The 57,671-nt window shown below is 62.1% G+C and carries 49 protein-coding genes, 1 tRNA gene and 1 pseudogene (1 of these 51 running past the window's edge); 21 read left to right on the top strand and 30 right to left on the bottom strand.

Annotated features, from left to right (window positions below; all coding sequences use genetic code 11):
- Positions 1-2,502 carry the 3' portion of a tetratricopeptide repeat protein gene (locus FQ755_RS36255; protein ID WP_186308758.1) on the top strand. The gene continues 75 nt to the left of window position 1, outside the view, so only the last 2,502 of its 2,577 coding nucleotides appear in the window; its start codon lies off the left edge, out of view; its stop codon occupies positions 2,500-2,502.
- Positions 2,503-2,719: 217 nt separating this feature from the next.
- Positions 2,720-3,109: a hypothetical protein gene (locus FQ755_RS36250; protein WP_144162894.1), complete on the top strand. Its 390-nt coding sequence runs from the start codon at positions 2,720-2,722 to the stop codon at positions 3,107-3,109.
- Between the two features lie 300 nt (positions 3,110-3,409).
- On the opposite strand, the gene FQ755_RS36245 is transcribed toward FQ755_RS36250, so the two are convergent.
- The 3 genes from FQ755_RS36245 to FQ755_RS36235 are packed head-to-tail and all read right to left on the bottom strand — an operon-like array spanning position 3,410 to position 9,386.
- A complete protein-coding gene (locus tag FQ755_RS36245) occupies positions 3,410-4,927 on the bottom strand; it encodes an efflux transporter outer membrane subunit (protein ID WP_144162892.1) in 1,518 nt (505 codons plus the stop codon).
- A gap of 1 nt (position 4,928) precedes the next feature.
- Positions 4,929-8,138, bottom strand: coding sequence for an efflux RND transporter permease subunit (locus tag FQ755_RS36240; RefSeq protein WP_144162890.1), 3,210 nt, complete (start codon positions 8,136-8,138; stop codon positions 4,929-4,931).
- A gap of 18 nt (positions 8,139-8,156) precedes the next feature.
- Positions 8,157-9,386, bottom strand: coding sequence for an efflux RND transporter periplasmic adaptor subunit (locus tag FQ755_RS36235; RefSeq protein ID WP_144162888.1), 1,230 nt, complete (start codon positions 9,384-9,386; stop codon positions 8,157-8,159).
- A 443-nt stretch (positions 9,387-9,829) separates the two neighbouring features.
- Here FQ755_RS36235 and FQ755_RS36230 point away from each other — a divergent pair, with 443 nt between their 5' ends.
- Complete coding sequence (locus tag FQ755_RS36230) at positions 9,830-10,477, top strand: TetR family transcriptional regulator (RefSeq protein ID WP_144162886.1); 648 nt, start codon at positions 9,830-9,832, stop codon at positions 10,475-10,477.
- 55 nt (positions 10,478-10,532) lie between these two features.
- Here the strand turns inward: FQ755_RS36230 and FQ755_RS36225 are convergent, their stop codons facing one another.
- The 6 genes from FQ755_RS36225 to FQ755_RS36200 all read right to left on the bottom strand — a co-directional run bounded on the left by FQ755_RS36225 (position 10,533) and on the right by FQ755_RS36200 (position 16,363).
- Entirely contained in the window at positions 10,533-11,285 is a 753-nt protein-coding gene (locus FQ755_RS36225) for a CoxG family protein (protein WP_144162884.1), read from the bottom strand.
- Positions 11,286-11,318: 33 nt separating this feature from the next.
- Positions 11,319-11,747 (bottom strand): DUF427 domain-containing protein, encoded by a 429-nt coding sequence (locus FQ755_RS36220; protein WP_144162882.1) that lies wholly within the window; start codon positions 11,745-11,747, stop codon positions 11,319-11,321.
- Between the two features lie 218 nt (positions 11,748-11,965).
- Positions 11,966-12,475, bottom strand: coding sequence for a carboxypeptidase regulatory-like domain-containing protein (locus FQ755_RS36215; protein ID WP_144162880.1), 510 nt, complete (start codon positions 12,473-12,475; stop codon positions 11,966-11,968).
- A 218-nt stretch (positions 12,476-12,693) separates the two neighbouring features.
- Complete coding sequence (locus tag FQ755_RS36210) at positions 12,694-14,220, bottom strand: DegQ family serine endoprotease (protein WP_144162878.1); 1,527 nt, start codon at positions 14,218-14,220, stop codon at positions 12,694-12,696.
- Positions 14,221-14,394: 174 nt separating this feature from the next.
- Positions 14,395-15,696, bottom strand: a complete 1,302-nt coding sequence (locus FQ755_RS36205) for an ATP-binding protein (RefSeq protein WP_144162876.1) — start codon at positions 15,694-15,696, stop codon at positions 14,395-14,397.
- A 4-nt stretch (positions 15,697-15,700) separates the two neighbouring features.
- Positions 15,701-16,363: a response regulator gene (locus tag FQ755_RS36200; protein ID WP_090685123.1), complete on the bottom strand. Its 663-nt coding sequence runs from the start codon at positions 16,361-16,363 to the stop codon at positions 15,701-15,703.
- Between the two features lie 322 nt (positions 16,364-16,685).
- On the opposite strand from FQ755_RS36200, the gene dacB reads away from it, so the two are divergent.
- The 3 genes from dacB to FQ755_RS36185 all read left to right on the top strand — a co-directional run bounded on the left by dacB (position 16,686) and on the right by FQ755_RS36185 (position 20,911).
- The gene (gene dacB / locus FQ755_RS36195; protein WP_144162874.1) at positions 16,686-18,380 is read left to right on the top strand and encodes a D-alanyl-D-alanine carboxypeptidase/D-alanyl-D-alanine-endopeptidase; all 1,695 of its coding nucleotides are present in this window, start codon (positions 16,686-16,688) and stop codon (positions 18,378-18,380) included.
- Between the two features lie 195 nt (positions 18,381-18,575).
- On the top strand, positions 18,576-19,598 hold the full coding sequence (locus tag FQ755_RS36190; protein WP_144162872.1) for a sterol desaturase family protein: 1,023 nt from the start codon (positions 18,576-18,578) through the stop codon (positions 19,596-19,598).
- 80 nt (positions 19,599-19,678) lie between these two features.
- Entirely contained in the window at positions 19,679-20,911 is a 1,233-nt protein-coding gene (locus tag FQ755_RS36185; protein WP_144162870.1) for an SGNH/GDSL hydrolase family protein, read from the top strand.
- A gap of 108 nt (positions 20,912-21,019) precedes the next feature.
- On the opposite strand, the gene FQ755_RS36180 is transcribed toward FQ755_RS36185, so the two are convergent.
- From FQ755_RS36180 to FQ755_RS36150, 7 genes are all read right to left on the bottom strand, one after another.
- Positions 21,020-22,069 carry an L-threonylcarbamoyladenylate synthase gene (locus FQ755_RS36180; protein ID WP_144162868.1) on the bottom strand — a complete coding sequence of 350 codons (1,050 nt, stop codon included), beginning with the start codon at positions 22,067-22,069 and terminating at the stop codon, positions 21,020-21,022.
- Positions 22,070-22,082: 13 nt separating this feature from the next.
- Positions 22,083-23,279: a 5-(carboxyamino)imidazole ribonucleotide synthase gene (locus FQ755_RS36175; protein WP_144162866.1), complete on the bottom strand. Its 1,197-nt coding sequence runs from the start codon at positions 23,277-23,279 to the stop codon at positions 22,083-22,085.
- Positions 23,280-23,360: 81 nt separating this feature from the next.
- Positions 23,361-23,897, bottom strand: coding sequence for a 5-(carboxyamino)imidazole ribonucleotide mutase (gene purE / locus FQ755_RS36170; RefSeq protein ID WP_144162864.1), 537 nt, complete (start codon positions 23,895-23,897; stop codon positions 23,361-23,363).
- A 31-nt stretch (positions 23,898-23,928) separates the two neighbouring features.
- On the bottom strand, positions 23,929-24,819 hold the full coding sequence (locus FQ755_RS36165; protein WP_144162862.1) for a phosphoribosylaminoimidazolesuccinocarboxamide synthase: 891 nt from the start codon (positions 24,817-24,819) through the stop codon (positions 23,929-23,931).
- Between the two features lie 144 nt (positions 24,820-24,963).
- Complete coding sequence (gene fba / locus FQ755_RS36160; protein ID WP_144162860.1) at positions 24,964-26,028, bottom strand: class II fructose-bisphosphate aldolase; 1,065 nt, start codon at positions 26,026-26,028, stop codon at positions 24,964-24,966.
- 192 nt (positions 26,029-26,220) lie between these two features.
- A complete protein-coding gene (gene pyk / locus FQ755_RS36155; protein ID WP_074263454.1) occupies positions 26,221-27,657 on the bottom strand; it encodes a pyruvate kinase in 1,437 nt (478 codons plus the stop codon).
- Between the two features lie 451 nt (positions 27,658-28,108).
- Positions 28,109-29,302, bottom strand: a complete 1,194-nt coding sequence (locus FQ755_RS36150) for a phosphoglycerate kinase (RefSeq protein WP_144162858.1) — start codon at positions 29,300-29,302, stop codon at positions 28,109-28,111.
- 460 nt (positions 29,303-29,762) lie between these two features.
- On the opposite strand from FQ755_RS36150, the gene FQ755_RS36145 reads away from it, so the two are divergent.
- The 7 genes from FQ755_RS36145 (at position 29,763) to moaC (FQ755_RS36115) (ending at position 35,071) form a co-directional block, all read left to right on the top strand.
- Entirely contained in the window at positions 29,763-30,686 is a 924-nt protein-coding gene (locus FQ755_RS36145; protein WP_144162856.1) for a branched-chain amino acid transaminase, read from the top strand.
- A gap of 66 nt (positions 30,687-30,752) precedes the next feature.
- Positions 30,753-30,947: a zinc-finger domain-containing protein gene (locus tag FQ755_RS36140; RefSeq protein WP_144162854.1), complete on the top strand. Its 195-nt coding sequence runs from the start codon at positions 30,753-30,755 to the stop codon at positions 30,945-30,947.
- Positions 30,948-31,113: 166 nt separating this feature from the next.
- Positions 31,114-32,139: a lipopolysaccharide heptosyltransferase II gene (gene waaF / locus FQ755_RS36135; RefSeq protein WP_144162852.1), complete on the top strand. Its 1,026-nt coding sequence runs from the start codon at positions 31,114-31,116 to the stop codon at positions 32,137-32,139.
- A gap of 165 nt (positions 32,140-32,304) precedes the next feature.
- A complete protein-coding gene (locus FQ755_RS36130; protein ID WP_144162850.1) occupies positions 32,305-32,751 on the top strand; it encodes a nuclear transport factor 2 family protein in 447 nt (148 codons plus the stop codon).
- 33 nt (positions 32,752-32,784) lie between these two features.
- Positions 32,785-33,849, top strand: a complete 1,065-nt coding sequence (locus FQ755_RS36125; protein WP_260859035.1) for a hydrolase — start codon at positions 32,785-32,787, stop codon at positions 33,847-33,849.
- Positions 33,842-34,471, top strand: a complete 630-nt coding sequence (locus FQ755_RS36120; protein ID WP_144162848.1) for a DUF2946 family protein — start codon at positions 33,842-33,844, stop codon at positions 34,469-34,471. The genes FQ755_RS36125 and FQ755_RS36120 overlap by 8 nt, the downstream gene beginning before the upstream one ends.
- A gap of 120 nt (positions 34,472-34,591) precedes the next feature.
- Positions 34,592-35,071 (top strand): cyclic pyranopterin monophosphate synthase MoaC, encoded by a 480-nt coding sequence (gene moaC / locus FQ755_RS36115; RefSeq protein WP_144162846.1) that lies wholly within the window; start codon positions 34,592-34,594, stop codon positions 35,069-35,071.
- Between the two features lie 192 nt (positions 35,072-35,263).
- Here the strand turns inward: moaC (FQ755_RS36115) and FQ755_RS36110 are convergent, their stop codons facing one another.
- Positions 35,264-35,536 (bottom strand): hypothetical protein, encoded by a 273-nt coding sequence (locus FQ755_RS36110; protein WP_144162844.1) that lies wholly within the window; start codon positions 35,534-35,536, stop codon positions 35,264-35,266.
- A gap of 86 nt (positions 35,537-35,622) precedes the next feature.
- Here FQ755_RS36110 and FQ755_RS36105 point away from each other — a divergent pair, with 86 nt between their 5' ends.
- Positions 35,623-35,865: a helix-turn-helix domain-containing protein gene (locus FQ755_RS36105; RefSeq protein WP_144162842.1), complete on the top strand. Its 243-nt coding sequence runs from the start codon at positions 35,623-35,625 to the stop codon at positions 35,863-35,865.
- Between the two features lie 58 nt (positions 35,866-35,923).
- Here FQ755_RS36105 and FQ755_RS36100 read toward each other — a convergent pair whose 3' ends face one another.
- Complete coding sequence (locus FQ755_RS36100; RefSeq protein WP_144162840.1) at positions 35,924-36,598, bottom strand: recombinase family protein; 675 nt, start codon at positions 36,596-36,598, stop codon at positions 35,924-35,926.
- 216 nt (positions 36,599-36,814) lie between these two features.
- On the opposite strand from FQ755_RS36100, the gene FQ755_RS36095 reads away from it, so the two are divergent.
- On the top strand, positions 36,815-37,474 hold the full coding sequence (locus FQ755_RS36095; RefSeq protein WP_144162839.1) for a Shedu anti-phage system protein SduA domain-containing protein: 660 nt from the start codon (positions 36,815-36,817) through the stop codon (positions 37,472-37,474).
- Here the strand turns inward: FQ755_RS36095 and FQ755_RS36090 are convergent.
- The 4 genes from FQ755_RS36090 to FQ755_RS36075 all read right to left on the bottom strand — a co-directional run bounded on the left by FQ755_RS36090 (position 37,471) and on the right by FQ755_RS36075 (position 41,689).
- On the bottom strand, positions 37,471-38,595 hold the full coding sequence (locus FQ755_RS36090) for a protein kinase family protein (RefSeq protein WP_144162837.1): 1,125 nt from the start codon (positions 38,593-38,595) through the stop codon (positions 37,471-37,473). The genes FQ755_RS36095 and FQ755_RS36090 overlap by 4 nt on opposite strands.
- 165 nt (positions 38,596-38,760) lie before the next feature.
- Positions 38,761-39,444 carry an FRG domain-containing protein gene (locus FQ755_RS36085; RefSeq protein WP_260859042.1) on the bottom strand — a complete coding sequence of 228 codons (684 nt, stop codon included), beginning with the start codon at positions 39,442-39,444 and terminating at the stop codon, positions 38,761-38,763.
- Between the two features lie 1,050 nt (positions 39,445-40,494).
- The gene (locus FQ755_RS36080) at positions 40,495-40,779 is read right to left on the bottom strand and encodes a hypothetical protein (protein ID WP_144162833.1); all 285 of its coding nucleotides are present in this window, start codon (positions 40,777-40,779) and stop codon (positions 40,495-40,497) included.
- Positions 40,780-40,906: 127 nt separating this feature from the next.
- Positions 40,907-41,689 (bottom strand): PDZ domain-containing protein, encoded by a 783-nt coding sequence (locus FQ755_RS36075; protein WP_144162831.1) that lies wholly within the window; start codon positions 41,687-41,689, stop codon positions 40,907-40,909.
- A 377-nt stretch (positions 41,690-42,066) separates the two neighbouring features.
- Between FQ755_RS36075 and moaC (FQ755_RS36070) the strand changes: the two are divergent.
- Positions 42,067-42,159: pseudogene (gene moaC / locus FQ755_RS36070) on the top strand (cyclic pyranopterin monophosphate synthase MoaC); the annotation flags it as partial.
- Between the two features lie 139 nt (positions 42,160-42,298).
- Here moaC (FQ755_RS36070) and FQ755_RS36065 read toward each other — a convergent pair.
- The 8 genes from FQ755_RS36065 to recA all read right to left on the bottom strand — a co-directional run bounded on the left by FQ755_RS36065 (position 42,299) and on the right by recA (position 51,000).
- Positions 42,299-44,080 (bottom strand): PglL family O-oligosaccharyltransferase, encoded by a 1,782-nt coding sequence (locus tag FQ755_RS36065; protein WP_144162829.1) that lies wholly within the window; start codon positions 44,078-44,080, stop codon positions 42,299-42,301.
- 155 nt (positions 44,081-44,235) lie between these two features.
- Positions 44,236-44,883, bottom strand: coding sequence for a pilin (locus FQ755_RS36060; RefSeq protein WP_144162827.1), 648 nt, complete (start codon positions 44,881-44,883; stop codon positions 44,236-44,238).
- Positions 44,884-45,075: 192 nt separating this feature from the next.
- Positions 45,076-45,816 (bottom strand): TerC family protein, encoded by a 741-nt coding sequence (locus FQ755_RS36055; protein ID WP_144162825.1) that lies wholly within the window; start codon positions 45,814-45,816, stop codon positions 45,076-45,078.
- Positions 45,817-45,961: 145 nt separating this feature from the next.
- On the bottom strand, positions 45,962-46,843 hold the full coding sequence (gene sucD / locus FQ755_RS36050; protein WP_144162823.1) for a succinate--CoA ligase subunit alpha: 882 nt from the start codon (positions 46,841-46,843) through the stop codon (positions 45,962-45,964).
- 160 nt (positions 46,844-47,003) lie between these two features.
- On the bottom strand, positions 47,004-48,173 hold the full coding sequence (gene sucC / locus FQ755_RS36045) for an ADP-forming succinate--CoA ligase subunit beta (RefSeq protein ID WP_090685102.1): 1,170 nt from the start codon (positions 48,171-48,173) through the stop codon (positions 47,004-47,006).
- Positions 48,170-48,910 carry a DUF2889 domain-containing protein gene (locus FQ755_RS36040; RefSeq protein ID WP_144162821.1) on the bottom strand — a complete coding sequence of 247 codons (741 nt, stop codon included), beginning with the start codon at positions 48,908-48,910 and terminating at the stop codon, positions 48,170-48,172. The genes sucC and FQ755_RS36040 overlap by 4 nt, the downstream gene beginning before the upstream one ends.
- A 142-nt stretch (positions 48,911-49,052) precedes the next feature.
- Positions 49,053-49,916 (bottom strand): recombination regulator RecX, encoded by an 864-nt coding sequence (gene recX, locus FQ755_RS36035; RefSeq protein WP_144162819.1) that lies wholly within the window; start codon positions 49,914-49,916, stop codon positions 49,053-49,055.
- Positions 49,917-49,923: 7 nt separating this feature from the next.
- Entirely contained in the window at positions 49,924-51,000 is a 1,077-nt protein-coding gene (gene recA, locus FQ755_RS36030) for a recombinase RecA (protein ID WP_144162817.1), read from the bottom strand.
- A gap of 231 nt (positions 51,001-51,231) precedes the next feature.
- Here recA and FQ755_RS36025 point away from each other — a divergent pair, with 231 nt between their 5' ends.
- The 5 genes from FQ755_RS36025 (at position 51,232) to FQ755_RS36005 (ending at position 57,397) form a co-directional block, all read left to right on the top strand.
- A complete protein-coding gene (locus FQ755_RS36025) occupies positions 51,232-51,984 on the top strand; it encodes a response regulator transcription factor (protein WP_144162815.1) in 753 nt (250 codons plus the stop codon).
- Positions 51,985-51,993: 9 nt separating this feature from the next.
- Positions 51,994-53,535, top strand: coding sequence for a sensor histidine kinase (locus FQ755_RS36020; protein WP_144162813.1), 1,542 nt, complete (start codon positions 51,994-51,996; stop codon positions 53,533-53,535).
- A gap of 228 nt (positions 53,536-53,763) precedes the next feature.
- Positions 53,764-55,422 (top strand): MFS transporter, encoded by a 1,659-nt coding sequence (locus FQ755_RS36015; protein ID WP_144162811.1) that lies wholly within the window; start codon positions 53,764-53,766, stop codon positions 55,420-55,422.
- Between the two features lie 145 nt (positions 55,423-55,567).
- Positions 55,568-55,644 (top strand) — tRNA-Met (locus FQ755_RS36010).
- Positions 55,645-56,164: 520 nt separating this feature from the next.
- Positions 56,165-57,397, top strand: a complete 1,233-nt coding sequence (locus FQ755_RS36005) for an HNH endonuclease (RefSeq protein WP_144162809.1) — start codon at positions 56,165-56,167, stop codon at positions 57,395-57,397.
- Positions 57,398-57,671 lie beyond the last annotated feature (274 nt).

Below are 57,671 nucleotides of genomic sequence, written 5' to 3'. Positions count from 1 at the left end.
ACGCTGGCTCACGATGCCCATCATGCGGATGCCCTGCACATGCTAGGCGTCATCCATCTCGACCGCGGAGCGTTGAACGAGGCAGAGACGCTTATACGCAAAGCTATCGCTGTTGATGAACGCGCGACCTTCCTGGGTGATCTGGGCAACGTATTGATCGACATGCAACGCATGCCCGAGGCCGAGGCCGCCTTCTGTCGTGCGGTCGAAATTGACCCCTCCTATGCTCTTGCCCACTACAACCTGGGAATTGCATACATGGCGTCCAATAAGGACGATGAAGCTGAGCGAGCGTTTCGACGAGCACTTGAAAATGCGCCCAACCTCGTTGAAGCGCGAATCAACCTTGGCGCCGTATTGTTTGGCGCGAAACGATTTGCCGAAGCCACGGATGTGCTTACAGAAGCACTTGCCATCGATCCGAAGCGCGCCAGCGTGTATCGCGAACTGGGCAGGCTGATGATAGCGACTTCACGTTATGCGCAAGCCGAGGAGTATTTTCGCGAGGCGGTCAGACTCGATCCGATGGATGCCAATGCCCATAACGGACTCGCCGCAGCACTGATGAGGCAAGAGCGCCCAGAAGAGGCAGAAATCGCCTGCCGTCAGGCGCTCGCGCTCGACCCGCAATGTGTCGAGGCGCAAGTCACCCTCGGAGCAATCCTGCTGAATCTGAACTTGCTACCCGAGGCCGAAGCGGGATTGCGTGAGGTTCTTAAGCACGATGGCATGCACACGCTGGCACATTTCAATCTCGCAGCCGTACTTCAGAAGCAAGGAAACACGGCCGAGGCGCAGATCTTGTTGCGCCGGGTAGTGGAGCAAGACCCATGGAATGCTGATGCGCAATGCAAGTTGGGGAATTTGCTGGCGGCTGCTACACGTCACGCTGAAGCCGAAGTGTACTTTCGCGAGGCAATCCGCCTCAAACCCGTAGATGCGATTGCGCATAGCGGCCTTGCCGTGGCGCTGATGAAGCAGGCGCGGCCGGACGACGCGGAAATGGTCTATCGTCAGGCACTCACTCTCGATTTAGATCTCCAACTACACGAATATAAAGCTGAGGTGGAAGCCTGGTTGCGGCAGATAGTTTCGAGCGACCCGTCGAATGCTGCCGCGCAGCGCAATCTCGGCCGGTTGCTACTGGGTGAGGAGCGTTATGCCGAAGCCGAAACGTGCCTTCGCGAAGCGATCCGCCTCAAGCCTACGGGCGCAAATGTCCACAGCAACCTCGCCGCCGCGCTGATGAAACTGAAGCGCCCAGAAGAAGCAGAAGTCGCCTGCCGTCAGGCATTGACCTTCGATCCCTATTGCGTCAGTGCCCAAATCACGCTCGGAATGGCGCTGCTGAATTCAGGGCGGCTTGCGGAGGCGCAAGCGCCGCTAGACGTCGCGCTCAGGAACCACGGTATACATCCGCTAGCACACTTCGGTCTCGCATTTTTGCTTCAGGAGCAGGGCCACATGACAGAGGCCGAAACCCTGCTGCGCCAAATCATCACGCGCGATCCGTCGAACGTCTACGCGCAATGGAACCTGTCACTGCTGCTCCTGGCCAACGGCAGATATGAAGAAGGCTGGGCGTTGCATGAATTGCGGCGCATCATCCGCCATGACGGCCTATTTATCACCCCGCCTCCCGCAGTAGCTTTTCCAGAGTGGCGCGGCGAGCCGCTCGAAGGCAAGACGATGATTGTCATGCCGGAACAGGGGTTCGGCGATACGCTGCAGTTTTGCCGCTATTTACCAATGCTCAAACGTCTCGGCTTGAAACGGCTGAGCGTGGCATGCCCTTCGGCACTTGGCAGTCTTATGCAGGCGGTCGATGGTGTGGACATGTGTATCGCATCTGCTGACGCGGTCGACTTGCCTGCGCATGACTATTGGTGTTTCATGATGAGTCTGCCTTTTCGGTTCAACACGACCATCAATACGATCCCGGCAGCAGTACCTTATTTGCATACGCCGCAGGATCGGCTGAAGGCGTGGCAAAACCGCCTGCCTTCGGACGGCTTCAAGGTCGGGCTCGTCTGGGCTGGCAATCCGAGAGCCGCGATGCCTCAAAACAACGCCATCGACCGCCGGCGTTCACTCGATGTGCGCGCATTCTTGCCGCTGCTTCAGGTTCCCGATGTCGTATTCGTCAGCCTCCAGATGGGCGACGCCGCGAGATCGCAACTTGCCGCCCTCCCGCAAGCGATACGTCCTCTTGATCCAATGGGAGACGTCGCCGACTTTTCCGATACGGCCGCGATCATCGAGTGTCTCGATCTCGTGATAACCGTCGACACCTCGATAGCTCATCTGGCAGGCGGACTGGGTCGACCCGTCTGGATTTTGTCGCGCTTCGACGCATGCTGGCGATGGCTAAGGAACCGGCAGGACTCGCCGTGGTATCCATCCGCGCGGCTTTTCGGGCAACAGACGCTTGGGGAATGGGGTGATGTCATTGAACGTATCACTCGCGAGCTTCGTCACACCAGTGAAACTGCTCGACGTTAAATGCCGACATTGCAATCTGCACTTAACGCGCATCAGGCCGGCCGCATTCAAGAGGCCGAGCAATGTTACTTAACCATTCTTAGGGATCGTCCCCGTCACGCCGAAGGCGTGGCAATACGGCGAGTCCAGATATCGTTCCACCAGGCGATTAAAGATTAGCCCTCGGCCTTCCGTCGACTGTCCACAGTGGCGCGGTTAACCGTAGCAGGACAAATCGATGGTGATATTGCATGAGCCGGGGTTCGGTGACGCCATCCAGTTCGTCCGGCATGCACCGCTGCTCAAGGCGCCTGGACTTCGGCGTCTCACCCTTGTCTGTCCCGCGACGCTTAAGCCGCTACTCGAGACGGTCGATGGCGTCGATGATGTCGTCAGTGAGCCCGTGGGGCCGAATGCAACTCACGACTTCTGGGCTTTCATGATGAGCCTGCCGTTTCACTTCAATACCGTTGTCGAAACGATTCCCTCGCACCTGCCATATCTTCACGCGTTGACAGAGCGAATTGCAAAATGGCGACAACGCCTGCCGGCGCAGGGACTCAAGGTCGCCCTGGTATCCTGGAGTCATGCGCCTCTTCAGGCAATCGCAACTCGACAACCGGGATGACGTAGTTGCGCGGATAGTCGCCGCTTTGAGAGACTGGGTGCGGACGTTCAATGATGCGGAGAACCAGGCTCATAGCCAGACGACCCAGACGAGTAGCAGGCCATAGCCGACACGAGCTGAGTGACCTGATTGTCTGTCACCGTGCCGCATCCATTCGTGCTCGACAGCACATTCGAAATTTCTACAGTGCTTCCGTCACCAACTTTGCGAGACCATGTCAAAACGCCACGGCATGCCGTGGCGTTTTTCTTTGCTACTTGCAGCGGCGGGTTCTGCAGAAGAACCCGCCCTTGCCCAAGGTTAGTTCACCGAAGGCGCCGAAGCCGCCGTCGTACCCGCCGCACTGTAATCCACCGGTGCATCTGCGGGACGCGGTTGATCGCCGCTATGCTCGATCCAGCCGCCACCCAATGCCTGATACAGGTCCACCAGGTTCGTGAGACGGTTCAGACGCGCCGCGATCAGCGACTGCTGCGCCGCGTACAGATTGGTCTGCGCCGTCAGCACGGACAGATAGCTGTCCACACCATTGTGATAGCGCAATTCCGACAGTGTCAGCGCGCGCTGCTCGGCAAAGGTGTTGCGTTCGAGCGCCTGAATCTGCTGATCGTAGGTGCCGCGCGCCGCCAGACCGTCCGCCACTTCGCGGAAGGCCGTCTGGATTGCCTTTTCGTAGGTCGCGATCTGGATGTTCTTCTGGATGTTGGCGAGGTCGAGATTGGCCTTGTTCTCACCGCCGGCGAAGATCGGCAAGGTGATAGTCGGCGCAAACGACCACGCCGCGGAACCCGGCTTGAACAAGCCACCCAGCGACGGGCTCAGCGTGCCGAAGTTGCCGGTCAGCGAGACCTTCGGGAAAAACGCCGCCCGAGCCGCGCCGATGTTCGCGTTGGCTGCCAGCAGGTTGTCTTCCGCTTCGACGATATCGGGACGACGCGTCAGCAGATCCGACGGCAAGCCGGCCGGGATGTCCGTGAGGAGGTCCTGGTCGCCAAGCTGCTTGCCCGCCGGCAGATCGTCCGGCAACGGCTCGCCCACCAGCAGCACCAGCGCGTTTTCCGCCTGCGCCCGCAGACGCGCCTGCGCCTGCTGGTTAGCCAGCGCCTGCTGCACCACCGTCTCAGCCTGGCGCAGATCGAGTTCGGAACCCGTACCTGTGTCGAACTGCAGCTTCGTGATGTTGTACGAGGCCTGCGCCGTATTCAGCGTATCTTGCGTGACCTTCAGCAGATCGTCGTCCGATAGCAAGGTCAGATACTGGTCCGCCACCGACGACAGCAGCGCGATTTCCGCCGCCTTGCGGGCCTGGGCCGTGGACAGGTATTGATCCAAGGCCTGGTCTTTCAGGCTGCGGATCCGGCCGAAGAAGTCGAGCTCCCACGATGCGTTGAGCCCCACCGAATACTCGGTGCTGAGCTCTTCGCCCGGCAGCGCGAGATCGGCCGGCGTGCGCGAGCGGGTCTCCGAACCGGCTGCGTTGATAGCCGGGAACAGGTTAGAGCGCGCCACCCGATACTGCGCCTGTGCCTGCTGGATATTCAGCACCGACACGCGCAGATCGCGGTTGTTCTTCAGCGCCAGTTCGATCAGCCGTTGCAAGCGTGCGTCGGCAAAAAACTCGCGCCAGCCGATGTCGACCGCGGCCTGGCCGTTGGCGCTGCGTGCGCCGCCGTTGGCCGGCCCCGGCTGCGTCGCGTAGACGCCGCTCGCCGGGAACGCGCCGGAGACCGGTGCGGCCGGCTGCACGTACTTCGGCTCCATCGTGCAAGCCGTGGCGAGAATCGCGACCGCCACTGCAATCAAAGAGTGTTTTTGCATCTCAATGTCCTTCCTTGCCCGAGCCGCCTGCATCATGACCTGGGTCCTGAGGGTCGTGAGGATGGTGCTGGTTATAGTGTTCGAGCGCCTCATCCGGGTCTTCCTTCTCGCCGCCAAACTTCGCACGAACCACGACGAAGAACATCGGGATCATGAAAATGGCGAGGAAGGTCGCGGTCAACATGCCGCCGATCACGCCGGTACCAATCGCGTGCTGGCTCGCCGAGCCCGCGCCGTTACTGATAGCGAGCGGCAGCACGCCGAGAATGAACGCAAGCGAGGTCATCAGGATAGGCCGCAAGCGCAGACGTGCGGCTTCCAGCGCGGCCTCGATCGGACCCATGCCTTCGCCCTGCTGCAGCTCGCGGGCGAATTCCACGATCAGAATCGCGTTCTTCGCCGACAGACCCACCGTGGTCAACAGACCCACCTGGAAGAACACGTCGTTCTCGAGACCGCGCAGCGTGGCGGCGAGCAACGCGCCCAGCACGCCGAGCGGCACCACCATGATCACCGAGAACGGAATCGACCAGCTTTCATACAGCGCCGCGAGACACAGGAACACGACGAGGATCGAGATGCCGTACAGGATCGGCGCCTGCGAACCGGACTGGATTTCCTGGAACGACAGACCCGTCCATTCGTAGCCGATACCCGCCGGCAGCTTCGCCGCAATCGCTTCGATGGCCGCATTGGCCTGGCCGGTACTCTTGCCCGGCGCCGCCGCCCCCTGGATTTCCACTGCGGAAATACCGTTGTAGCGCTCCAGCTTCGGCGAGCCGTAAGTCCACGTGCCCTTGGAGAACGACGAGAACGGCACCATGGTGCCCGCGCCGTTGCGGACGTACCAGTCGCTCAGGTCTTCCGGGTTCATCCGGAACGGTGCGTCGGCCTGCAGATACACCTTCTTGATCCGGCTGTCCGTATCGAGGAAGTTGTTCACGTAGGACGATGCCCAGGCAATCGAGAAGGTCTGGTCGATCGACGCGAGCGACACGCCAAGCGCGGAAGCCTTCTCATGGTCGATCGTCACGCTGAACTCCGGCGTGTCGTTCAACCCGTTCGGACGCACCTGCGCCAGCAGAGGATCTTTCGCCGCCATGCCGAGCAGCATGTTGCGCGCTTCCATCAGCTTTTCGTGGCCCACGCCCGCACGGTCTTCCAGCTCGAAGTCGAAGCCGGCGGCGGTGCCCAGCTCAGGAATCGACGGCGGATTGACCGGATACACCAGCGCGTTCTTGTATCCCGCGAAGTGCATGAAGAGACGCCCCACCAGGGCCTGCACCTTTTCGTCCGCGTGCTGACGCTGCGAATAGTCCTTCATCCGCACGAACACCAGACCCGCGTTCTGGCCACGGCCCGCGAAGCTGAAGCCGTTCACCGTAAACACGGATTCGACGATGCCCTTCTCGGTGTTGAGCAGGTAATCGGAGATGTCCTTCAGCGCGTGCGCCGTGGTTTCCTGGGTCGAGCCCGACGGCGTCTGCACCAGCACGAACATCGTGCCCTGGTCTTCATCCGGCAGGAACGACTTCGGCAGACGCACGAACAGCATGCCCACCGCCACGATCACCACCAGGTAGATGATGAGCCAGCGGCCCGAGCGCTTGATCACGTGGTGCACGCCGCTGTGATACTTGTCGCGGCTCTTCTCGAAGTTCCGGTTGAACCAGCCGAAGAAGCCCTTCTTCTCTTCGTGATGGCCCTGCGGAATCGGCTTGAGAATCGTCGCGCACAGCGCCGGCGTCAGAATCAACGCGACCAGCACCGACAACACCATCGCCGACACGATGGTCAGCGAAAACTGCCGGTAAATCGCGCCCACCGAACCGCCCGAGAACGCCACCGGCACGAACACCGCCGACAGCACCAGCGCCACGCCCACCAGCGCCCCGGTGATCTGGTCCATGGCCTTGCGGGTCGCGTCGCGTGGCGACAAACCCTCTTCGGCCATCACCCGCTCGACGTTCTCCACCACCACAATCGCATCGTCCACCAGCAGACCGATGGCGAGCACCAGCCCGAACATGGAGAGCACGTTGATCGAGAAACCCACCGCGCTCATGATCGCGAACGTGCCGAGCAGCACCACCGGCACGGCGATGGTCGGAATCAACGTGGCGCGCAGGTTCTGCAGGAACAGGTACATGACCAGGAACACCAGCACGATACCTTCGAGCAGCGTCTTGACCACTTCCTCGATGGACAGGCGCACGAACGGCGTCGTGTCATACGGGTACTTCACGACGAGACCGTGCGGGAAGTATTTCGACAACTGGTCGATCTTCTCGCGCACCGCCTTGGCCGTTGCCAGTGCATTCGCGCCGGTGGCGAGCTGAATCCCGAAACCGGCCGTCGGCACGCCGTTGTACTTGGTGTCGAAGTTGTAGTTTTCGCCGCCGAGCTCGATGCGCGACACGTCCTTCAGCAGCACGCGCGAGCCGTCCTGGTTGACCTTCAGCAGGATGTTGCCGAACTGCTCGGGCGTCTGCAGCAGAGTGGCTTCGCTGATCGTGGCCTGCAGCAACTGCCCCGGAACCGACGGCGTGCCGCCGAGCGAGCCGCCCGACACCTGCACGTTCTGATTCGTAATGGCCGTCTGCACGTCAACCGGCGTCAGGCCGAAGTTGTTGAGCTTATTGGCATCGAGCCAGATCCGCATGGCGTACTGCGAGCCGAACAGCGTGACCGTCCCCACACCGTCGATCCGACTGATCGGATCTTCGATGTTGGAGGCGACGTAGTTCGCCAGATCGTACTTGTTCATGCTGTTGTCTTCAGAGTTGAAGGCCATCACGAGCAGGAAGCTGCTGCTCGACTTGGTGACCTTCGTACCCTGCTGCTGCACTTCCTGCGGCAGAAGCGGCGTGGCGAGCTGCAGCTTGTTCTGCACCTGCACCTGCGCGATGTCAGGATTGGTGCCGGCTGCAAACGTCAGCGTGATGGTGGCCGTGCCCGAATCGTCCGAAGTGGACGAGAGGTACAGCAAGTGGTCGAGACCACTCATCTGCTGCTCGATCACCTGCGTGACGGTGTTTTCAACCGTCTTGGCCGACGCGCCCGGATAGGTTGCGCTGATCTGGATGGCCGGCGGAGCAATGGTCGGGTATTGCGCGATCGGTAGCGTAAAGATCGACGCGATGCCCGCGAGCATCAGAATAATGGCGATCACCCAGGCAAAAATCGGGCGATCGATAAAGAACTTTGCCATGAAACAGGCTCCCTGTTATTACGCGCCCGATGCAGCGGAGGCAGCTTGTGCCGTCGATGCACCGTTGGCAGCCGGCGCAGCTTGAGCGGTGGCGTCGGAAGCGGGTGTGGCCGGCAATTGTGCGGCGACGGTCTTCACTTCCATGCCCGGACGGACTTTGTCGGTGCCCTGCACGATCACGCGGTCGCCCGGATTCAGGCCGCTATCGACCACCCAGTACGAGCCATACGTGGCCGAAGTCACGAGCTGGCGCAAGGCGACCTTGTTGTCCGCGCCGACCACCAGCGCCGTAGGCGTGCCCTTCTGGTCGTGCGTGACGCCGATCTGCGGCACGATGATGGCGTGGTCGTTCACGCCTTCCTGAATACGCGCGCGCACGAACATGCCCGGCAGCAGCACGTTGTCCTTGTTCTGGAACAGCGCGCGAACCGTGACCGAACCGGTGCTTTGATCGACCGTGACGTCGCTGAACTGCAGCTTGCCGACTTCCGAATAGGTACGGCCGTCTTCGAGGATCAACGTGACCTTGGCCGCATTCGGGCCGCTCGTCTTCAGGCGCCCTTCCTGCACTTCGCGGCGCAGCTTCAGGCCGTCGAGGCTCGATTGCGTGAGGTCGACGTACATCGGGTCGAGCTGCTGCACGGTGGACATCAGCGTCGCGGCGCTCGCCTGCACATACGCGCCCGGCGTGACCTGCGAAATACCGACCTGGCCGCTCACCGGCGAAACCACGTCCGTGTAGCCCAGGTTGATCTGCGCCGTGTCCACGGCCGCCTTGCCCGAGGCCACGTCCGCCGCGGCCTGGCCTTCCGAGGCGACCGCGTTGTCGTAGTCCTGCTTGCTCACGGCATTGGCCGCGACCAGCACCTTGTAGCGGCTCGCCTGCGCGGTGACCGAAACGAGATTCGCCTGAGCCTTGGCGAGCGTCGCCTTGGCGCTGTTCAGGGTGGCGATGTACGGCGCCGGGTCGATCTTGTAGAGGCGCTGGCCGGCCTTCACCTGGCTGCCTTCGGTGAATTCGCGGCGCAGCACGATGCCGTCCACCCGCGCGCGCACCTGCGCCACGAGGAATGCATTGGTGCGGCCCGGCAGTTCGGTGACGACAGGCACGGCAGTCGGCTGAACAGTCACGATGCCGACTTCGGGCGTTTGTTGTGGCGGGGCCGATTGTTTTTGTCCGCACGCGGCCAGAAATACCGCAGCCGTCGCGACACTGATTAAGCGAAATGGAACCCGTTCGACGCGCATGGAGCGACCTCTGTCAAGGCTGAGAGAATGAAAAAATGCGTGAAAAATGCGCGCATCCCTACCCCGGGGAAATCGCGCGCACCGCGTCTCGCGACGCGTGACCGCAAGCCCGATGATGCGTATTGGATGGATATCCTCAGCGAAATGCACCCAACCCGGAAATGCCATACAGCGCCGGCACGGCGCCGGCCTTTTCGGCCTCGCGTACAGCTTCCTGAAAGACGACAGTGACGGATATTAACCGGTCGTGACGGCTTGGGCTATCCAATCAATGGGGTGCTATTATATATACATCCGCGTATGGATGTTAAAGTGTCTTTCACTATTTGTAAGGTACATGGCGGCAATAACTGCTCCCAGAAACCGCAACAATCAGATGCATTGTGACGGGCCGCGTTTAAAAGTGCCCAGTAATCCCCGCAAAACAGGCAGGTCAGACGAATATGGTCAGAAGGACCAAGGAAGAAGCCCTGGAGACGCGCGCCAGCATCCTCGATGCCGCCGAACAGGTCTTCTTTGAGAAGGGCGTGTCGCGCACGTCACTGGCCGATATCGCCCAGGCCGCTGGCGTGACGCGCGGCGCAATCTATTGGCACTTCGCCAACAAGGGCGATCTCTTCAACGAGATGTTCGACCGCGTGCTGTTGCCGCTCGACGAACTCAAGGCCGCCTCGGTCAATCCGGAAGAAGCCGACCCGCTCGGGCGGCTGATCGACATTTGCACGGTGTGTCTGCGCGACACGGCGGCGGACCCGCGGCGGCGTCGCGTGTTCGACATCCTGTTTCTGAAGTGTGAATTCGTCGAGGAGATGGGACCGGTGATGGCGCGCTATCAGACCAATATGCGCGAGGGGCTCGGCAAGATCGAGATCGGCCTGCGCAACGCGATTTCCAAAGGGCAAATGCCTGCGGACCTGAACACGAAGCTGGCGGCCACCATGCTGCACGCGTTCGTGGGCGGTTCGCTGCGCGACATGCTGATGCTGCCCGAATCCACCGATTTCGACCTGCACGCGCAGGAGATGGTCGAGGCCATGTTCGATGGACTGCGGCTCAGTCCGGCATTGCGCACGGCTGGGAAGTCCGCCTGAGCAGTGGCCGGCAGGCGGTTGCCGCCTGCCGTTGCCATTGCCGTTCGTTTAGGCCCTAGCTTTGGCTGAACCAGTGGGCCGCATACATCAGCACGGCCACCAAAAGAATCATCACGGCCCACAGCCACTGCGGCATGGCGTGTGGCGTCGGCTCCCGCTGCGACACGCCATGCGGCGTCCGCGTCCCGAACAGCGTGCTGGTGGCGCGGCCGCTGACGGCGCCGCCGTGATCGTGCGCGCGCATGCGGCGCGCCATTCCGCCCAGGTTGATCGGCCGCAGAAACACGTGCTGACGCCGGCCGTGCGTGCCGCGCGCGCGATTCGGCCCTTGCCCGTGCTTGGCCTGCACGACCGCGCAGAATTCGGTGAAAAAATCGTCCGCCAGTTCGTGCAGGGCATTTTCGATCTGCCGCGCCGGCAGTTCCGCGAGCGGCCCGGTCAGCGTGGCCCATATCGAATAGTCGATGCGCGTGCTCGGCGCCTTACTGGTGGCGCTCTCGTCCGGGCGCAGCGTCACGTCGATCTGTCCACGCAGCGAGCCGACTCCGTCGGCGCGCGCCTTGAAGTTCAGGGCACGATGCGGCGCATCCGCTTCCACGGCATTTTTGTTGGCGACGTGAGCCCGCACGTCGTAGCGGGCGCGCAGCGGGCCGAGCGGCACCGTCAGCGTCAATGCATACTCGCCGCCCGCCAGACGGGTGAACGATTCACAATTGTCGAGGCTGGCGCGCAGCAACGCGAGGTCTTGCAGCGCGTCCCAGACATCGGACGGTGCAAGCGCAATCCGTAACGCGTTGTTCAGTTCCACGGCTGCCTCCCCGATTAGCGTGCGCCCGCGCGATCAGGACGTCTGATCAATGCGGTCGACCCGCGATGCGTAAAACGCCAGATATCCCTTGATCTGCTGGGCCGCGTCGAGCGGATTTTCGTAGCACCAGACGGCGTTTTCGACCAGACCGTCCTCGGTGCGCAGATGGAAATACGAGGCTTCGCCCTTGAATGGGCAATGCGACGTGTGATCGGAGCGTTCGAGCCGCGCCATATTGACATCGTCGCGCGGAAAATAAAACACCTCGGGCAGCCCGGTTTCGGCCAGCGTGAGGGCGGCCTGGGTATCGGCCATCGTGACGCCCCGGTGGATCACCCGCACCCGATGCTGATTGACCGCAATCTCGATGCGATGAGCGCCGCCAGCGGCGCCGGGTGCAGATGCGCCATGCGAGCCATGTGCTCCGGCGGGACTTCCGTTGGGCGTCGAGGTGTCGCTCATGTCACGGCTCCGTGTGCGAAAAACCAGCGATTCAGGCGGCGGCCATGCGAGCTTGCAACGCGACGCAGCTGCGAAAGGCAAAACGGCGGAAAACGCTGAAAACGGTCTGAAAACCAGCGGCGCGCCGAGGCTTTCCGAACGAAAAAGCCACGGGACGCCCCGTGGCTTCATTATCGGCCAATCTGCGGCCGAGCGTGCGGCCTTCACACAGCGGCCGATTACTGGGTTTTCCAGTAAAACGCCGACTTCGCGCTGCCTGTCGCCGGGATCGTCACCGCCTTCTGCTGCTCGTCGCTCTTGTAGCGCGCATGCACCGTGTAGTGGCCCGGACGCAGTTTCACGAGCATATAGGGTCCGCGGGAAGTGGCCTGCAGCACGTCCGCGCCATGCGCGTCGACGATCTGCACGTGGACGTCCGCGAGGAAGTCCGAACCCGGGCCGGTAAAGCGCAGCGCCAGCGGCCAGTGGCTTTCGGCGCCCTGCAAGGCCTTCGATTCGTCGCTGCCGACGCCGCCCGACACGAACGCCACGTCGCCCTGATGCTGGATTTGCGGCATGCCGCCGCCATTGTCGTTACCGGCGCTGGTGGTGTCGGAGGTGCTGCCGCCTGTGGTGTCGCCGGTTTGCTGCGCCCACGCGCCGCCCGCGAAGCCCAGCGTTAGCGCGGCGGTCACTGCCGCAGTGAGTGCGGTCGCTGCGAGGCGTCGCTGCTTGCCTTGAAGTTTCATATGCATTGCTCCTTTATTAGGGTCTTGAACCATCTGCCCGAACGAGAGGTGCAACTGTCATGCCCGCCTCGCCGCATCGTCTGATTAATAAGCGGACGCGCGCGCAGCCTCGCTATGCAGTCGTCGAGCGCGGGCTGTGGTTGTAAAAGGGGGGGTAATGCGGAGGTGGGAATGCCGGCCCGTCGGCAGTTTGTGCAAACGGACCGGCAAGTTTTACGTCAGCCCAGATCGACCGGCACAAAGATCTGTGCGTTATCGCGCTGGATCAGCAGGGCGATGCTGTTGCCCGCCTGCGCAATCATCTGCTTTAGCTGGTCGACGCTCGTCACCGGACGGCCGTTCACCGCCAGAATCACGTCGCCCGGCTGGATGCCGGCGCTTTCCGCCGCGCCCCCCGATTGCTGCACCAGCAGGCCGTGGGTGATCGACGCGCTGCTCTTCTCATCCGGCGTGAGCGGCCGCACGGCGACGCCGAGGCGGCCTTGGACCTGCTCGGGCGCGCTGTCGCTCTTCGCAACCTTGGCATCGGCCATCGAGCCGACGGTCACCTTGATGTCCTTGCTCGATTTGTCGCGCCACACCGTCACGGTTGCCGAACTGCCGGGCGCGAGGTTCGCCACCTGAGCGGGCAAATCGGTCGAGTCGGACACCGGCGAGCCGTTCACCGCGGTGATCACGTCACCGGGCTGCAAGCCGGCCTTGGCAGCCGGACCGCCCGGATCCACCGAGCTCACCAGCGCGCCGTTCGGCTTCGGCAGCCCGAACGAATTGGCCAGCGTCTGGTTCAGACCCTGCACGGCGACGCCGAGGCGTCCGCGGCTCACGTGACCGGTCTTGACGAGATCGTCCTTGACCTTGATCGCCTCGTTGATCGGAATCGCGAACGACAGACCCTGGAAGCCGCCCGTCTGCGAGTAGATCATCGAGTTGATGCCGATTACCTCACCCTGCAGATTGAACAGCGGGCCGCCCGAGTTGCCCGGATTGACCGGTACGTCGGTCTGGATGAACGGCGTGTAGTTTTCGTTCGGCAGCGAGCGCGATTTCGCGCTGATGATGCCGGAGGTCACCGTGTTGTCGAAACCGTAGGGCGAGCCGATCGCCACCACCCACTGGCCGACCTTGCTCTGGTTCGGATCGCCGATCTTCACGGTCGGCAGATTGCTCGCGTCGATCTTCAGCACGGCCACGTCGGACTGCTTGTCCGCGCCGACCACCTTGGCGCGGAATTCGCGCTTGTCGGTCAGCTTGACGGTGACGACATTGGCGCCGTCCACGACGTGCGCATTGGTCAGGATGTAACCGTCGCTGCTGACGATAAAGCCCGAACCGAGGCTCGCGCTCGGCGTATCGCCCTGGTCATCGCCGTCGCCGCCACCGCCTTGCATGCCCGGCACGCCGCCGAAGAAATGCTTGTAGAACTGATAGAACGGATCGCTCGGGTCGATCGGCAGTTGCTGTGCATTGCCGCCGTCACCGTCGCCGCCCGCGCCGCTGCGCAACGCGGTGCGCTTCACCACATGCTTGGCGCTGATGTTGACGACCGCCGGACCGTAGGTTTCAACCAGGCCGGAAAAGTCGGGGATACCGGTTTTGGCAGCGGCTTCGGCCGGCATCATCGCGGCTTGCGCCTGGGTGATCACCTGGGGCGCGGGCACATCGCGATGGCCCGCCACGTAGCCGGCGGACAGCGCAACGGCGACGGCAACGGCGACGGCGCTGCGGGACAGGGTTTTCGCATTCATCGTGTACTCCTGACAGGGAGAAAGGCTCTAGGGATGGGATGAAGCCTACGTGGCATCGCTTAAAGGAGTCTTAAACAAGTGCCGCTGCCGCCCATCCGCCCGCTTTCCTCTACCTTGCGCGCGCGATGTGACAGTCTTCCTGCACATGCTGACGCAAGCCGCCTCGACCCGGAATCAGAAACGCACGCTCACTTCGAGACCGCCCGCAGGCGAGTCGCTCAGCGTCACGCTCGCACCATGCTGAATCGCGATGCGGCGCACGATGGCGAGTCCCAGGCCGCTGCCGGAGACGTCGGTGCGGGCGCGCTCGGCGCTCTCTCCCGCACGATAGAAACGGTCGAACACGCGCTCGCGCTCGGCGGGCGGAATGCCCGGTCCGTTGTCAGCGATACGCACCGTGGGGTGGCCGTTTTCCACCACGAGGCTCACATCCACCCGGCCGCCGCGCGGGGTGTATTTGGTTGCGTTGTCCACCAGATTGTTGAGCATCACCCGCAGCGCGTCGCGGTCCCCAATCACGGTGGCGGCTTCATTGGCTTCGACGCCCAGATCGACCCCACGCTGCTGCGCGAGCGGCATGTAAGCCAGCACGCAATCGGCGAGCAGCGCATGCAGATCGATCGCCTTGGTCTGCAGATGGCCGTCCGGTTCCGAGCGAGCCAGCGCCAGCAGTTGCTCGGCAAGCCGCGTCGCGCGCGTGACGCCGGCTTGCAGGTCGGCCAGTGCTTCGCGGCGCGTGCAGTCGTCGGTGGCGCGCGCCACCAGTTGCGTCTGGATCTGCACGGCGGCGAGCGGTGTGCGCAGTTCGTGGGCGGCGTCGGCGACGAAGGCTTTTTGCGTATCGAGCGCCGTGGCGAGGCGCTGCAGCAGTCCGTTGAGCGCCCGCACCAGCGGCTGTACTTCGAGCGGCAGGCGGCTGTCGGGCAATGGATCGAGTGCTTCCGGATGACGTGTTTCGAGCGCGCCGGTCACCCGGCGCAAAGGCCGGAGCCCGCGTCCGACCACCACCCACACCGCCAGTCCGAGCAGCGGCAGCAGCACGATCAGCGGCCACAGCGTGCGCAGCGCCACGTTGGCCGCGAGCCGGTTGCGCACCGACACCGGCTGCGCCAGTTGCACGACGTTATCGCCGACAATCGCGCCATACACGCGCCAGTCGCCGCGATCGGTGCGTTCGGTCGAAAAACCGAGTTCGGCGCGCGGAGCGAGCGGCGCACGCGGGCGCGAGTAGTACATCAACGCGCCGTTGCGATTCCAGATCTGCAGCACGATGCCTTCGTCGCCGGTATCGCGTGAACCGAGAACCTGCGAGAACGGCTCGGACGGCAGCGCCTCGGCGATCTCCTGCAACTGGTAGTCGAACAGTTCGTTGGCTTCGGCGAGCGCCTGGCGGTAGATCAGCCAGCCCGCGATGCCGACACCCAGCAGCACGATGGCGAGCAGCCAGAACAGCAATTGACGGCGAATGGAACGCATCGGCTCAGGCGTCCTTGGCGATCATGTAGCCGAGACCCCGCACGTTGCGGATCAGGTCGGCGCCGAGCTTCTTGCGCAGCGCGTGGATATACACCTCGACGGTGTTGCTGCCGATTTCCTCGCCCCAGCCGTACATTTTTTCTTCGAGCTGGCTCTTGGAGAGCACCGCGCCCGGCCGCGCGATCAGCGCCTCGAGCAGGGCGAATTCACGCGCGGACAGCGCCACCGGCGCGCCCGCCAGCGTCACCTGGTGCGAAGCGGGATCGAGCGTGAGCGTGCCGTGGCGGATGGTCGAGTCGCTGCGGCCCGACTGGCGGCGAATCAGCGCGCGCATGCGGGCGCCGAGTTCGTCGAGATCGAAAGGTTTGACGAGGTAATCGTCGGCGCCGGCGTCGAGCCCCTTGACGCGATCGGCGACGGCATCGCGCGCCGTCACGATCAGCACCGGCAGCGTATGGCCACGGGCCCGCAGCGTGCGCAGCACGTCCAGACCGTCGCGCTTGGGCAGGCCCAGATCGAGCAGAACCAGATCGTAAGGTTCGCCGCCGGCTGCGCTCAAGGCCGCCTCGCCGTCTTCTACCCAGTCGACCGCGAAGCCTTCGCCGCGTAACGCCTTGCGCACGCCTTCGGCGATCATCCGGTCGTCTTCGACTAGCAATATGCGCATGGTTTTACCAATCCGAAACATTCATGATGCCGCATTCTAGCGCCCGGCCCGCGCTCGTGCGCTTCGTGCCGATGCGCCGCGTTAGATGCCACGCAAATTCGCGCACGGCGGCGGCATGTCTCTACAATGGGCGCTTTTGCGCAGCGCGCCATCCGCCTCCGAGTCAGGGGCCACATGGCGGCTCGCATAAGTGTTGTAACGGTCTCACGCGTGACCATGAAGATTTGCGCCGCCCGGCCGTTACACCACTTGACTGCCCCATATGAGCGCTGCGCGCCGAGCGCCGTGCTTTAGCCGTGACTTTTTGGTTTTTCGCCCGTTCATGACGCACGCCTTTCTGTCTTTTCTCGTCCGCCGCCTCGCGCCGTGCGCCGCTTCGTCCGTTTCATCCGCTTCATCCGCTACCGCTCGGCCTGCCGCCGCTTTCGGTGCGGCCGCGCCGCGCAGCGGGCGGGGCGCCGCCTCAAAGCGTGCGGCGCGGCGTGCTTCGACGGCTGCCTTCGCCCTGTTGCTCGCCGGCGCCGCATTGGCCGGCGCGGCTCCGGCGCAGGCACGCGTCAAGGCCAAACACCCGTCGGTCAATGTCACCACGGTGTTGCCGCCGGCCGTGATGGCGGGTCTCGCGCGCGCGCACGTGCCGTTGTCCGCGATCAGCGTGGTGATCGAGAAGGTAGGCGACCGCACGCCCATCGTCGCGCTGAACGCCGGCAAGCCGATGATGCCCGCCTCGACGATGAAGCTCGTCACCACCTACTCGGGCCTCTCGATTCTCGGGCCGGACTATCGCTGGCGCACCACCGCCTACGCCGACGGCACGCTCGACGCCGCCGGCATCCTGCACGGCAATCTGTATATCCAGGGCACCGGCGACCCGAAGCTCGTGCCGGAGGAACTGATCGACCTGGTGCAGAAGATCCGCAAGTCCGGCATCAACGGAATCGACGGCGCGCTGGTGCTCGACAAGCGCTATTTCGACCCGTCGACACGCGACCTGCCGCCGTTCGACGACGACGCCACCGCGCCCTACAACGTCGGTCCCGATCCGCTGCTGTACGCGTTCAAGTCACTCTCGTTCACGCTGACGCCGTCGCCTGACGGCAGTGTCGGCGTCGACGTGATTCCGGCGCTTGCGCAATTGCAGATCGACAACGAAATGCACGCGAGCGCCGGCCCATGCCGTGGCGAACTGCCCACGCCTGCCGTCACGCCGCAGCCGAACGGCACGGTAGTCGCAGCGTTCGCCGGCGACCTCGCCGAACGCTGCGGACCGCGCACGCTGAACGTGGCGGTGCTCGATCACTCGGCCTTCTTTGCCGGCGGCTTCCTCGCGCTGTGGGAGCAGACCGGCGGCACCTTCAAGGGCGCGACCCGCGAAGGCCCGGTGCCGGCCGAGGCCCGTCTGGTCGCCACGCACCAGGGACCGGTGCTCTCCGACATCGTCCGCGACATCAACAAGTTCAGCAACAACACGATGGCGCGCAACCTGTTCCTGACGATCGGCGCGGTCACCGGCAAGCCGCCCGCGACGCCCGAAAAATCCGCGCACGCCATCGAAACATTCCTGGAGAAAAGCGGCCTGAACATGGAGTATCTGTCGCTCGACAACGGTTCGGGCCTCTCCCGCGACGAGCACATCACGGCGCTCTCGCTGGCCGATCTGTTGCAGGCGGCCAACGCGAGCCCGGTCGCCCAGGTGTTCGTCGATTCGCTGCCGGTGGCGGGCGTCGACGGCACGATGCGCAACCGCCTGACCTCGCAACCGGTCGGCGGCAACGCCCACATCAAGACCGGCACGTTGCGCGACGTGCGGGCAATCGCCGGCTACGTGGCATCCGCCGACGGCGTGAGCTACATCGTGGTCAGCATCATCAACGATCCGCATTCCGAGGCGGCGCGCGCCGCGCACGACTCGCTGCTCGAATGGGTCTATCAGGGACCCTCGCAACCGATGCAGGAAGTGGCCGACGAGCCGCGCAGCAAGCCCAGGAAAAACCCGCACAAGCGTGCGGAGCATTGAGGATTCCTTCTAGCGAAGCCATGCGCGGCAAGCCGCAGAGCGTGTACGCTTGCGGGCAGTGTTTGAAGCCCGCGTGAAACGCATCAGGGCGCGCGCGAGTCGCGTGCCGGCTGTGCCGGCGTGGCGGGTTCAAACGAAAACGACAACGCCCGCTGCGGCATACGCAGCGGCCAGGGACCCAGGAGGAAGACGCCCATGCAATTCGATGCCGAATTGCTGCTGCTCGCCATGGCGCCCGTCTTCCTTGCGTGTATTGGCTGGGAGGCGTGGCATCTGCACCGCACGCGTCCCGAAGCACGCCTTTACAGTTGGCGCGACACGCTGTGCAACGCCGCGCTCGCGCTGCTGCAGCAGGCCGCCGACAAGCTCGCGTGGCTCGCGATCATCCCCGTCTATGCGTTTTGCTTCGACCACTTTCGCGTCTATACGTGGCGCGCCGGGTGGGTATCGTTCGTTGTGCTGTTCGTCGCGCAGGATTTGCTTTACTACGTGTTTCACCGCTGCAGCCATCGGGTCCGCTGGCTGTGGGCCGCGCATGTGGTGCATCACTCGTCGGAGCGGATGAATTTTTCGACGGCGTTCCGCCAGAGCCTGATGTATCCCGTCGCCGGCATGTGGATTTTCTGGATCCCGCTTGCCGTGCTCGGCTTTGCGCCGAAGCAGATCGTCGCCATTGTGCTGATCAATCTGGGCTTTCAGTTTTTCGTGCATACCCAGGCCATCGGCAAGCTCGGCTGGCTCGAATATGTGCTGAATACGCCGTCGATCCATCGCGTTCACCACGCGCGCAACGAGCGCTATATCGACCGTAATTACGCCGGCGTGCTGGTGATCTGGGACCGGCTGTTCGGCAGCTACGTGGACGAGGATACGAACGACGCGCCTGTCTACGGCATCGTCGAGCCGCTCCACACCTACAACCCGCTGAAGGCGACGTTTCACGAATGGGCCTCGATGGGCGCCGACGTGCTGCGCGTACAGGGCTGGCGCAACAAGCTGAGCGCGCTGTTCGCACCGCCCGCCTGGGCTGCCGCGTACCACGCCTCGCTCGACGTAGGCGCGAACGCCGTCACGGACGGCGCCCGTGCGGGCACGACGAATGCGTTTGGAAATGAGCCCGTCAACGCGCTCAAGCATGCGGATGCGCTGGACAACCAGGCATCGGCAAACCATCCGGCCGCGTTTCAAACGCCGCGCAGGCCGGGGAAGATTCTGTAAGCTGTCGTCACGCCGCCGACGCGGCGGGCGCTACCTGCATCACATGGCAAAAAGGCCACATACGAGGAGATGAAGTCAACATGAAACAACAGGGAATGAAACACCGTGGACTGCTGCGCCTGACTCAAGTCGCGATCGCCAGCGCAGCCTTTGTCATGCTCGCGGCCTGCGGCGGCGGCAGCAGCAATAACAACAACTCGGCCAGCGCCACGCCGACGGGCGGTGTGAACCTGCAGGTCGTGTCGTTCGGCGACAGCCTCTCGGACGTGGGCACCTATTCGCCGGTCGTGGGCGCGGACTTCGGCGGCGGCCGCTTCACCACCAACCCGGGTGAAATCTGGACGCAAAAGGTCGCGGAATACTACGGCGGCAGCTTGACGCCGGCATACCTCGGCGGCTTCGGCCAGGCACTGGTGGCGACGGGCGGCCTCGGTTATGCACAGGGCGGCTCGGATGTCGTCAATGCTGAAGGCGAAGGCTGGGCGCCGAACAATCTCGCGGCAACGACGGTTCCGGTGCAGACCCAGGTCTCGGAATACCTGAGCGCGCACGGCAGCTTCAACGCGAACCAGCTCGTGCTGATCAACGGCGGCGCGAACGACATCTTCCAGTTCGCCACCACGGCCAATCTGACGGCACTCGGCGGCGCGCTGCAGGCGGCCTTGCAGAGCCCCACGCCGCCGACCTCGCAGACGGAGCAGGTGGAATTTATCGCCAATTACCTGCAGCAGAATCAAACCCAGGTCGCTGCGGCCGCTATCGCACTCGCGACGCAAATCCAGACCATCGTCAAATCGGGCGCGACACACGTGGTGCTGATGACCGTCCCCGACATCGGCCAGACGCCGCTCGGCGTCGCCGCGAACGTCCAGACGCCGGGTGCGGCCGCGCTGCTGACCGGTATCACCGCCGCCTATAACGGGACGCTCGAGACGCTGCTCGCGCCGCTGATCCAGTCCCACGCGGTGATCGTCGCCGATGCATTCACGTGGTTCGATACTGTCTTGCTGCCGAACTACCAGTCGCTCGGCTTCACGGTGTCGAATACGGGTACGGCATGTAACCTGACTTCGATGGCCGCCAATGCCACCGCCTACGCCACAGCGAATCCGGCCGTGCTCAATGGCCTGACTCCGGCCGAATACGGTTCGCAGTTCGCCTCGTCGCTGTTCTGCTCGCCGCAGACCTACACGGTGGCCGGTGCGGATCAGACCTACATCTTCGCCGACACGGTGCACCCGACCACGCATGCGCACGCGCTGTTCGCGCAGTACGTCGAGCAGACGATTGCGGCAACGGGATTGGGTAAGTAACGAGGTGACGTGGGGCGGCCGCTATTGGTCGCCCGCTGCCTGAGCCGATTGAAGTGTTGAGAAAAGCCCGGTGCTGGTTTGGCCGGGCTTTTTCTTGGGCAGCACAACCTACCCCTGCGCCTCGAACGCCGCCGCAGCGCGGCCTAGACGGTCGTTCACCGCGATCCATTCGATCGTATCGGGCAGCTTTTCGATCAGGATGCGCGCGACATTGGCACGATCGAGGGCACGCAGCAGGCTATACAGCTCGCGTGCGTACACGTGGGGATCCTCGGGCGCCGCCATGAAATGCACGCCCTCGGCATCCGCCCATGGTCCGGCACGCGACACCCGTGCGACCAGCGCGACGCGCTCGCCAGCTTCGCGCCCGGCCAGCAGCGGCTCCAGCGCCTCAAAGGGCAACAGCGCGAGCGGCGTGCGCGGCGCGTAGTGGGCCTTGAGCGTGCCGGAAGCGCGCGGCGCCGTGGCGTCGGAGCCATCCGGCAGACGCGGCGCTTCACCTAACACTTCGGCGATATCCTGCGGCGTCACATGTCCAGGCCGTAGCAGCGCGGGAAAACCGCGCGACAGATCGAGAATGGTCGACTCGATGCCGACATCCGACGAGCCGCCGTCCAGCACATGAATCGTGCCGCCGAACTCATCGCGCACATGCTGCGCCGTCGTTGGACTCACGTGGCCGAAGCGGTTCGCAGAAGGCGCCGCCACGCCGCCGTGACCGCCACGCCGCGCGCTGAATGCCTCGAGCAGCGCCTGCGCCACCGGATGCGACGGACAGCGCAAACCCACCGAATCCTGCCCGCCGCTCACCGCCGCGGGAATATGGGCGGCGCGCTTGAGGATCAGCGTGAGCGGACCTGGCCAGAACGCATCGATCAGGCGCCGCGCCTCGGGCGGCAAATGCTCGACCCAATACCCCGGATCGCCGTGCGGCGCGAGATGCACGATCACCGGATGGTTGGCCGGCCGCCCTTTCGCCTCGTAGATGCGGGCCACCGCATCCGGGCTTTGCGCGTCGCCGCCAAGGCCGTAGACGGTTTCGGTGGGAAACGCGACCAGTTCGCCCGCGTCGAGCAGCGCCGCGGCGTGCTCGATTTGCGGGGGAGTCACGAGCGGGTAGCCCGGCGTGGCATCGGCAGGTTTTGCTTGATCCGGCATGATGACAACCGCCTCAGCCCTTCAGGATATGCAGCAGCCGGGCGCAATCGCGCGCGGCAGTGCGGGCTTCGTCAAGCGTCGCGGCGGTGAAGTTGATGTGCCCCATCTTGCGACCGGGCCGCGCCTCTTCCTTGCCGTACAGATGCAGGCGCGCAGCGGGCATCGCCGCCACTTCCTGCCACGCCGGCGTGACCGCGGCGTGCTTGCCGCCGTCCGGGAACCAGATGTCGCCGAGGATGTTCAGCATCACCGCCGGCGAATGCTGGCGCGTGTCGCCAAGCGGCATGCCGGTCATCGCCCGCACCTGCTGCTCGAACTGGCTGGTGGCGCACGCATCCACGGTGTAGTGGCCGGAATTGTGCGGGCGCGGCGCCATTTCGTTGGCGACGAGCGAGCCGTCTTCGAGGATGAAAAACTCCACGCACAGCACGCCGACATAGCCGAGCTTGTCGGCGATCTGCAGCGCGGCCTGTTGCGCGTGACTGACGAGCGTCGGGCTCGCGTCCGGCGCCGGCACGATGGTATGCGACAGCACGCCGTCGCGGTGAGTGTTCTGAGCCAGCGGATACACCACCGACGTGCCGCTGGCGCCGCGCGCAATCAACGCCGACACTTCGAACTTCAGCGGCAGCCGTTTTTCCAGCACGCACGGCACGCCGCCCAGCGACGTATGGGCCTCGCGCACCTCTTCGACATTGCTCACGCTCACCTGGCCCTTGCCGTCATAGCCGAGCCGGGCGGTCTTGAGAATGCCCGGCAGCACAGCGGCGATTGTGGCGTCGTCGAGCGCGGCGAGCGCATCCGACGATTCGATCACCACATGCGGCGCCACCGCCACGCCCGATTCGACAATAAAGCGCTTCTCGGCGATGCGGTCCTGGGCCACGGCCACGCAGCGGCCAGCCGGACTCACGAAGGTGGTGCGCGCCAGAAAATCGAGGCTCGTGGCAGGCACGTTCTCGAACTCCGTCGATACCGCCGCGCACAACCGCGCCAGTTCGGTCAGCGACGCTTCGTCGTCGTAGGCGGCGCGCAGGTGCCGGTCAGCGACGGCGCCCGCCGGACTGGCTTCGTCCGGATCGAGCACGGCGACGCGATAGCCCATCGCCTGGGCGGCAAAGCAGAACATGCGGCCGAGTTGGCCGCCACCGACCATGCCAAGCCATGCGCCGGGCAGAATCGGTGAAACCGGTGTGTTGTCTGGATTCATCTCAGTGGTCGGTCGCGGGCGGCGCGCGGAAATACGCGCCGCACCGGGGTCAGGCCAGGAACATCAGGCCGTCAAACGCGCTCACAGCGCGGGCAAAACCATTGCGTGAGCCGCTTCGTTCTGGCGCACGCGGAACGCGGCCAGCGCGTTGGCGTATTCGGTCGAAGTCACGCTCAAAATCGATACGGCAAACAGTGCAGCATTCGCCGCGCCCGCCTCGCCAATGGCAAATGTAGCGACCGGCACACCCTTGGGCATCTGCACGATCGAATGCAGCGAGTCGACGCCCTTCAGGTATTTGCTCGCTACCGGCACGCCGAGCACCGGCACCGTGGTCTTGGCGGCCAGCATGCCGGGCAGGTGCGCGGCGCCACCGGCGCCCGCGATGATCGCGCGCAGGCCGCGCTCGCGCGCGCCTTCCGCGTAGGTGAACATCTCGTCGGGCATGCGGTGGGCGGAGACGACTTTCGCTTCATACGGCACGCCGAATTCCTGCAGAATCGCGACGGCGTGTTTCATGACTTCCCAGTCGGAACTGGAACCCATCAGCACGCCGACGAGCGGTGCAGCATGCGTATGGGCTGTCTGCGCCGCCTGCGCGGTCTGGACCTGGCTCATGTTTCGGGCTTCCTTATCTGCGCTCGCGGCGTTAAGCGAGCTTCTGCCCGGTCAGGCGCTCGAGCGCCTCCTGATACTTCGCGGCCGTCTTCGTGACCACGTCATCGGGCAGCTTCGGCGCCGGCGGCTCTTTCTTCCACGACTGGGTTTCCAGCCAGTCGCGCACGAACTGTTTGTCGAAGGACGGCGGGTTGGTGCCGACCTGGTATTCGTCCGCCGGCCAGAAGCGCGACGAATCGGCCGTCAGCGCCTCGTCCATCAGATACAGCTTGCCGTGGTTGTCGAGACCGAATTCGAACTTGGTGTCGGCAATGATGATGCCGCGCGTGGCCGCATAATCCGCCGCTTCCTTGTACAGCTTGATCGAGATGTCGCGGATCGTGGCCGACAGTTCGGTGCCGATGCGGCGCTCCATCTCGTCATACGTGATGTTCTCGTCGTGATGGCCCATTTCGGCCTTGGCGGCCGGGGTGAAGATCGGCTCAGGCAGTTTCTGCGCGTTTTGCAGGCCCGGCGGCAGTTCGACGCCGCACACGGAACCCGTGGCCTGATAGTCTTTCCAGCCGCTGCCGGCCAGATAGCCGCGCACCACGGCTTCCACGAGGATCGGTTCGAGACGCTTCACCACCACGGCGCGGCCCTTCACCTGCTCGGCCTCGTCAGCCGCCACCAGCGACTCCGGCGCCACGCCGGTCAGGTGATTCGGCACGATGTGCTTGAGCCTGTCGAACCAGAAGTTGGCCATCTGGTTCAGCACGCGACCCTTGTTCGGAATCGGCTCGCCCATGATGACGTCGAACGCCGACAGACGGTCGGTGGTGACGATCAGCAACTGGTCGTTGCCCACCGCATAGTTGTCGCGGACCTTGCCGCGGCCGAGCAGCGGCAGCGAGCGGAGCGTGGATTCGTAAAGGGTAGACATCGTCGTAGTTCGCTAAAAGTGGGGCAAAAATGAGACCGGAACAAAAGGGAAACGCCGTTCCCCTATGATGCAGGAACGGCGAAACGAACCGCAACCTGGCCGGATGGCCAGGTCCGCGCTGTAGTACCTGAAATACTTCCTGGTTTAGCGGACGACCTGCGCGAGGCCGCCCGACCTGTACTTCTCCGCAATTTTATCAAGCGAAACCGGCTTGATCCTGGCGGCCTGGCCTTCGGCGCCAAACGCGACGAAACGGTCCACGCAGATCTTCTTCGCTGCTTCGCGCGCCGGCTTCAGGTAGTCGCGCGGGTCGAACTTGCCGGGATTTTCCGCCATATAGCGGCGAATCGCACCGGTGATCGCCAGCCGCAGGTCAGTATCGATATTAACCTTGCGCACGCCGTGCCTGATGCCTTCCTGAATTTCTTCGACCGGCACGCCGTAAGTTTCCTTCATGTCGCCGCCGAATTCGCGAATTTCCGCGAGCAGTTCCTGCGGCACCGAAGACGAACCGTGCATCACCAGATGGGTATTCGGAATGCGCTGGTGAATTTCCTTGATGCGCTGAATCGACAGGATATCGCCGGTCGGCTTCTTGCTGAACTTGTACGCGCCGTGCGAAGTGCCGATAGCGATCGCCAGGGCGTCGCATTGCGTCTGCTTGACGAAATCGGCGGCCTGCTCCGGATCGGTCAGCAGTTGCTCGCGCGTCATCTTGCCTTCCGCGCCGTGGCCGTCTTCCTTGTCGCCCTGCATGGTTTCCAGCGAACCCAGCACGCCGAGTTCCGCTTCCACCGTCACGCCGATCGAGTGCGCCGCTTCCACCACCTTGCGCGACACCTCGACGTTGTACTCGTATGACGCCACCGTCTTGCCGTCCGCTTCCAGCGAGCCGTCCATCATCACGCTGGTAAAACCGCTGCGGATCGCCGCCATGCAAACTGCCGGCGACTGGCCGTGATCCTGGTGCATCACGACCGGAATGTGCGGATACGACTCCACGGCCGCTTCGATCAGATGACGCAAAAACGGCTCGCCCGCATACTTCCGCGCGCCCGCCGACGCCTGCATGATGACCGGCGCGCCGACCTGATCCGCCGCCGCCATGATGGCCTGCACCTGCTCCAGATTGTTTACGTTGAATGCCGGGAGCCCATAGCCGTTTTCGGCGGCATGGTCCAGCAGTTGACGCATTGATACGAGAGGCATCCACTACTCCTAAGTTGAAACGAATCCTGTGCCGTCGGCATCTTTTTTTACAATTTTAGCGCGAAGCATCCGCCCACCCGTGAGCAACAGGCTCGGGGCTTGCCGCGAGGCTTGCCCAAAAAGTCCTGCGCTCCGCCTCTCGCGGGGTGATGCGGCTGCTTCGCCGTGCCGGTCAAGCAGCTTTCATGCGGATCAATACGGCTCGCCCACCCGCACGATCTTCAGCGTGTTCGTTCCGCCGGCCTGACCCATCGGCTCGCCCACGGTCAGCACGACCATGTCGCCGCGCGATGCGTAGCCCTTGCTGACCACCGTTTCCAGCGCCTGTTGCAGCGCGGTGTCGCGGTCGCTGCTGGTGTCCAGATGCAGCGACGTGACGTTGCGGTAGATCGCCATGGCCCGCTCGCTGCCGACGCGCGGCGTGAGCGCGAAAATCGGCACATGAGTCCAGTGCCGCGACATCCACAGCGCGGTGGAGCCGGACTCCGTCAGCGCGACGATCGCCTTGGCGCCGAGGTGAAACGCCGTGAACAGCGCGCCCATGGCGATGGACTGGTCGATGCGGGTGAAGGTGCGGTCGAGGAAATCCTTGTCCAGCTCCGACTGCTCCGACTTTTCCGCTTCGACGCAGATCGCGGCCATCGTTTCGATGGTCTGCACCGGGTATTTGCCGGCGGCGGATTCGGCGGACAGCATCACCGCGTCGGTGCCGTCCAGCACCGCATTGGCGACGTCCGACACTTCGGCGCGAGTCGGCACCGGTGCGTAGATCATCGACTCCATCATCTGCGTGGCGGTGATCACGAACTTGTTCGATTCGCGCGCCATGCGGATCATGCGCTTTTGCAGCGCCGGAACCGCGGCGTTGCCCACTTCCACGGCCAGGTCGCCCCGCGCGACCATGATGCCGTCCGAGGCGTCGAGGATGCCTTGCAGCGCCGGAATCGCTTCCGCGCGCTCGATCTTGGCGATCATCTTCGGCTTGATGCCGTAGGGCGCGCCCGCGATGTTGGCGAGCTGGCGGGCCATTTCCATGTCAGTGGCGTTCTTCGGGAACGAAACCGCCACGTAATCCACGCCGAGCGACATGGCCGTGCGGATGTCTTCCATGTCTTTGGCCGTCAAAGCCGGCGCCGTCAGGCCGCCGCCCTGGCGATTGATACCCTTGTTGTTCGACAGCTCACCGCCGATCTTCACCGTGGTGTGAATCTCGCTGCCGAGCACGCGCACGACGTCGAGCACGATCAGGCCGTCGTTGAGCAACAGCACGTCGCCCGGTTTCAGGTCGCGCGGCAGGTCTTTGTAGTCGAGGCCGACGCGGTCGTCGTTACCGAGTTCGCACTCGGAATCGAGGACGAAAGCGTTGCCGGGAACGAGCGTGGTCTTGCCGTTTTCGAACCGCCCGACCCGGATCTTCGGGCCTTGCAGGTCGGCCATGATGGCAACTTCACGGCCAGCCTGGCGCGCCGCTTCGCGCACGTATTCGGCGCGCTGGCGGTGGTCGTCGGCTGTGCCGTGGGAGAAATTGAGGCGTACCACATCGAGCCCGGCCTTAATCATTTGCGAAAGGATTTCGGGTGTGCTGGAAGCCGGGCCGATGGTGGCGACAATCTTGGTGGCGCGATGCATGAGTCTCCTCGTCTGGATGGGATCGCTGGAAATAGCGCTGCGAGTCGGGTGCGGAGGCTGCGCACCGAAGGGTGCTGCGTGGGGCGGCGCGCCGGTTGCAACCGGCGTCGCTTTATTCAATGAAGCGGTGTTCGAAACCAGCGCGCGGAACGCCAGCGGTACTGCGGATGATGCGCCGCCGGCATGACCGGCGGGTGAAACGATCGTTGTCAAAACGGCGGGGGAAACAGTGGCGGGTGACGCAGAGGCCGATGAGGCTGCGGACGATACGGCAGAACCCTCGGGCTGGGAGGCCCCGCTGGCGCCGGCTCGCTCCCCGGCCGGGGCCGACTCCGCCGCCGGCTGGGCGGCGGGGTTCGCCGCCGACTTCGCCACATTAGCCGCGGAATCTTTCGGCGACGACTTCACGCGCGTCTTTGCAGCTTTGACCGAAGGGGAGCGCGTCGTCACATTAAGCCCGCGATTCCAGCACTTCCACTGCCGGCAGCTTCTTGCCCTCGAGGAATTCGAGGAAGGCGCCGCCGCCCGTCGAGATATAGCTGACCTTGTCGTGGATGCCGTACTTGGCGATGGCCGCGAGCGTGTCGCCGCCGCCCGCAATCGAAAACGCCGGCGACTTGGCGATGGCGTCTGCCAGGGTCTTCGTGCCGTTGCCAAACTGGTCGAATTCGAACACGCCGACCGGGCCGTTCCAGACGATCGTGCCGGCTTTTTCCAGCTGCGCGGCCAGTGCCTTGGCCGTTTCCGGTCCGATGTCGAGAATCAGGTCGTCGTCCTGCACGTCGGCCACGGCCTTGACTTCGGCCTTGGCGGTGGGCGAGAACTCCTTGGCCGTGACGACGTCGGTAGGAATCGGCACCGAGGCGCCGCGCGCCTTGGCGGCATCGATAATGGCTTTGGCCTCGTTCACCAGATCGGCCTCGGCGAGTGACTTGCCGATCTTCAGGCCGGCGGCCAGCATGAACGTGTTGGCGATGCCGCCGCCCACGATCAACTGATCGACCTTCTCGGCGAGCGACTTCAGAATGGTCAGCTTGGTGGACACCTTCGAGCCGGCGACGATCGCCACCAGCGGACGCTTCGGCGCGCCGAGCGCCTTGCCGAGCGCCTCGAGCTCCGCCGCGAGCAGCGGGCCGGCGCAGGCGACCGGGGCGTACTTCGCGATGCCGTGAGTCGTCGCTTCGGCGCGGTGCGCGGTGCCGAAGGCGTCGTTGACGTAGATGTCGCAGAGCTTCGCCATCTTCTGCGCGAGTTCGTCGGAATCCTTCTTTTCGCCCTTGTTGACGCGGCAATTTTCCAGCAGCACGAGTTGGCCTGGCGCCACGTTCACGCCGTTTTCCACCCAGTTCGCCACCACCGGCACGTCGCGGCCGAGCAGTTCGGCAAGACGCTTCGCGACCGGCGCGAGCGAGTCTTCCGGCTTGAATTCGCCCTCGGTGGGGCGGCCCAGATGCGAAGTCACCATGACGGCGGCGCCGGCGTCGAGCGCGGCCTTGATGGCCGGTGCGGAGGCGCGGATGCGGGTGTCTTCGGTGATGTTGCCTTGATCGTCCTGCGGAACGTTCAGGTCGGCGCGGATGAACACGCGCTTGCCGGACAGCTTGCCTTCGGCGATCAGATCGGAGAGACGCAATACCTGGTTCATGAGCGTTGGGTTGCGAGTTGATTGGAAGGCGGTGATGGACAGCGCGCGAGCAGCTTCCGCTCAGGAGCCCCGCCTGGTGCCCTTGCTGCGGCGCCCGCGGATGGCCCCCGCAAACAGGCGCCGACGGCATCCGCCGCAGCGTCGCGCAGTGATCCGGGAGTCGAGTATTTTAACCGATCCCCACCCCGTTCTGCCCCGTGCCGCAGCGAATGCCCCGTATTTGGGAGATAGGCTCGCATGCCGCATTGCAGCATAGATGATTCCCCATGCGGCCAAATGCCCGTTCCGTGTGCAAAAGACGTTAAAATAACGGACTTCGCCGCCTGCCGGACCTCTCTTTGGCCGCTTGCCCGGCGCGCCCCAGATTGCGGGCTTGCGCGCCGCGTGTCCTGCTGAGCCTAGCCGAGCGTCCGGGCGGCCTTGCGCAACACACTTCACAAACGCACTGCTGGAGAATCGTATGTCAATGGCCGACCGCGACGGCAAGATCTGGATGGATGGCAAGCTCATCGACTGGCGCGATGCCAAGATCCACGTCCTCACCCATACGCTGCACTACGGCATGGGCGTCTTCGAAGGCGTGCGCGCCTACAAGACGGCCGACGGCGGCACCGCCATTTTCCGTCTGCAGGAACACACCAGGCGCCTGCTGAATTCGGCCAAGATTTTCCAGATGGATGTGCCGTTCGACCACGAAACGCTCGCCGCCGCGCAGCGCGAAGTGGTGCGCGAAAACAAGCTCGAATCCTGCTATCTGCGCCCGATCATCTGGGTCGGTTCGGAAAAGCTCGGCGTGTCGGCCAAGGGCAACACCATCCACGTGGCCATCGCCGCCTGGCCGTGGGGCGCGTATCTGGGCGAAGACGGCCTGGCGAAGGGCATCCGCGTGAAGACCTCGTCGTTCACGCGCCACCATGTGAACGTTTCCATGGTCCGCGCCAAGGCCTCGGGCTGGTACGTGAACTCGATCCTCGCCAACCAGGAAGCCACCGCCGACGGCTACGACGAAGCGCTGCTGCTCGACGTGGACGGCTACGTGTCGGAAGGTTCGGGCGAAAACTTCTTCCTCGTGAACAACGGCAAGCTGTACACGCCGGACCTGGCGTCGTGCCTCGACGGCATCACGCGCGATACCGTCATCACGCTGGCCAAAGACGCCGGCATCGAAGTGATCGAAAAGCGCATCACGCGCGACGAGGTCTACACCTGCGACGAAGCGTTCTTCACCGGCACCGCCGCCGAAGTCACGCCGATCCGCGAACTCGACAACCGCACCATCGGTTCGGGCGCGCGCGGTCCGATCACGGAAAAGCTGCAAAGCGGCTTCTTCGACATCGTCAACGGCAAGAGCCCGAAGTACGCGCACTGGCTCACCAAGATCTGAGTCTGAAATCAAAGCAGGCCGCCGCTGGCGGCGCGCCTGCCCCCTGTCTCCACAGAGAAAAGCCACATGAGCGAAATCAAGGAAATGCCGCTGGTCGAACTGACGGCAAAAGACCTGCCCGCCTACTGCCCGAATCCCGCCATGCCGCGCTGGAGCGCGCATCCGCGCGTGTTTCTGGATGTCACGCACGGCGAAGCGAAGTGCCCCTATTGCAGCACGCGCTATAAGCTGCGCGACGGCGAAGTGGTCAAAGGCCACTGATCGCCGCGCACCGGCTGGGTACGCCCATCGCCATCAGGCCGCAGGCTGCGCGCGGCGCCATTCGTTCGGGCGTCAAGCGCGGCTGTGCGGCCGCGTCCTTTTTACAATCTGAACGCCGCGCGCAGGTGCGCGCTGCGCTTCGTTTCGACCTCGGAAACCCTCCCTGATGCGTCGCGCGTTGGTTATCGCACCGAACTGGATCGGTGACGCATTGATGGCGCAGCCGTTGTTCTCGCGCCTCGTGAAACTGCATCCACGCATCGCGATCGATGCGGTTGCGCCCTCGTGGGTCGCGCCCTTGCTCGAACGCATGCCGGAGATACGAGACGTCTACGCCACCGATCTCGCGCACGGCAAGCTGCAGATGCTGCGCCGCTGGCAGTTGTCGAGCGACTTGCGCGACGTCGGATACGACGCGGCCTATGTGCTGCCGAATTCGCTGAAATCGGCGTTGATTCCGTGGATGGCGGGCATTCCGCTGCGCATCGGCTATACCGGCGAGAGCCGTTATGGCCTGCTGAACGTGCGCCACGCCAATCCGCGCAAGGACGAGCGTCCGCCGATGGTCGGCCACTACGCCGCGCTTGCCTACAAGCCCGGCGCCAAGGTGCCCGACGACCTGCCGATGCCGCGCCTCGACGCCGACCTGAACGAGGCCTCGCGCGTCTCGGCCCGCTTCAATCTGGACACGCGGGTGCCGCTGCTGGTGTTCTGCCCCGGCGCCGAATACGGCCCGGCCAAGCGCTGGCCGCCCGAGCACTTCGCGGCGCTGGCGCAGATCGTCGGCCAGTCGTTTCCCTACACGCAGATCGTCGCGCTCGGTTCACCGAAAGACGCCCCGCTCGCCCAGGCCATCGCCGAACGCGCGCCGAACGTGCGCAACCTGTGCGGCCAGACCGCGCTGGGCGAAGCCTGCGCGCTGATCTCGCGCGCCAATGCCGTGGTCACCAACGATTCCGGCCTGATGCACGTCGCGGCCGCGCTGCGGCGCCCGCTCGTCGCCGTGTACGGCTCGACTGATCCGCGCCACACCCCGCCATTGTCCGAGCTTGCGAAGGTACAATGGCTGCATCTCGAATGCAGTCCCTGTTTTGAGCGCGAATGTCCGCTCGGTCACCTGAACTGTCTGCGGCAATTAAGCGCCGAGCAAGTTTTCGGCGACCTGCGCGGCATGCTCCTCGCCCAACGCTGAACCGTCGGACAACCGCACGCCGCGTTGCAAGCTCGCCACGCGGCGTCATCCCCGCGCCCTGGAGCGCGGGCATCCTCGCGGTTGCCCCGCCGGGTTGTTCCTGGTTGTCCTGTTTTTACTGCTGCCCCGCAACCGCGCGCGCCGCGCACAAGAGACTGACGAGCCATGCCACGTTTTGCCCACATCTTCGAAGCCGCTGCGGATACCCTCAACGCCTATTACCAGGCGGTGGCGGAGGTCAATATCGACAGTTTGATGGGCCTGTGGATCGACGAGGAGTTCGCCAGCTACATCAGCGCCGACGGCGCGCACCTGCACGGTCTCGACACCATCCGCGCGGGCCTCTCGGTGCAGCTCGCCGCCGCCCCGGTTTCGATCGAACCGGTCGACATCCGCGTGTACGACAGCCTCGGCACGGTGGTGTACGCGATTGCCGAAGCGCATCGCCCGGCCGACCCGAAAGCGCCGCCCGTCATGGTATTCACGACTTACGTGATGGTCCATGAACGCGGCGAATGGAAGATCGCACATATCCACGCGAGTGCGATGCCGAACGAAGCGGCGAGCCAGTTTGCCGCCAAAATGCGTCATGGTCAGGGGTCCTTGCACTGACGCTGGACGTTTCTGCTTTTTCTGGTCGCGGGTATGAGTACGATGAACAACAACGACGTTTCCCCCGTAACTGCCGTCGCGGCGGCGGTTGAGGCGAGCGTCGGCCTGTTGTATCGCGCGCCGCTCTGGCTGCCGAACAGCCACGTCCAGACCATCATTCCCGCGCTGTTCGCCCGGCTTCCCGCCGTGACCTACCGGCGCGAACGCTGGGATACGCCGGATGGCGATTTCATCGAACTGGACTGGCTGGTGGACGAGCCTTCCCAGGCACATGCGGCGGACCAGGCCTCGGCGCCCGACACGCCGCTTTTCGTCCTGTTTCACGGCCTCGAAGGCAGCTCGAACTCGCATTACGCCCGCACGCTGATGGCTGCCGCACGCCAGCGCGGCTGGCATGGCGTCGTGCCGCACTTCCGCAGTTGCAGCGGGCCGCTGAATCTGCAGCCGCGCTTCTATCACCTTGCCGATAGCGACGAAGTCGATTGGGTGCTGCGGCGTCTGCGCCAGATGCATCGCGGGCCGATCGTCGCGGCGGGTGTGTCGCTGGGCGGCAATGTCCTGCTGCGCTGGCTCGGCGAACGACGCGAAGACGCCTCGTTTGTCACTGCCGCCGCCGCGATCTCCGCCCCGCTCGACGTGCATGCCGGCGGCCGCGCGCTGTCGCAGGGCTTCAACAAGGTCTACACGCGCAACTTCCTCAAGACGCTGAAGGTGAAAGCGCGGCAGAAGCTCGCGCAGTATCCGGGCCTGTTCGACGCCAACGCCATGCTCGCGAGCCGCACCATGTACGAGTTCGACAACGTCGTCACCGCGCCGCTGCACGGCTTTCGCGACGCCGACGATTACTGGACCCGCGCCACCACCCGGCCGCTGCTGCCGGAGATCACGGTACCGACGCTCGTGCTCAACGCGCGCAACGATCCGTTTCTGCCGGGCGCGGTGCTGCCGGCGCACCACGAAGTTTCGAGCGCGGTCGAACTCGACCAGCCGCAGCACGGTGGCCACGTCGGCTTTATGACGGGGCCGTTTCCCGGCAAGATCGACTGGCTGTCGCAGCGCGTGTTCGCCTATCTGGGGCCGTTCGTCGAGCATGGATGACATCGTCCGGCAGGCCCTCGCCAAATGGCCCAACGTGCCGCATTGCACTGGCTGGCTGCTGCTCGACCGGCGCGGCAACTGGCGCATGCGCGACGAAGCGGCCCAGGCGAGCGGCGCGGCGGGCGAACCGATTCGTCATACGGCACTGCTGGCTTTTATCAACCGCAACTACGAAGCGGATGCCGAAGGGCAATGGTTTTTTCAGAACGGGCCGCAGCGGGTGTATGTGGAACTGGGTTACACGCCTTGGGTGGTGCGGCTGGCCGAGCGTGACTTTGCTGACGCGGGCGGTGGCGATACGGCTGCCGCGCCGGCGTTGACGCTAACCGATCAGGCGGGCAACGCGTTCGAGCCTGTGGCCGTTTATCTGGACGACGAAGGCGGCGTGCTCTTCGCGGATACGTCTGCGCCGCCGCGTGTCGCCGTGCTGCACGATCACGATCTGGATCTGTTCTCACGGCACGCCGATGTGGCCGAAGACGGTTGCAGCGGCCAACTGCATTGGCGTGAGGGCCTGACACTACCCTTGCAATCGGTGGCGCGCGCCGAGGTCGCGGCGCGCTTTGGATTCGTCGCGAGTCCGGCGCGGGCGCAGGCGGCACGGCGGGGCGCGTCGTCCTGATTGCGGCGGCGTCCGCCCGCGCCGCCACCTTGCGGGCCACGCGCACGGCGTTATGGGCGAACGCGGGCACGCCGCTCGCCCCGCGCTGTTAAGATAAGCGCCCTCAAAAGGAGCCTCCCCATGCCCGAACTTACACACTTCGACGCCGCCGGCCAGGCGCATATGGTGGACGTCGGCGCCAAGCAGGAAACCAAACGTATTGCCGTCGCTCGCGGGTCGATCCGCATGCTGCCGGAGACCTTCGCGCTGATCCGCGACGGCAACGCGAAGAAAGGCGACGTGATCGGGATCGCGCGTATCGCTGCGATTCAGGGCGCCAAGCGCACCGCGGATCTGATCCCGCTTTGCCATCCGCTCGCGCTGACGCGCGTCAAGGTGGACTTCGAACTCGACGAGACGCTGCCCGGCGTGCACTGCACGACGCAGGTGGAGACCTTGGGGCGTACCGGTGTGGAGATGGAAGCGCTAACTGCCGTACAGGTCGGCCTGCTGACCGTGTACGACATGTGCAAGGCGGTGGATCGCGGCATGACGATCACCGATGTGCGCGTGCTGGAGAAGCATGGCGGGAAGTCGGGGGATTGGGTGGCACAGGGTTGAGGCATTGTTTTGTAAGTCTTTATTCGACGCTGCGCCGACCGTTCCAGAATTGCCATCGCCTGACGAAATCACTACGAATCTGACTTCTGGCATACGAAAAGTCGATCTTGAGCGTTGCTTCGCCAACTCGCCCGCACTACTGGCGATGATGATGCCGGGCTGCCCCGCATTGCGAGAAAGAAATCCTAGTTGCTATGCCTTCGGGGCGAAGAATAGGAAGACAAATCCGCATGCGGCACAGATCGCCGCCGACATGTATAGAAACTTGGTGTACGCGCCGTAGGCCAGCGCCGCGAAGATTAGTGCACCGACCACACCCCAGAATCTGCCAGCAAACTTGCTGACCGCTTGTTCATTCTTGGCGTCCTTTGCCGCAGCTTCGGCAGCAGCAATATCGGCCCCGCAGTGCTTGCATCGAATCGCCGAGTCCTGAATGTCTTCGTAGCATAAGTGGCATTTTTTCATTTTGAATCCCCGTATGTTTCCCGTCTCAGTCAAAAAGAGGACCATGGTCCGTCGAATTGGGCGATGTTGCCCCACACGATGACGGGATGCCAATTAGCACCCGTCAAAGCAAGGCCCCATCCTTAATCGCGCTCGGTGAAGCGATTCGCCGCCACCGCGAAGCCAAAGAACTATCGCAAGAGCAGTTGGCGTTGCTCGCTGACGTTGATCGAAGCTATGTCGGTCGTGTCGAGCGCGGCACCAACAATGCCGCCACGTTGACGCTCAAAAGACTGGCGAACGCACTCGACATAACGCTGGCCGAGTTGATAGCCGAAGCCGGGTTATGAGACAGCCGCCGTTCGCGCGGCTGCTGATCCCAATCCCGCACGGTCTGACGACTGCCGTTCATGCGCCTCGCGACTTGCGACGATCCGACCAGTCAATCAGTGCGCAAGGTGCGCCAGCCGGGTCAAGCTTGCCTTGTTCGACGAAATCGTCACCGACGGCGAGACCCGCACGCACCCGCATGATGGTCTGGCGGCTGGTCTTCATGTCGCGAGCGATCTGGGCGACGGCGATGCCCGCGTTCAACCGATCGATAACGGTCGCACGCTGCGCTTCCGTGAGTGCTGACGGACGCCCGAACGTCTTTCCTTCGGCCTTTGCGCGACGAAGACCAGCCTGAGTTCGTTCAATCAGCAAGTCGCGTTCGAATTCGGCCACGGCGCTAATCGCACCCATCGTCATCTTGCCCGCCGCACTGGTCAGGTCTACTCCGCCTAGCGCGAGACAGTGGACCCGGACTCCGATGGACGCCAACCGTTCGACCGTGGACCGAACATCAATGGCGTTGCGCCCCAACCGGTCGAGCTTCGTCACGATCAGTACGTCACCGTCTTCAAGTCGGTCTACCAGTTTCGCAAACCCTTTACGGTCGAAGGCCGGAACCGACCCGCTGACTGTTTCAGCTATGACGCGTTGCTTTGCTACTGAGAATCCGGCTGCTTCGATTTCTTGTATCTGGTTCTCCGTCGTTTGGTCGGCGGTCGAAACTCGGCAGTAAGCAAAAATTCGTGTCATTGGCACCCTTGAATGTCCGAAATGGGAGTACGAATAGTACCGGGTGTACGAAACGTATACAAGCTATTTTTTGGACATCCAAAAGCTAGGTGTACCGAAACACTCGATTTCGGGCAGCGGTGCACGTGGAAGACCGCCTCGGCGGCTCCGCGGCTTCAGTTAAATCCCCGTTGATCAGGGATACAATCGGGCAAACAACTTCTGCGTGGCAACCACATGAAACTGACTTCAGCAAGGGAAGCCTATGAAACGTGGCGCGCTCGCGACCCGCTGAGAGATTTTTTCAGTCGGTGGGACGATGTGCAGCCGTCCGACGTACAAACACTTCGTCATGCATTGGATTCGGCGACACGCGAAGAAGACATCCAGCAGTTCTTGCAAAAGAATCCTTCGCACCTGATCCAGCATTTAGGCGGCGGCCACGGACGATGGATAATTCCGAAGCAGCGACTTGGCAGCGAGCATGTCACAGACTTCATGATTGCCGATTGCGACTCGATGGGCTTTCATTGGACCGCTGTGGAACTCGAAAGCCCGCTGGCAACTATGTTCACCAAGGCCGGTAACCCTTCTGCAACGCTGAATCACGCCATCCGCCAGATTCGAGACTGGCGCATATGGCTCTCCCACAACCAAAACTACGCGGCGCGAATGCGCAGCGACGATGGGCTTGGCCTTACCGATATCGATGCAGAGGTACCGGGATTAATCCTGATGGGTCGTCGAGCAACCGAATCCGAAGACACCAGACACATGCGCCGCCGAATCAGTCGCGAGTCCAAAATAGAAATTCATACGTTCGACTTCCTACTCGATGCATTGACCGGACGCGTGACGAGCATCGAAGAACGCAGAAACCGGGATGCCGCCATCTAGAACGGAATATCCGAGTCCATTTCATCCGAATATCTCTCAACTGCATCAAGTCTATTTGAAAGATTGGCAATTATGATGTTTTGCTTTTCCCTTGATACGGACCGAAACATATCAATGAATTTTCGCAGATCATCCTCAACCGAAAACCTGGTTTTGGTGCGATATTTCATTGCACCCTTGACGAAGCAAAGAAGCACGACACCCGAATTAGGCACATCCTTCTCAAGCATTACTTTCTTATATGCAGCCTCGAGATTGTTTAGGACGCTGGGTGCATCTGTGTAATATTTTGCACTCGTCTCGATACTAATCATAATCTCACTCATTTTCTGAGAAAATTTCTGATATATTTCGCGCTCGAAATAGCCAAAAGTGGCACCAGAAAAATCGGCCGTCAATACCGAATTTCGGACTTCCGCAAAAGACGATATCCGGTTCTCCGGTTCAATCTTGCACATACTATCAAGCAGATCACCGTGTTTGAATACCTCAATTTTCATGTCGGAAATGATTTTTTCAAACAGCTTTCCCACAAAATACACTTCTGTACGAAAATCGTATATCGAACTCTTAAACTCGGCGGGAAGATCGCACCACCAACTTAAAGACACGCTTTTTTCGAAATCCGATGCCGCATTGGCGCGCTTACCGAAACCGAAGTCAATGATCTTCACAACACCTTTTTCAGTTATCAGAATGTTGTCCTCTCGGATATCCCGATGCAGCACCCCGTTTTCTTCAAGATATGCGAAACCGTTGACCGTTTGCTCGAATATCTGATTAATATCCTCTGGTGAAAACAAGAGATGAGAACCAACATCCGCGCCCTTGACATATTCCATCAAGATGTAACCTAAGTGCTTTTCGGGGTATAGATAGTAGTTGAATACCCGCACTACGTTTGGATGATTGACCTGATGCAAGAGTTTGATTTCTCGCACGAACGCATCGAAAAGCTTCGTAGCTAGCGCTTGCTGGGAAGGCTCATACTTCTTGCAGGCAAAATATTCATTGATCACGCTATCAAAAAGCAACACTGTATTTCCGGTCGCGCCTTGTCCCAGACGCTTCTCAAGCACGAAGTCCTTCTGCCGCAAAAACTTGACTAACTGATTGTCCATACTGGATGGCCCTCGCTCTTACCACTTAATTATCCCCAGATGGGCGGAATACACAGCATCCCTGATGGCGATTGTCAAATCTTTTTCTTCTAATCGAATTTTCGCAAATACCTAACAAAAAGCAACTGGTCGATGCAGCGACCACGGCGGCCTGAACAGAATCGGCTACTTCTCTGCACCGGGCTTCCGCATTCGCGCTGTGCCCGCGTTGACGTGCGCCGACAGGCCATCAAGATCAGGGAACAGGTGCGAACGATCAATGCCGTAGTCTGCCAATAGGTCCAGAATTTCCGCCTTCAATGTCGCGGGAATGTAAAGCTGCATCAGGTTCGTGAATTCGCGACCAAAGCGAGACTGCTTCACGTCAATTTGATGTGAAGCATCGCAGTGGACTGTGAACAACCCTTTCTGGTTGATGACACGCGGAAAGGCAGCTTTCGGAAGATAGCCGAACACGCCGCGCTGCTCCTTCAATGTCTCTCGGGCAACCTCATCCGTCATGATTGCATCGTCCATCTCATACATCCAGACCGCGCCATCCTTGTCAGCATGATCGGAACACGCGAAGTAGCACGCGACTAGCGGATTCATCGACCAATCGAGAAGCCGTGTCGCAAGGCCATGATGCTGCGCTAGCGCCAGTTGTTCGAGATAGCTTGACGACAAGGACGTGTACGCGACAGCTTTCCTACCCCATGCGTTAAACCGTCCGAGGTCCCTATCATGCGGTAGATAAAACTCGGGGCGACCGGCCTTCGGCAGCAAACCCCAACTGGCCTGAGCGTGTCCCCTGAACACGTATCCGAATCCGTCGTGACTTCTGAATCCCCGAAAGACCTTGTGAAGCATATCCACATCGGTCAGATTGATTGTTTGGTGCTGCATACCTATTGTTTGAGTGTTTGATTGGACGCTGACACGATGAACATTCTCGCAGACACCACGTGGGACGCCCGATAACGAGTGAGTTGCGAATCGACACCGATTGACAAAGCCTAACATCCTTGGCATAACACACGCCGCTTGATTCGTCGGATTTTTAGTAGTGAGTCGAGCTTACCCGCCTGTCATGATAGCTGTGTTCTCAGCCAAAGCATCCCCAAGCACCTTCTTCGCTCGACGGTTGATCGTCGGGGCACAGCCGTTCCTACTTGGACTTCAGGTCTGAGCGGTGAACCCGTCCGTCTACAAGCAAGAAAACTGGTTCGTACAACGAACGAGCTAGCGATCATTGCATCTGACGTGGCGCATGAAGGACAGACATGTGGTAGTGGAGTACAAGCGGAACCGGCCGATGACATGAGGTCCGATCAAGACACGTCACGACCGATAGGACTGGACAGGTCGGGAAATCCGAGTTCTCGTTCATCGCACTACCCGTTAATGAACTCGACGGCACGAAGTGGCGGCGATTCACCGAGTCCGAAGGACGAGGGCATCAGACGAAATGTTAACGCCTACGAGCGCAGCGTCGCGGGTAGGCAAGCCTGCATCGATCATTATGGTTATCGATGCTGCGTTTGCGACTTTGACTTCGAGGAAAGGTACGGGGAACGCGGAAAACACTTCGTCCACGTCCACCATCTCGTTCCACTAGCCAGCATCGGTGAGTCCTACGTCCTCGATCCGATCAAAGACCTTCGCCCCATTTGCCCCAACTGCCGTTCGATGATCCACCGGACCGACCCGCCTTGTTCGATAGAGATATTGAAGGGATGCATTAAGTGAATGTGGCCGGCCTTTCCTCAAGATCAGCGATCACACAGTCATTGCATCCGACGTGCCGATAGACGAAATCAACCGTCCAACAGTCGGCCCCGGTTGCTGAACGTCGAGACGGGGCAACGACTTCACAGTCTTCATCGTTTCCAGACTGACCGTAGCTACGCGCTTGATCAACTATTTTAAGACGGCGATCGGCACAGGCTGGTCGTCATCGCCTTCCACTTGAATCTTGTAGCCGCCTGACTGCTGAGATTGAAGTATTATTACATTCGGTGAATACGCATAATGATAGTGGTAATGATACGCGGCTTGCTGAATTACATGCCCATCCATTAGCTTGTAAATCGTTTCACCATCCCATCCGTGAAATTCACCGTCAATCTGCCCTTCGTATGCACCCTGAGCAGCGGCAGAAGCTGATACCACCGAAATTAGTAATGCGGCGACAGGAATTCTCATAATATTTTCCGTTTCGCAAGTTGTACCATCAAGCTGCCGCACTTATTGAGCCTTGATTGCGCAGCCATCAAGCGCGTGGCCTTCGGGTCCACCATTGACGCGAAGGCCGGTGTTCGATAGGTCTAAACTATTGAATCGGATTGAGTTTGATGTCTTTGCTGACCAACTTTCCATCGCGAATGAATTCGACCTTGACTTTCTGTCCTGCGAATTTTTGAAGCAATTGCTGCAACTCGCGCCCATCCGTAACTTCAATCGATCCGACAGATTTCAGAATGTCGCCCTTTAACAAATCAGCATCGTAGGCGGGCGTGTCCTTTTGGACAGCGTTTACCGTCACGCCTTTGTTTGTTTGAAGAATGGCGCGTTGCTGCGGGGTCAAGTCACGTATGTCGATCCCTAGCACAGGATTCGGTTTGGCGCGAATCCAAAAAGTAGCCATCTGGTCATACCGTCGAACCGAGATCGGGACCATTGTTGTCGTGGAACCTGTCATGGTTGTCGTGGCGGTACCGTACCCACCGGAACCATAGAAGTTGGTTGTCGCAGATGCTGTATTGGGTAATGTCAAGGGCACGGCAGTTTGTTCCGCGCCGGAATACTTTTCGTACAGCAGAACTCGTACTGCCTTAACTGCTTCGGCCTGTTGTTTAACTTGATACTCGCGGCCTTCCTTACCGTTGAACGAGGAGTAGCCCAATAGGCGGAAGCCGTCTCCGAACATGGTCTGGTAGTCGGTCTCTGGGTCACTACCGCGTATGATGACAGGTGGGGTATCGCTGACGATAACGCCGGTCGCCTTCGTTATGTCGATTCCGCCTGTCCGGTCGTTGTAATACTGGGCGTATGGATTCGCGCAACCCGCCAGTATGGCTGGAACAAAAGCGCACAGCACCGCACGTTTTAGCATGGTCTTCCCCGTTCGCGTATTTCTTCGCTTGTTGGATGTCTGATGATTCTCACTCGCGGGTGTGAAACCAGCAAGCTATGCCGCAGCGTCTACGCATGCCAGCAACGCCGCCTGAATCTGTTCCAACGGTGTGGCAACATCGCGGGCGTCGAGACAGGCGCTGTGGCGGCGCAGTGTGTCTCCACGCTTCGTCGCATGTCCAAGAGTGCGTCGAATCGCGTAACCTCACGTTCGGCGAATGGTCAGGAATTGTTGTCCAAGTCTTGTCCGAACGCTGTCCAAGTTCATTAACCGATTTGGACAGGATCGAACGCATCGAGCACCGTAAGCCCTTGATTTGTAAGACAATTTGAAGAAGGCTAGGCACGGAAACCAGGATGTGCAAGGCGGTAGATCGCGGCATGACGATCACCGATGTGAAAGTGCTTGAGAAGCACGGCGGGAAGTCGGGAGACTGGGTGGCGGCGTAAGGGCTGTTGCAGCCGCCGCGCCGAACCGCCCTGCCATAGCGGCCGATACCCCCGCCCCTCCTCGTTCCGGTCCATCATCTAACCGTCGCCCGAGGCGGCCGCCGTTAAGGCCGCAAGCCACTTCAGGCGACGATCGCCCTCAGTCGCTATCGTCATCGTCCTGATTGACGTCCTTCGGCGGCGTGCCGTACAGCTTGACCAGCTCCGCCTTGAAGCCCGCAAGACTCTTCTGTTCGTCGCAGAGATCGTACAGATAGCCCTGTTGCGACGGCCAGTCGTTCAGCTCTTCAGCGAAAATCTTCAGACGCGCCACCGTATCGAAGGCGGCATTCGTGTCGCCGCTTAGCGCCTGCAGCACGGCGTAGCGGCGCAGCACCGTCTCGCCCGGCAACAGCGCGAGCGCCTGCTTGTGCATGGCCAGCTTGTGGTCGAGATCCGTCGCGTCCATCGGCAACAGCGTCGCCATGCCGTATTCGCCCCATGCACGGAACAGGTACGACGGATCCGCGGCGTACTGCTCGGCCGGACGGGCGCCGTAGTACAGCACCTCGGCGCGGTTGTAGTCGCGACAGATCGGATACAGCGCCGCCAGCCCACCGAACACGATGACCGCATAGACACCGAACGACACGCGGCCAGCCAGCAGGCGCAACGAGCGTGTTTCGAGCAAGCCGAATATGAACATCGCCGGCAGCAGGAAGAACATGTATTGCTGCGGATACTCGACCAGAGCGTGCATCACCAGCACGCCGATCAGCGCGATGCCGAACACACGCGCGGCTGTCTGCGGCGCCCGAACGGCCCGCACGAGCCACGCCAGCAGACCGAGGACGACGATCGCCACGCCGATCAGCCCGGTCTTGCCCAGCAGATCGATGAAGATGTCGTGCGAATTATTGGCGATCTCGACGCCGCCCAGCCCTCGCACAAGGTCGAACTCAAAGCGCGGAAACTCGCCCCAGCCTACGCCCAGCATCGGGTGCGTCTTGAACATCGTCCAGCCGTATTTCCACAGCGCAAGGCGCGGAGCGATCTGGTTTGCATCTTTGAAGCGATCGGCCGCCGACACGTCCAGACCGAACTGATAGCGCACGTTGGCCCAGCGGACCAGCGCATTGACGACAAAGAACAGCACGCCAAGCGCAATGGGAATCAGCCATTCCCGGTTGCTGCGACGCAGGGCCGGATTGCGGCGAATCTCCGCAAACGCCATCCAGAAACCGGCCACCACGATAACCCCGATCTGCAGCCACGGACCGCGCGAAACCGTCAGAGCCAGCCCGGTCGAAAAGATCACCGAAAAGAGCGCCCATGCGATCACCGGCAGACGCCGCGTCTGCGCGAGGAACATGGCCCCCGCCGTGGCGAAAGCGATATAGGTGGCAAGGTGATTGGCCTGCGCCATGTTGCCGAACGGTCGCCGCTCGAACGTGACGTTGTAGGCCACCACCAGCGGCGTCACCTTCGTCTCCAGGTGAAATAGCTGGATCACCTGGCAGAACACCGCGAACAGGCCGCCGATGATGAAAGCCACCGCCGCCCAGCGCAGCACCGTTTCGGTCATCTTGGCGCGGCTGAACGCGTAGCCGGTGTGGGTCGCCATGAACGCGGCCAGCAGATAGCCGCTGCCGAGCCAGTTCATCGACGGCTGCGCGACCGGCAGCACGAACGTCTGCGCAATCAGCACGAGTCCGAACAGCAGTGGCACCAGCGAAACCGTGGGCGACGCGAACGGGACATTCGCGCGCTCAGTCCAGACCAGCAGCACCACGGCGGCGGCGGTCAGGACGTGCAGCGTCAGCGCCGTGAATTCCGCGTAAAACGTCGGGATCGGATACGTGTGATTGACTACGGCGTAAGGCAAGATCAACGCACAAGCCAGCAGTACCAGTGATAAATAGCGCGCAAATGGGGTGGGCATGAGTAACCGGGGGCGTCAGCAACCGGCGCACTATACAAAAAAATCCTCCCCCTGTGCGCCGGACAGCCTCAAATATCGCTAAATCAGCCGGTTACGACGGTCTCACGGCATTCTCTGCGCGCATTTCGGCATTGACTGCAGCATTGACTGCGGCATTAACCGCGGCATTCCGGCGGCGCCAGATTGGACGGCAAGGTCGGCGCATCGACCGGTGCGGGTCCGGCTCCGGGCGCGGGCAAGGATGAAGCGGTCTTACCGGCGACAAAACACTCCCACGTCACCGCGCCCGGTTGGGACGTGCCTTTGACCAGCGCGATTCGCGCGGTTGGCGTGTCGGCGTTGTCGGGCACCGACGGCACCAGCACCAGCGTGTTGGAGCCGGCGGGCGCGACCCGCGTCGTGAAGGCGATGGTGATCTGGCCGTTGTCGTCGTCGACATGTACCGATTCGACGTTGCGGGTGCCCGGCGGCGACGCATAACCGCCGCCGAGCGCGCTGCCGCTGGCGGCGTTTTCGGCCACCGCGATTCGGGCCGACGCCGCGAGCGACAAGCCCTCGCCCACCCGGCTACGGGCCAGATAGTCCTGGTAAGCGGGAATCGCATACGCGGCGATCACGCCGACAATCGCCAGCACAATCATCAGTTCGATCAGCGTGAAGCCGAGCTTGCGGCTCACACCAGCGATGCGCGCAATGCGGGCCGGCCATGGCGCGCTGGACTCGGAGATGGGCGCGCCAGCGGCGGGGTCGTCGCGCTGCAGCAGCACGCAGCAAAAGGAAGAGGAGAAAAGGGTAACGGTCATCGGCAGGCTCCTGAAACGAAAAACGCCTGCCCCGTGAATCGGAACAGGCGCGTTGATCGTATCGAGCCAAGCGGCTCCGCGACAGTCAGCCGAATGGCTAACGTGAGAGCTTCCGCCGCCCGTGCGCCGCCCTTGCGCCACCCTTGCGCCGCCCTTCTGGCGCCGGTCACCGCAGCGGTCGCGCCGCTTCCGTCAGTGCGAGGAAGGCGGCGGCGAACCCGGCGGCACCTGCCCGGCAGCCCGGCTCGCATTGCGGCGCTTAAGCGCGTAGCCGAGTAACACCACGAAGAGCGCGCCCGCGATACTCATGCCGTACTCGGCTACCGGCGAGTCGAGGATAGGCCAGCGGTCGCCGGCCGGGTCATTGACGATCAGGCCGCCGGCAATCCAGCCCAGCAGCGCCGCCCCCAACGTGATGACGATGGGAAAGCGGTCCAGCAGTTTCAGCACCAACTGGCTGCCCCACACGATCAGCGGGATGCTCACCAGCAACCCGAAGATCACGAGCGCGAGGCGGTGGCCGGGATCGGCCGCTTCGGCGGCGCCGGCAATCGCGATCACGTTGTCGAGGCTCATCACCGCGTCGGCGACGATGATGGTCTTGATGGCGGCAATCAGTTTGTCGGCGGGTTTCACGTGCTCGTGGGCGTCATGAGCGGGCGCCATCAGCCGCACGCCGATCCACAGCAGCAGCAGGCCGCCGGCAAATTTCAGCAGCGGCACATCGAGCAGCACCACCGCGAATGCGATCAGCGCGACGCGCAGCAGAATGGCCCCGGCTGTTCCCCACAGCACGCCCCTCACCCGCTGCGCAGGCGGCAGGTTGCGGCAGGCGAGCGCGATCACCACCGCGTTGTCGCCACCCAGCAGGATGTCGATTACGATGATCTGGATGACGGCGCCCCAATGGAGCGTGGCGAAGAACTCGAGCATGGACGGTCAGGGAAAGAAGGCAAATCACGCAGCCCAATAAAAAAGCGAGGGAGCAATGCTCGCTCCCTCGCTTTAAGACTGCACTCTCACGAAAGGATTTCGTAAGAGTATCAAAAATAGGCCGGGCTGGCCGGCCTATTTCAACTTACAGCATCGCCTTCAGAAGACGCGCCATTTCCGACGGGTTCTTCGTGACCTTGATACCGCATGCTTCCATGATTTCCAGCTTGGCTTCAGCCGTATCGGCGCCGCCCGAGATCAGCGCGCCGGCGTGACCCATGCGCTTGCCGGCCGGAGCCGTGACACCCGCGATGAAGCCAACCACCGGCTTCTTCATGTTGCCCTTGATCCACTCGGCAGCATTCGCTTCGTCCGGACCACCGATTTCGCCGATCATGATGACGGCGTCCGTTTCCGGATCGTCGTTGAACATCTTCATGACGTCGATGTGCTTCAGACCGTTGATCGGGTCGCCGCCAATGCCGACTGCCGACGATTGGCCGAGGCCGATTGCCGTCAACTGGCCGACTGCTTCATACGTCAGCGTGCCCGAACGCGACACGACGCCGATGCGGCCCTTGCGGTGGATGTGACCCGGCATGATGCCGATCTTCAGTTCGTCCGGCGTGATCGTGCCCGGGCAGTTCGGTCCGAGCAGCAGCGTCTTGCTGTTCTTTGCGCGCATGCGTGCCTTGAGCTCGATCATGTCACGGACAGGAATGCCTTCCGTGATACAGATGGCGAGATCCAGTTCGGCTTCGACCGCTTCCCAGATTGCAGCAGCAGCGCCTGCCGGCGGAACGTAGATGACCGAAACGGTTGCGCCCGTTTCAGCCTTCGCTTCCGCGACGCTTGCGTAAATAGGAATGCCTTCGAAATCTTCGCCGGCCTTCTTCGGGTTCACGCCGGCGACGAATGCTTCGCGGCCGTTTGCGTATTCACGGCAAGCACGCGTGTGGAACTGACCGGTCTTGCCGGTGATGCCCTGCGTGATGACCTTCGTGTCTTTGTTGATCAGAATCGACATGTATTGACCTCTGTTCGTTTGGCGTCGCGCCGTTGCGCCGCGAGGCGGGATGTTCTCTGCCCGCCTCGCTCACGCGCCGCCATTCGTAATCCTGGTTAATCCTGGTGAACCTGCCCGGCAACCCCGCCCGGCAGGCACCGCCAGAGACGCCCGGCCTGGCTTACGCCTTGCCCGCAGCGGCCGCGACGACCTTCTGAGCCGCTTCTTCCATGCTGTCTGCCGCGATGATCGGCAGGCCGGATTCAGCCAGCATCTTCTTGCCCAGGTCTTCGTTCGTGCCCTTCATGCGGACCACGAGCGGCACCTTCAGCGAGACAGCCTTCGAAGCTGCAATCACGCCTTCCGCGATCACGTCGCAGCGCATGATGCCGCCGAAAATGTTGACCAGAATGGCCGTCAGATTCGGGTTCTTCAGCATGATCTTGAACGCTTCCGTGACCTTCTCGGTCGTGGCGCCACCGCCCACGTCGAGGAAGTTCGCCGGTTCGCCGCCGAACAGCTTGATGGTGTCCATCGTTGCCATTGCGAGGCCGGCGCCGTTCACGAGGCAGCCGATGTTGCCGTCGAGCGAGATGTAGGCGAGGTCGAACTTCGAGGCTTCGACTTCAGCCGGATCTTCTTCGTCCAGATCGCGATACGCGACGATTTCCGGATGACGGAACAGGGCGTTCGAGTCGAAGTTGAACTTGGCGTCCAGCGCGATGACCTTGCCGTCGCCGGTCAGGATCAGCGGGTTGATTTCTGCGAGCGACGCGTCCGTTTCCCAGAATGCCTTGTACAGGCCTTGCAGGATCGCGCGAGCTTGCGGCAGCGAAGCGGCGGGAACGCCGATCTTCGTAGCCAGTTCGTCTGCTTCCGCATCCTTCAGACCGGTCGACGGGTCGACGGCGATCTTGTGGATCAGCTCAGGCGTCTTTTCCGCGACTTCTTCGACGTCCATGCCGCCTTCGCTCGAAGCCATCACGACGACCTTCTGCGAGACGCGATCGATCACGAGGCCGACATACAGTTCCTTCTTGATGTCAGCGCCTTCTTCGATCAGCAGGCGGTTCACCTTCTGGCCTTCCGGGCCAGTCTGGTGCGTGACGAGCTGCATGCCGAGGATCTGGTTCGAAAATTCACGAACCTGCTCCAGCGACTTGGCAACCTTCACGCCGCCACCCTTGCCACGGCCACCCGCGTGGATCTGAGCCTTCACGACCCATACCGGGCCGCCGAGCTCTTCAGCGGCCTTGACCGCGTCATCCACCGAGAAGACCGGCTTGCCGCGCGGTACCGCGACGCCGAATTTCCGCAGGATTTCCTTACCCTGGTACTCGTGAATCTTCATGCGTGATTCCCTTCAGTCTGAGAGTTGGATTGAACTTCGTTTCCGCTGCTGTCGTTCAAACGGGACGTGCCAGCGCCGTTGCCGGCGGGCTGGCGTGTTTGTTCGCCTGCTGTATCCGCACGTTCCGCTGAACGCGGCGCGTGGCCATACCAGCGCGGATAAAACTGTCGCACCGCCTCGCCGTCGAATCGCAGCGCGTGGCAGCGACCCAGCTGGAATGGCGGTTTGTCGTTTGAGTGTTCGCCCGAGGCTTGAGGTGAAGCGTCTCCTGAACCCGCTTCGTGCGGCGGCTTGCCGCCATTCGTGTTCCACACTTCACCGGCGAACGCCTGAATGGCGGCCGTGGGAAGGAAAGCGCACAACTCGGTGAGATGCGTGCAACCTGCCGTGCCTCCCAGCAAACGGGCGACTTCGCGGCGGAAGTTGTTGAACAGATTGAGCCCGATGAGGGCACGATAGGCGGGATTGGTGGCTTCGCAGAGACCGGGATAGGGCACCCAGTCGGACGACGCTTGCGCGTCGACAACATTGAGCTTGCGATCGATCGTAATGCGGAGCCAGAGTTCATGGATCGGCTGACCGTTGGGCCGGACGCCCGACGCAAGCACCACGTCACGTGGTTTTTGGTCGGTTAGACACGCCTCTATGTCCCACAGGCCGTCCTCGCGCTCGTAGGCTTCCGCACGAATTGCGCGACGATGGCGCAATTGACGGGAGACGGGCGGGGAAAGCGGCATGCGGAAGGAAAAGGCCGAATAGGAAAACCCCTAGATTTTAGCATACCGGGTATTTGAGACAGGTTGGATTGTGCATAGCACCAATCCAGGGCGCGTGGATGCGGTGTGATGTCGCGCCGGCGACGGCTTTTGAGACGGGCCGTCAGTCGTCGGTCAACTCGTCCTCGATCCCCTTGAGGATCTTGCCGATCGTCGCGCCCGAAAAGCCGCGCGAGGCCAGAAAACGGGCCTGCCGGGCGCGTTCTGCCTGGGATTCGGGCAATTGGCCATATTTCTTGCGCCAGACGGCTTGGGCGCGGGCCAGTTCGGTCTCGCGCAACTGGGCACTCGCCTCTTCGATCAGCGTCTGGCCGACCGCGTGCCGCTTCAACTCCCCGACGATCCGGTTGGAACCAAGACGCGACGAGCGGCGGTGGACGAGGCTTTCAGCGAAACGCGAGTCGGACAGCCAGTTCTCGCTTTCGAGCGCGTCCAGCAACGTCTCCAGCGAGTCGCTCTCTTCGACGAAAGGCGTCAGCTTGCGCGAGAGTTCGGCGCGGCTATATTCGCGGCGGGACAAATAGCCTAGCGCGCGGCCTTTCAGCGTCCGGGCGGGCCGTTGGGACTTTTTGGCGTCGTCGTCAGCGGGGCGGGCTTCGCCGGGCGTGCGGCGCGAGCGGCTATAGGTGGTTTCTGTGGAGGCGGCAACCGGAGAGTCGGCCGCATCGCCGAAATCTGCCGGATCGGAACTGCTGAGACTACGGGAACTGCTGGAATTGCCTGGCCTGCTGAAACCGCTGGAACGACCAGAACTGCCTCGAAACGACGACGCACGAGCCGCCGGCTTGCCAGGCGACGACGTGCGGGACGTCGATGTACGAGTCGTCGACCCGCGGCCGGTGGCCTGATCGTGCGCGTCGAAGGATTCGAACGGGTCGAACGAATCCGGCGAGTCAGATGAGTCGTCGTCACGCGGGCCGTCCGCATCACGTCCTGTTTGGGATACAGGCCGGCCCTTGCGTATCACGCGACGATTACTCCTCTTCGCCCGCGACTTCCGCGCTTGCGCCCACAGCAGCTTCCGCCATTGCGTTCACGCCCAGCGATTCGCGGATGCGGTTTTCGATTTCGCGTGCGATCTCGGGATTTTCACGCAGGAATTCACGTGCGTTATCTTTACCCTGACCGATCCGGTCGCCGTTGTAGCTGTACCAGGCGCCGGCCTTGTCGACGATCTTCGCGGACACGCCCAGGTCGATCACTTCACCCTGGCGCGAAATGCCTTCGCCGTACAGGATATCGAAAATCGCCTCGCGGAATGGCGGCGAGACCTTGTTCTTGACGACCTTCACACGCGTTTCGTTGCCGATCACTTCGTCGTTCTTCTTGATCGAACCGATACGGCGAATGTCCAGACGCACCGACGCGTAGAACTTCAGCGCGTTACCACCCGTGGTGGTTTCCGGGTTGCCGAACATCACGCCAATCTTCATACGGATCTGGTTAATGAAGATGACGAGGCAGTTCGTCCGCTTGATCGTGCCGGTGAGCTTACGCAGCGCCTGCGACATCAGACGCGCCTGCAGGCCCGGCAGCGAGTCGCCCATTTCGCCTTCGATTTCAGCCTTCGGCACGAGAGCCGCGACCGAGTCGATCACGATCATGTCGATGGAACCCGAACGCACCAGCGCGTCGCAGATTTCCAGCGCCTGTTCGCCCGTGTCCGGCTGCGAAACCAGCAGATCGTTCACGTTCACGCCGAGCTTGCCGGCGTATTGAATGTCCAACGCGTGTTCCGCGTCGATAAACGCTGCGGTGCCGCCGAGCTTTTGCATTTCGGCGATGACCTGCAGCGTCAGCGTGGTTTTACCCGACGATTCCGGCCCGTAGATTTCGACCACCCGGCCACGCGGCAAACCGCCGACGCCCAGTGCGATGTCAAGACCCAGCGATCCCGTTGAGACCACCTGGATATCTTCGACTACCTCACCCGCGCCGAGCCGCATGACCGACCCTTTGCCGAACTGTTTTTCAATCTGCGCGAGCGCGGCAGCCAATGCTTTGCTCTTTTCAGCAGTCAGTCCAGCCGAGCCTTTCTTGCTTTCTTCCATGAATCGTCCTTTGCTATGATGAACGGCGTCTGAGGCAGATGTGCAGCCCATTCATCACGGACAGCACGCTAAACGCAGACACTGTATAAAAAAACAGTAGTTTTGGCAAGCACGATTCGCAGGTGTTGCTATTTGTGTGCGATCAAAGTGCGCCAAACTACCCACAAAAATCATTGGAGACCGCTGCGCGCCGGGCGTACCACGGTGCCGGCAAGGCCAGACTGGCGCATCATGCGAATTCTCATTGCCGAAGACGACAGCATACTCGCGGATGGTCTCGTTCGATCACTCCGCCAATCGGCATACGCCGTTGATCACGTGAAGAACGGCGGCGAGGCAGATACCGCCTTGTCGATGCAAACTTTCGACCTGCTGATCCTCGATCTCGGCCTGCCGCGCATGTCCGGGCTCGAGGTGCTGCGGCGTCTGCGGGCGCGCAATTCGAACCTGCCGGTGCTGATCCTGACTGCCTCCGACAGCGTGGACGAGCGCGTCAAAGGGCTCGACCTCGGCGCCGACGACTATATGGCGAAGCCCTTCGCCCTCAACGAACTCGAAGCCCGCGTGCGGGCGCTGACCCGCCGCGGCGCGGGCGGCGGCCCGACGGTGGTGCGGCACGGCTCGCTGTCGTTCGATCAGGTCGGGCGAATTGCCTATATCAACGAGCAGGTGATCGAGTTGTCCGCGCGTGAACTGGGGCTGCTGGAAGTGCTGCTGCAGCGGATTGGCCGGCTGGTGTCGAAGGAACAACTGGTCGACCACCTGTGCGAATGGGGCGAAGAGGTCAGCAACAACGCCATCGAAGTCTATGTGCACCGGCTGCGCAAGAAGATCGAGCCGAGCGGCGTGCGCATTCTCACCGTGCGCGGCCTCGGCTACTGCCTGGAAAAGGCCACCCCAGCCACCCCGGCCACCTCGGCCGCAGTGGCCTCGCCCACGTCGCCTGCATCCGCCGCGATGCCCGCGAGCCACCACTTCAAATAGAGACCGCTCATGTCCGCACGCGTAGAGCGCGCCACGGCGCAGGCGGCGGATCTCGACGACGAGGCGCGCGACGCCCGCTACGCCAACCCGTTCGCCCCGCCCGACGAAACCGAAGCCGCCGCCGAAGCCCGGCCGCGTTCGCTGTTCGGCGAAATCCTCGACTGGATGCTGGCGCCGTTGCTGTTGCTATGGCCGATGAGCATTGCGGTCACGTATCTGGTGGCCAAATCGATCGCCAACGGCCCGTTCGACCGCGCGCTCGAAACCGACGCCTATGTGCTGGCGCGGCAGATTCATCCGGTGAACGGCGTCGCCGAACTCTCGCTGCCCGAGGCGACGCGCGATTTCCTCAGCGCCGACAACATCGACAAGGTGTTCTACCAGGTGCTCGGCACGCGCGGCGAGCTGGTCGGCGGCGACCGCGACATGCCGCTGCCGCACGAGGAAGACCGGCCGCCGCCGGGCCTCGTCGAATTCCGCGACGACGTGCTGCGCGGCAACGACATCCGCGTCGCCTACACGACGGTCGAGTTTCCGCAGACGCCGGGCGCGCTGCCGGTGCTGGTGCAGGTCGGCGAGACGCTCGACAAGCGCAGCCAGCTTGCCAACGACATCATCAAAGGCGTGATCCTGCCGCAGTTCGTGATCCTGCCGCTGGCGATCGTGCTGGTGTGGTTCGGGCTCTCACGCGGGCTCGCGCCCTTGCACGCGCTGCAGGCGCACATCCGCGCGCGACGCCCCGACGACCTCTCGCCTCTCGAAGCCCGCCGCGCCCCGCCGGAGATCGAACCGCTGGTAACGTCGTTCAATGACCTGCTAACGCGCCTCGAACAGAACATGGAGTTGCAAAAACGCTTTATCGCCGATGCGGCTCATCAGATGAAAACGCCGCTTGCCGGCCTGCGCACCCAGGCAGAACTGGCGCTGCGGCAGGACGCCTCGGCGGAAGTGCACCGCTCGCTCGAACAGATCGCCACGAGCTCCGAGCACGCGGCGCGGCTCGTCACGCAATTGCTGGCGTTGGCGCGTGCGGAAAACCGCCTGTCGGGGCAGATTTTCGCGCCGGTCGAGATCACCGAGGTGGCGCGCAATGCAGTGCGCGACTGGGTGCAAGCGGCCTTGGCCAAGCAAATGGATCTGGGCTACGAGGGACCGGAGGGCGCCGTGGAAATCGACGGCAGTCTGCTGATGCTGCGTGAGATGCTGTCCAACCTGATCGACAACGCCATCCGCTACACCCCGCCCGGCGGCCGCATCACCGTGCGGGTGCGGCCCGACACGGCGACCCGCCAGGTCCATCTGGAAGTGGAGGACACCGGTCTCGGGATTCCGGTTGCGGAGCGGGCGCGCGTCGTCGAACGTTTTTATCGCATCCTTGGCCGCGAAGGCGACGGCAGCGGGCTAGGACTAGCCATTGTCCGCGAGATCACCACCATGCACGGCGGGGCCTTGTCGATTGAGGACAATGTCTATCAAGCTGAGCCGAGACTGGCCGGCACGTTGGTACGCGTCAGCTTGAGGGCGCGTGAAACGGCACGGGACTTACCCTAAGTGGCGGCATTTTCAAACAACCAAATCAGAAAAATGCCTGCATATTGACGCTCAATTAACCGAACAAGAACAGCCATTAAAAGATAAAGGCCGCATCTCACCTCGCCAAATCAGCCCGCCATTTTTGAGACACAACGTCAGTAGGCCGTAAGTTTCCGCTCCAATAATCCAACTCACGGGAACGCCTGCGGGCGAGCCGCGTGCATATCAAAAAATTGGAGACGACATATGGCAACCGTTGGCGGGCAAATCTCCCACGTGCCGATGACGCACGAAGAAAAGCGGGTGATCTTCGCATCATCGCTGGGCACTGTTTTCGAGTGGTACGACTTCTACCTGGCCGGCTCGCTGGCGGTCTACATCAGCAAGAGCTTCTTTTCCGGCGTCAATCCCACCGCGGCTTTCATCTTCACGCTGCTCAGCTTCGCGGCGGGCTTCGCCGTGCGGCCGTTCGGCGCGATCGTGTTCGGGCGGCTCGGTGATATGGTCGGGCGCAAGTACACGTTCCTGATCACCATTGTGATCATGGGCCTGTCGACTTTCCTGGTGGGCTTTTTGCCGGGATATGCGGCTATCGGCATGGCTTCACCCGTCATCTTCATTGCAATGCGCATGTTGCAGGGCCTGGCGCTGGGCGGCGAGTACGGCGGCGCGGCGACCTACGTGGCAGAACACGCACCGGCAGGCCGGCGCGGCTTTTACACCGCGTGGATCCAGACGACGGCCACGCTCGGCCTGTTCCTCTCGCTGCTCGTGATTCTCGGCGTGCGGACCTCGATCGGCGAGGACGCATTCGGTGTCTGGGGATGGCGCGTGCCGTTCATCGCGTCGATCATCCTGCTGGCCGTTTCGGTGTGGATTCGCATGCAACTGCATGAATCGCCGGTGTTCGAGCGCATCAAGGCCGAGGGCAAGACTTCCAAAGCGCCGCTGACCGAAGCATTCGGCCAATGGAAAAATCTGAAGATCGTGATTCTCGCGCTGATCGGGCTGACCGCCGGCCAAGCCGTAGTCTGGTACACGGGGCAGTTCTACACGCTGTTCTTCCTGACGCAGACGCTCAAGGTGGCCGGCTCGACCGCCAACATCCTGGTGGCGCTGGCGCTTCTGATCGGCACGCCGTTCTTTCTGTTTTTCGGCTCGCTGTCGGACCGCATCGGCCGCAAGCCGATCATCATGGCCGGCCTGCTGATCGCCGCGCTGACGTATTTCCCGCTGTTCAAGGCGCTCACGCACTTCACCAACCCGGCGCTCGAGGCCGCGACGCAAAAGTCGCCGATCGTAGTGATCGCCAATCCGGATGAATGCTCGTTCCAGTTCAATCCGGTCGGTACGTCGAAGTTCACGTCATCTTGCGATATCGCCAAGAGCGCGCTGTCGAAGGCCGGCTTGAATTACGACAACGTCGCGGCGCCGGCGGGCACTCTGGCGCAGATCAAGGTAGGCGATGCGGTGGTCAACACTTACGACGGCAAGGCGGCGGACGCCAAGGCGCAGGGCAAGGCCTTCGACGAGACGCTCGGCTCGACGCTCAAGACCGCCGGCTATCCGGCCAAGGCCGATCCGTCGCAGATCAACTGGCCGATGAGCGTGGTGATCCTGACCATCATGATGATCTACGTGACGATGGTCTACGGGCCGATCGCGGCGATGCTGGTGGAGATGTTCCCGACGCGGATCCGCTATACGTCGATGTCGCTGCCGTATCACATCGGCAATGGCTGGTTCGGCGGGTTCCTGCCGGCGACAGCATTCGCGATCGTGGCGGCCAAGGGCAATATCTACTCGGGGCTGTGGTATCCGATTGTGATCGCGGTCATCACGCTGGTGATCGGCGTGCTGTTCGTCAAGGAGACGAAGGATTCGGATATTTATGCGAAGGATTGATCGAGGGAGGAGCGCGGCCCTCGGCCTCTTGCCTGGGCCTGACCATGGTTCGGGCTGGGTTCGAGGCTGAGGCTGGGCGTGAAAATGTTGGGCGGCAGGGGTTGACAGCTCGCGCCGCCATCTTCATAATCTCGCTTCTTCTTTAGGCGAATTAGCTCAGCCGGTTAGAGCGACGGAATCATAATCCGCAGGTCCGGGGTTCGAATCCCTGATTCGCCACCAGTATTATCAAAGGGTTACAGGTCATTGGCTTGTAACCCTTTATCCGCTTACGACTTCATGTAGGCACCCTGTAGGCATTTTGGGTCAGTGTCAAGCCATGTCAATCCATGCGTCGATCCCGGCGCTCGGTAGCGTGCCATACGTTTTCCGGTGGCCCTGACGCAGTTTCGGCCATGGAAAGCTGGCAGTCTCAATTCATGAGAGCAGAGCGGTGCAATTGAATTCCGGCTGAAGCGATCTGCTTGGGCGACAGCTGCAAACGCGTGCATGACCAAGATCGGATGCCTTCCAGATAGTTTCTGTCCTAACATTCGCGCATTTTTTGATACCGCCTATAGACATCAAGGAGGTTGTTTGTCTCCAGCCTCGTGGGCGTTGTAGCCTTTCTTTCAATTGCCAGGATGTGAGCCTCTTCTCGCGCTCATCTGCCCAGCATCGACGTCGCGCTGCTTTCGCCCAGCAGAACTATTGCCCAAGCCGCTTACACTTTCCGCGATACCAAAAACTGCAGAGGCGCTCCATGACCAAATATCAGCCACTTGCAGAACACTTAGCAGTGCAACCCGCCAGTGAAGTGACACTCTCGTTTGCCGATGTAGAAAGAATAATCGGCGAGGAACTACCACCGACCGCTGACCAGTTCAAGCCATTCTGGGCAAACTCGCGCACTAAGGATGGTCATCCGGGGCGATTCTGGATGGAGCGAGGCTGGCGGCAGGTAAAACTGGACCTAGCCAATCGACTCGTCACATTCAGGCGATCAACTGCTCGTCCAACAGAATCACTGAGCAGCCTTGAGCCAGTATCCAAAGACACGCTTTACGATCTGCTACATGAAGCGGGCGTGTCGATTGATGGTTGGAATGAAGAATTTAAGTCGAATCCTAACTTCTGCTACGAGTGGTGTTTCGGATCGGTGACCGAGGGCTTCGTCCTTTGCCTCTGGTACAGCGAATTCAAAATCGACGAAGACGGTTGGATTTACTTTGACCGTAATGCCCGTGCTGGGAAAGAGGAACGGGCCCGAATAGCCAACAATGCCGCGCTGGATACAAATGTGCGCACTCGGGCAAAGACTCAGGCGCAGCGTGCAGCGGCATTGGACGTCGCCATCCGGGAGTCTTACGAGCGGCGACTTCCGGTGCGGGTGATTGTTGGAGCGGGAAAGCGGCCTGAGGGCGAAGAGCGGGCCGAACGCGCAGCGAAGGTTGAAAAGCGTTATCTGGATGGCCAGGAGTGGTACGTTCACTCTTACGATTTTTCCAGCGGCGCGTGCATGATCGTGCGCGGGATCGAAAAGTCCGTCGATAGCAACGTTGATCAAACCGATGAAGACGCTGGCCCTTATGACGAGGTGCAGAACCGCGCCATAAAGACACGTCGTGGTCAGGCGAAATTCCGGCGCGCGCTTTTGGACGCGTATCGAACGCGGTGTGCCGTCACAGGCTCACGGATTGAGGAGCTTCTGGAAGCAGCACACATCGTCCCCCACTCGCTGGTCACGGACTACAACGTGCGCAATGGGCTGCTATTCAGAGCAGACATTCACACGTTGTTTGACCTCTATCTGCTGTCCGTCGACTCACGATCTATCGTCCATGTCGCACCACAACTCCGACTGACTGACTATGGGAAGTACGATGGCAAGTCGTTAGCGGTCGTACCGGATCGCTTCACGGATGCTCCTGCCGCAGACGCGCTCGAGAAGCACTACTCGAAGTATCTAGAGATGCAGCGGCAGAAAAGGCGGTGACTTCGCAACTGAGCGTTCGACTGGATCAAACTTGTCGCAGCGAAAGCACTCAGCCGAGGAAATCCATCACCATTCGATTTAATTCCGCTTCCCAGTTCGGCACCGGGTTGAACGCAGAAACCTGATCGGGGAAATGCATCGTGAAGGAGGTAAGCGGCTCGGCTGGGCCGTGTCCTCACGCGCGCGCGAGCAAGGCATGATGGTGATGGCGTGTTGGAGTCCGTGTAGATCAAGGGAGATCGTGTCCACGATCGGCGATCGTGGACACGATCTA

The sequence above is a fragment of the Paraburkholderia sp. BCC1885 genome (assembly GCF_900996235.1).
Lineage (GTDB): Bacteria > Pseudomonadota > Gammaproteobacteria > Burkholderiales > Burkholderiaceae > Paraburkholderia.
This window is presented reverse-complemented; position numbering and strand designations above follow the sequence as displayed.

Excerpts from the sequence above, each read along its gene's own strand:
- FQ755_RS36235 (WP_144162888.1), bottom strand. The coding sequence starts at position 9,386 with ATGCGCGTCGAACGGGTTCCATTTCGCTTAATCAGTGTCGCGACGGCT.
- FQ755_RS36025 (WP_144162815.1), top strand. The coding sequence starts at position 51,232 with ATGCGAATTCTCATTGCCGAAGACGACAGCATACTCGCGGATGGTCTC.
- FQ755_RS36005 (WP_144162809.1), top strand. The coding sequence starts at position 56,165 with ATGACCAAATATCAGCCACTTGCAGAACACTTAGCAGTGCAACCCGCC.
- FQ755_RS36020 (WP_144162813.1), top strand. The coding sequence starts at position 51,994 with ATGTCCGCACGCGTAGAGCGCGCCACGGCGCAGGCGGCGGATCTCGAC.
- FQ755_RS36185 (WP_144162870.1), top strand. The coding sequence starts at position 19,679 with ATGAAACAACAGGGAATGAAACACCGTGGACTGCTGCGCCTGACTCAA.
- FQ755_RS36110 (WP_144162844.1), bottom strand. The coding sequence starts at position 35,536 with ATGAAAAAATGCCACTTATGCTACGAAGACATTCAGGACTCGGCGATT.
- sucD (WP_144162823.1), bottom strand. The coding sequence starts at position 46,843 with ATGTCGATTCTGATCAACAAAGACACGAAGGTCATCACGCAGGGCATC.
- FQ755_RS36085 (WP_260859042.1), bottom strand. The coding sequence starts at position 39,444 with ATGCTTCACAAGGTCTTTCGGGGATTCAGAAGTCACGACGGATTCGGA.
- FQ755_RS36150 (WP_144162858.1), bottom strand. The coding sequence starts at position 29,302 with ATGAACCAGGTATTGCGTCTCTCCGATCTGATCGCCGAAGGCAAGCTG.
- FQ755_RS36220 (WP_144162882.1), bottom strand. The coding sequence starts at position 11,747 with ATGAGCGACACCTCGACGCCCAACGGAAGTCCCGCCGGAGCACATGGC.
- fba (WP_144162860.1), bottom strand. The coding sequence starts at position 26,028 with ATGCCTCTCGTATCAATGCGTCAACTGCTGGACCATGCCGCCGAAAAC.
- sucC (WP_090685102.1), bottom strand. The coding sequence starts at position 48,173 with ATGAAGATTCACGAGTACCAGGGTAAGGAAATCCTGCGGAAATTCGGC.
- FQ755_RS36095 (WP_144162839.1), top strand. The coding sequence starts at position 36,815 with ATGAAACTGACTTCAGCAAGGGAAGCCTATGAAACGTGGCGCGCTCGC.
- FQ755_RS36245 (WP_144162892.1), bottom strand. The coding sequence starts at position 4,927 with ATGCAAAAACACTCTTTGATTGCAGTGGCGGTCGCGATTCTCGCCACG.
- FQ755_RS36230 (WP_144162886.1), top strand. The coding sequence starts at position 9,830 with ATGGTCAGAAGGACCAAGGAAGAAGCCCTGGAGACGCGCGCCAGCATC.
- FQ755_RS36105 (WP_144162842.1), top strand. The coding sequence starts at position 35,623 with ATGCCAATTAGCACCCGTCAAAGCAAGGCCCCATCCTTAATCGCGCTC.
- FQ755_RS36145 (WP_144162856.1), top strand. The coding sequence starts at position 29,763 with ATGTCAATGGCCGACCGCGACGGCAAGATCTGGATGGATGGCAAGCTC.
- FQ755_RS36180 (WP_144162868.1), bottom strand. The coding sequence starts at position 22,069 with ATGCCGGATCAAGCAAAACCTGCCGATGCCACGCCGGGCTACCCGCTC.
- FQ755_RS36130 (WP_144162850.1), top strand. The coding sequence starts at position 32,305 with ATGCCACGTTTTGCCCACATCTTCGAAGCCGCTGCGGATACCCTCAAC.
- FQ755_RS36210 (WP_144162878.1), bottom strand. The coding sequence starts at position 14,220 with ATGAATGCGAAAACCCTGTCCCGCAGCGCCGTCGCCGTTGCCGTCGCC.
- FQ755_RS36165 (WP_144162862.1), bottom strand. The coding sequence starts at position 24,819 with ATGTCTACCCTTTACGAATCCACGCTCCGCTCGCTGCCGCTGCTCGGC.
- FQ755_RS36120 (WP_144162848.1), top strand. The coding sequence starts at position 33,842 with ATGGATGACATCGTCCGGCAGGCCCTCGCCAAATGGCCCAACGTGCCG.
- FQ755_RS36080 (WP_144162833.1), bottom strand. The coding sequence starts at position 40,779 with ATGAGAATTCCTGTCGCCGCATTACTAATTTCGGTGGTATCAGCTTCT.
- recA (WP_144162817.1), bottom strand. The coding sequence starts at position 51,000 with ATGGAAGAAAGCAAGAAAGGCTCGGCTGGACTGACTGCTGAAAAGAGC.
- FQ755_RS36200 (WP_090685123.1), bottom strand. The coding sequence starts at position 16,363 with ATGCGCATATTGCTAGTCGAAGACGACCGGATGATCGCCGAAGGCGTG.
- pyk (WP_074263454.1), bottom strand. The coding sequence starts at position 27,657 with ATGCATCGCGCCACCAAGATTGTCGCCACCATCGGCCCGGCTTCCAGC.
- FQ755_RS36190 (WP_144162872.1), top strand. The coding sequence starts at position 18,576 with ATGCAATTCGATGCCGAATTGCTGCTGCTCGCCATGGCGCCCGTCTTC.
- moaC (WP_144162846.1), top strand. The coding sequence starts at position 34,592 with ATGCCCGAACTTACACACTTCGACGCCGCCGGCCAGGCGCATATGGTG.
- FQ755_RS36015 (WP_144162811.1), top strand. The coding sequence starts at position 53,764 with ATGGCAACCGTTGGCGGGCAAATCTCCCACGTGCCGATGACGCACGAA.
- FQ755_RS36065 (WP_144162829.1), bottom strand. The coding sequence starts at position 44,080 with ATGCCCACCCCATTTGCGCGCTATTTATCACTGGTACTGCTGGCTTGT.
- FQ755_RS36040 (WP_144162821.1), bottom strand. The coding sequence starts at position 48,910 with ATGCCGCTTTCCCCGCCCGTCTCCCGTCAATTGCGCCATCGTCGCGCA.
- FQ755_RS36075 (WP_144162831.1), bottom strand. The coding sequence starts at position 41,689 with ATGCTAAAACGTGCGGTGCTGTGCGCTTTTGTTCCAGCCATACTGGCG.
- dacB (WP_144162874.1), top strand. The coding sequence starts at position 16,686 with ATGACGCACGCCTTTCTGTCTTTTCTCGTCCGCCGCCTCGCGCCGTGC.
- FQ755_RS36205 (WP_144162876.1), bottom strand. The coding sequence starts at position 15,696 with ATGCGTTCCATTCGCCGTCAATTGCTGTTCTGGCTGCTCGCCATCGTG.
- FQ755_RS36125 (WP_260859035.1), top strand. The coding sequence starts at position 32,785 with ATGAGTACGATGAACAACAACGACGTTTCCCCCGTAACTGCCGTCGCG.
- FQ755_RS36100 (WP_144162840.1), bottom strand. The coding sequence starts at position 36,598 with ATGACACGAATTTTTGCTTACTGCCGAGTTTCGACCGCCGACCAAACG.
- FQ755_RS36250 (WP_144162894.1), top strand. The coding sequence starts at position 2,720 with ATGGTGATATTGCATGAGCCGGGGTTCGGTGACGCCATCCAGTTCGTC.
- FQ755_RS36140 (WP_144162854.1), top strand. The coding sequence starts at position 30,753 with ATGAGCGAAATCAAGGAAATGCCGCTGGTCGAACTGACGGCAAAAGAC.
- FQ755_RS36055 (WP_144162825.1), bottom strand. The coding sequence starts at position 45,816 with ATGCTCGAGTTCTTCGCCACGCTCCATTGGGGCGCCGTCATCCAGATC.
- FQ755_RS36215 (WP_144162880.1), bottom strand. The coding sequence starts at position 12,475 with ATGAAACTTCAAGGCAAGCAGCGACGCCTCGCAGCGACCGCACTCACT.
- purE (WP_144162864.1), bottom strand. The coding sequence starts at position 23,897 with ATGAGCCAGGTCCAGACCGCGCAGGCGGCGCAGACAGCCCATACGCAT.
- FQ755_RS36240 (WP_144162890.1), bottom strand. The coding sequence starts at position 8,138 with ATGGCAAAGTTCTTTATCGATCGCCCGATTTTTGCCTGGGTGATCGCC.
- FQ755_RS36175 (WP_144162866.1), bottom strand. The coding sequence starts at position 23,279 with ATGAATCCAGACAACACACCGGTTTCACCGATTCTGCCCGGCGCATGG.
- FQ755_RS36060 (WP_144162827.1), bottom strand. The coding sequence starts at position 44,883 with ATGACCGTTACCCTTTTCTCCTCTTCCTTTTGCTGCGTGCTGCTGCAG.
- waaF (WP_144162852.1), top strand. The coding sequence starts at position 31,114 with ATGCGTCGCGCGTTGGTTATCGCACCGAACTGGATCGGTGACGCATTG.
- FQ755_RS36090 (WP_144162837.1), bottom strand. The coding sequence starts at position 38,595 with ATGGACAATCAGTTAGTCAAGTTTTTGCGGCAGAAGGACTTCGTGCTT.